Annotated in this window: 58 protein-coding genes and 1 pseudogene (2 of these 59 cut by a window edge); 34 read left to right on the forward strand and 25 right to left on the reverse strand. The window is 32.6% G+C overall.

Annotation, left to right across the window (positions count from 1 at the left end):
- A protein-coding gene (locus ACTJIW_RS06560; protein WP_440714930.1) for a GH92 family glycosyl hydrolase crosses the window boundary here: on the reverse strand, window positions 1-2,268 show its 5' portion. It extends 69 nt beyond the left edge of the window; only the first 2,268 of its 2,337 coding nucleotides appear in the window; the start codon lies at window positions 2,266-2,268; the stop codon falls past the left edge of the window.
- Window positions 2,269-2,404: 136 nt separating this feature from the next.
- Between ACTJIW_RS06560 and imm9 the strand changes: the two genes are divergently transcribed.
- Entirely contained in the window at window positions 2,405-2,860 is a 456-nt protein-coding gene (gene imm9 / locus ACTJIW_RS06565) for an Imm9 family immunity protein (protein ID WP_440714929.1), read from the forward strand.
- Window positions 2,861-2,924: 64 nt separating this feature from the next.
- Complete coding sequence (locus tag ACTJIW_RS06570) at window positions 2,925-3,548, forward strand: M949_RS01915 family surface polysaccharide biosynthesis protein (RefSeq protein ID WP_440714928.1); 624 nt, start codon at window positions 2,925-2,927, stop codon at window positions 3,546-3,548.
- Window positions 3,549-3,559: 11 nt separating this feature from the next.
- Here the strand turns inward: ACTJIW_RS06570 and ACTJIW_RS06575 are convergent.
- The 11 genes and pseudogenes from ACTJIW_RS06575 to ACTJIW_RS06625 all read right to left on the reverse strand — a co-directional run bounded on the left by ACTJIW_RS06575 (window position 3,560) and on the right by ACTJIW_RS06625 (window position 14,107).
- Window positions 3,560-4,178 (reverse strand): annotated as a pseudogene (locus tag ACTJIW_RS06575) (GNAT family N-acetyltransferase).
- Window positions 4,179-4,210: 32 nt separating this feature from the next.
- On the reverse strand, window positions 4,211-4,567 hold the full coding sequence (locus ACTJIW_RS06580; RefSeq protein ID WP_073409631.1) for a hypothetical protein: 357 nt from the start codon (window positions 4,565-4,567) through the stop codon (window positions 4,211-4,213).
- A 121-nt stretch (window positions 4,568-4,688) separates the two neighbouring features.
- Complete coding sequence (locus tag ACTJIW_RS06585; RefSeq protein ID WP_274252864.1) at window positions 4,689-5,867, reverse strand: AIR synthase related protein; 1,179 nt, start codon at window positions 5,865-5,867, stop codon at window positions 4,689-4,691.
- Window positions 5,868-6,020: 153 nt separating this feature from the next.
- Entirely contained in the window at window positions 6,021-7,505 is a 1,485-nt protein-coding gene (locus tag ACTJIW_RS06590; RefSeq protein WP_440714927.1) for a carboxypeptidase regulatory-like domain-containing protein, read from the reverse strand.
- Window positions 7,506-7,557: 52 nt separating this feature from the next.
- Complete coding sequence (locus ACTJIW_RS06595; protein ID WP_440714926.1) at window positions 7,558-8,922, reverse strand: CsgG/HfaB family protein; 1,365 nt, start codon at window positions 8,920-8,922, stop codon at window positions 7,558-7,560.
- Window position 8,923: 1 nt separating this feature from the next.
- Window positions 8,924-9,328 (reverse strand): curli production assembly/transport component CsgF, encoded by a 405-nt coding sequence (locus ACTJIW_RS06600; RefSeq protein WP_274252861.1) that lies wholly within the window; start codon window positions 9,326-9,328, stop codon window positions 8,924-8,926.
- A 16-nt stretch (window positions 9,329-9,344) separates the two neighbouring features.
- Window positions 9,345-9,644 (reverse strand): CsgE family curli-type amyloid fiber assembly protein, encoded by a 300-nt coding sequence (locus ACTJIW_RS06605; RefSeq protein ID WP_012024415.1) that lies wholly within the window; start codon window positions 9,642-9,644, stop codon window positions 9,345-9,347.
- Between the two features lie 23 nt (window positions 9,645-9,667).
- A complete protein-coding gene (locus tag ACTJIW_RS06610) occupies window positions 9,668-10,078 on the reverse strand; it encodes a hypothetical protein (RefSeq protein ID WP_440714925.1) in 411 nt (136 codons plus the stop codon).
- Window positions 10,079-10,086: 8 nt separating this feature from the next.
- Window positions 10,087-10,611, reverse strand: a complete 525-nt coding sequence (locus tag ACTJIW_RS06615) for a hypothetical protein (RefSeq protein ID WP_440714924.1) — start codon at window positions 10,609-10,611, stop codon at window positions 10,087-10,089.
- A gap of 66 nt (window positions 10,612-10,677) precedes the next feature.
- Window positions 10,678-11,523, reverse strand: a complete 846-nt coding sequence (locus ACTJIW_RS06620) for a curlin-associated protein (protein ID WP_012024412.1) — start codon at window positions 11,521-11,523, stop codon at window positions 10,678-10,680.
- A 394-nt stretch (window positions 11,524-11,917) separates the two neighbouring features.
- A complete protein-coding gene (locus ACTJIW_RS06625; protein WP_012024411.1) occupies window positions 11,918-14,107 on the reverse strand; it encodes a glutamine synthetase III family protein in 2,190 nt (729 codons plus the stop codon).
- Window positions 14,108-14,534: 427 nt separating this feature from the next.
- Here ACTJIW_RS06625 and ACTJIW_RS06630 point away from each other — a divergent pair, with 427 nt between their 5' ends.
- Window positions 14,535-15,551: a glutamine synthetase beta-grasp domain-containing protein gene (locus ACTJIW_RS06630; protein ID WP_012024410.1), complete on the forward strand. Its 1,017-nt coding sequence runs from the start codon at window positions 14,535-14,537 to the stop codon at window positions 15,549-15,551.
- Window positions 15,552-15,781: 230 nt separating this feature from the next.
- Window positions 15,782-16,756: a TerC family protein gene (locus ACTJIW_RS06635; protein WP_012024409.1), complete on the forward strand. Its 975-nt coding sequence runs from the start codon at window positions 15,782-15,784 to the stop codon at window positions 16,754-16,756.
- A 73-nt stretch (window positions 16,757-16,829) separates the two neighbouring features.
- Here ACTJIW_RS06635 and ACTJIW_RS06640 read toward each other — a convergent pair whose 3' ends face one another.
- The 3 genes from ACTJIW_RS06640 to ACTJIW_RS06650 form a co-directional block, all read right to left on the reverse strand.
- Complete coding sequence (locus tag ACTJIW_RS06640) at window positions 16,830-17,348, reverse strand: hypothetical protein (RefSeq protein WP_440714923.1); 519 nt, start codon at window positions 17,346-17,348, stop codon at window positions 16,830-16,832.
- 91 nt (window positions 17,349-17,439) lie between these two features.
- Entirely contained in the window at window positions 17,440-18,309 is an 870-nt protein-coding gene (locus ACTJIW_RS06645; RefSeq protein ID WP_012024407.1) for an alpha/beta hydrolase, read from the reverse strand.
- Window positions 18,310-18,527: 218 nt separating this feature from the next.
- A complete protein-coding gene (locus ACTJIW_RS06650) occupies window positions 18,528-19,400 on the reverse strand; it encodes an AraC family transcriptional regulator (protein ID WP_012024406.1) in 873 nt (290 codons plus the stop codon).
- A 449-nt stretch (window positions 19,401-19,849) separates the two neighbouring features.
- Between ACTJIW_RS06650 and ACTJIW_RS06655 the strand changes: the two genes are divergently transcribed.
- From ACTJIW_RS06655 to ACTJIW_RS06670, 4 genes are all read left to right on the forward strand, one after another.
- Window positions 19,850-20,248 (forward strand): T9SS type A sorting domain-containing protein, encoded by a 399-nt coding sequence (locus ACTJIW_RS06655; RefSeq protein WP_012024405.1) that lies wholly within the window; start codon window positions 19,850-19,852, stop codon window positions 20,246-20,248.
- A gap of 628 nt (window positions 20,249-20,876) precedes the next feature.
- Window positions 20,877-21,230: a T9SS type A sorting domain-containing protein gene (locus ACTJIW_RS06660; RefSeq protein WP_121361785.1), complete on the forward strand. Its 354-nt coding sequence runs from the start codon at window positions 20,877-20,879 to the stop codon at window positions 21,228-21,230.
- Between the two features lie 431 nt (window positions 21,231-21,661).
- Window positions 21,662-22,066, forward strand: a complete 405-nt coding sequence (locus ACTJIW_RS06665; protein WP_121361786.1) for a secretion protein — start codon at window positions 21,662-21,664, stop codon at window positions 22,064-22,066.
- A gap of 381 nt (window positions 22,067-22,447) precedes the next feature.
- On the forward strand, window positions 22,448-22,834 hold the full coding sequence (locus tag ACTJIW_RS06670; protein WP_121361787.1) for a secretion protein: 387 nt from the start codon (window positions 22,448-22,450) through the stop codon (window positions 22,832-22,834).
- A 330-nt stretch (window positions 22,835-23,164) separates the two neighbouring features.
- On the opposite strand, the gene ACTJIW_RS06675 is transcribed toward ACTJIW_RS06670, so the two are convergent.
- Complete coding sequence (locus tag ACTJIW_RS06675) at window positions 23,165-23,572, reverse strand: helix-turn-helix domain-containing protein (RefSeq protein ID WP_440714922.1); 408 nt, start codon at window positions 23,570-23,572, stop codon at window positions 23,165-23,167.
- Between the two features lie 192 nt (window positions 23,573-23,764).
- Here ACTJIW_RS06675 and ACTJIW_RS06680 point away from each other — a divergent pair, with 192 nt between their 5' ends.
- Window positions 23,765-24,079 (forward strand): hypothetical protein, encoded by a 315-nt coding sequence (locus ACTJIW_RS06680; protein ID WP_440714921.1) that lies wholly within the window; start codon window positions 23,765-23,767, stop codon window positions 24,077-24,079.
- Between the two features lie 264 nt (window positions 24,080-24,343).
- Here the strand turns inward: ACTJIW_RS06680 and ACTJIW_RS06685 are convergent, their stop codons facing one another.
- The 3 genes from ACTJIW_RS06685 to ACTJIW_RS06695 form a co-directional block, all read right to left on the reverse strand.
- Window positions 24,344-25,255, reverse strand: a complete 912-nt coding sequence (locus ACTJIW_RS06685) for a hypothetical protein (protein WP_440714920.1) — start codon at window positions 25,253-25,255, stop codon at window positions 24,344-24,346.
- A 2-nt stretch (window positions 25,256-25,257) separates the two neighbouring features.
- Window positions 25,258-26,463: an AAA family ATPase gene (locus tag ACTJIW_RS06690; RefSeq protein WP_440714919.1), complete on the reverse strand. Its 1,206-nt coding sequence runs from the start codon at window positions 26,461-26,463 to the stop codon at window positions 25,258-25,260.
- A gap of 218 nt (window positions 26,464-26,681) precedes the next feature.
- A complete protein-coding gene (locus ACTJIW_RS06695) occupies window positions 26,682-30,122 on the reverse strand; it encodes a methylmalonyl-CoA mutase family protein (RefSeq protein ID WP_440714918.1) in 3,441 nt (1,146 codons plus the stop codon).
- Between the two features lie 211 nt (window positions 30,123-30,333).
- Between ACTJIW_RS06695 and ACTJIW_RS06700 the strand changes: the two genes are divergently transcribed.
- The 9 genes from ACTJIW_RS06700 (at window position 30,334) to ACTJIW_RS06740 (ending at window position 39,129) form a co-directional block, all read left to right on the forward strand.
- On the forward strand, window positions 30,334-30,828 hold the full coding sequence (locus tag ACTJIW_RS06700) for a DMP19 family protein (protein ID WP_440714917.1): 495 nt from the start codon (window positions 30,334-30,336) through the stop codon (window positions 30,826-30,828).
- A 261-nt stretch (window positions 30,829-31,089) separates the two neighbouring features.
- The gene (locus ACTJIW_RS06705) at window positions 31,090-32,643 is read left to right on the forward strand and encodes a L,D-transpeptidase family protein (protein WP_440714916.1); all 1,554 of its coding nucleotides are present in this window, start codon (window positions 31,090-31,092) and stop codon (window positions 32,641-32,643) included.
- Window positions 32,644-32,793: 150 nt separating this feature from the next.
- On the forward strand, window positions 32,794-33,135 hold the full coding sequence (locus tag ACTJIW_RS06710; RefSeq protein WP_044048298.1) for a hypothetical protein: 342 nt from the start codon (window positions 32,794-32,796) through the stop codon (window positions 33,133-33,135).
- A gap of 105 nt (window positions 33,136-33,240) precedes the next feature.
- Window positions 33,241-33,657 (forward strand): cytochrome c oxidase assembly factor Coa1 family protein, encoded by a 417-nt coding sequence (locus ACTJIW_RS06715; protein ID WP_012024395.1) that lies wholly within the window; start codon window positions 33,241-33,243, stop codon window positions 33,655-33,657.
- A gap of 32 nt (window positions 33,658-33,689) precedes the next feature.
- On the forward strand, window positions 33,690-34,253 hold the full coding sequence (locus ACTJIW_RS06720; RefSeq protein ID WP_440714915.1) for a hypothetical protein: 564 nt from the start codon (window positions 33,690-33,692) through the stop codon (window positions 34,251-34,253).
- A 143-nt stretch (window positions 34,254-34,396) separates the two neighbouring features.
- Window positions 34,397-35,116 carry a DUF4197 domain-containing protein gene (locus ACTJIW_RS06725; protein WP_012024393.1) on the forward strand — a complete coding sequence of 240 codons (720 nt, stop codon included), beginning with the start codon at window positions 34,397-34,399 and terminating at the stop codon, window positions 35,114-35,116.
- A 100-nt stretch (window positions 35,117-35,216) separates the two neighbouring features.
- Entirely contained in the window at window positions 35,217-36,071 is an 855-nt protein-coding gene (purU, locus tag ACTJIW_RS06730) for a formyltetrahydrofolate deformylase (protein WP_073409610.1), read from the forward strand.
- 1,057 nt (window positions 36,072-37,128) lie between these two features.
- A complete protein-coding gene (locus tag ACTJIW_RS06735) occupies window positions 37,129-38,139 on the forward strand; it encodes an aldo/keto reductase (protein WP_440714914.1) in 1,011 nt (336 codons plus the stop codon).
- Window positions 38,140-38,208: 69 nt separating this feature from the next.
- Window positions 38,209-39,129 carry a helix-turn-helix domain-containing protein gene (locus ACTJIW_RS06740; RefSeq protein ID WP_073409607.1) on the forward strand — a complete coding sequence of 307 codons (921 nt, stop codon included), beginning with the start codon at window positions 38,209-38,211 and terminating at the stop codon, window positions 39,127-39,129.
- Here ACTJIW_RS06740 and ACTJIW_RS06745 read toward each other — a convergent pair.
- The 3 genes from ACTJIW_RS06745 to ACTJIW_RS06755 all read right to left on the reverse strand — a co-directional run bounded on the left by ACTJIW_RS06745 (window position 39,126) and on the right by ACTJIW_RS06755 (window position 43,215).
- A complete protein-coding gene (locus tag ACTJIW_RS06745) occupies window positions 39,126-39,926 on the reverse strand; it encodes an ABC transporter substrate-binding protein (protein WP_440714913.1) in 801 nt (266 codons plus the stop codon). The two genes, ACTJIW_RS06740 and ACTJIW_RS06745, sit on opposite strands and share 4 nt — an antisense overlap.
- 165 nt (window positions 39,927-40,091) lie before the next feature.
- Window positions 40,092-40,919, reverse strand: coding sequence for an orotidine-5'-phosphate decarboxylase (pyrF, locus tag ACTJIW_RS06750; RefSeq protein ID WP_440714912.1), 828 nt, complete (start codon window positions 40,917-40,919; stop codon window positions 40,092-40,094).
- 112 nt (window positions 40,920-41,031) lie between these two features.
- Complete coding sequence (locus ACTJIW_RS06755) at window positions 41,032-43,215, reverse strand: DUF5723 family protein (RefSeq protein ID WP_440714911.1); 2,184 nt, start codon at window positions 43,213-43,215, stop codon at window positions 41,032-41,034.
- Window positions 43,216-43,375: 160 nt separating this feature from the next.
- On the opposite strand from ACTJIW_RS06755, the gene ACTJIW_RS06760 reads away from it, so the two are divergent.
- The 11 genes from ACTJIW_RS06760 to ACTJIW_RS06810 all read left to right on the forward strand — a co-directional run bounded on the left by ACTJIW_RS06760 (window position 43,376) and on the right by ACTJIW_RS06810 (window position 49,896).
- Window positions 43,376-43,849 (forward strand): Dps family protein, encoded by a 474-nt coding sequence (locus ACTJIW_RS06760; RefSeq protein WP_121361819.1) that lies wholly within the window; start codon window positions 43,376-43,378, stop codon window positions 43,847-43,849.
- Between the two features lie 110 nt (window positions 43,850-43,959).
- The gene (locus ACTJIW_RS06765; protein ID WP_071636919.1) at window positions 43,960-44,145 is read left to right on the forward strand and encodes a CsbD family protein; all 186 of its coding nucleotides are present in this window, start codon (window positions 43,960-43,962) and stop codon (window positions 44,143-44,145) included.
- Between the two features lie 162 nt (window positions 44,146-44,307).
- Window positions 44,308-44,859, forward strand: a complete 552-nt coding sequence (locus tag ACTJIW_RS06770; RefSeq protein ID WP_121361820.1) for a helix-turn-helix domain-containing protein — start codon at window positions 44,308-44,310, stop codon at window positions 44,857-44,859.
- Window positions 44,860-44,880: 21 nt separating this feature from the next.
- Entirely contained in the window at window positions 44,881-45,330 is a 450-nt protein-coding gene (locus ACTJIW_RS06775) for a response regulator (protein ID WP_073409602.1), read from the forward strand.
- Between the two features lie 16 nt (window positions 45,331-45,346).
- Window positions 45,347-47,131 carry a CHASE3 domain-containing protein gene (locus ACTJIW_RS06780; RefSeq protein WP_121361821.1) on the forward strand — a complete coding sequence of 595 codons (1,785 nt, stop codon included), beginning with the start codon at window positions 45,347-45,349 and terminating at the stop codon, window positions 47,129-47,131.
- A gap of 143 nt (window positions 47,132-47,274) precedes the next feature.
- Entirely contained in the window at window positions 47,275-47,850 is a 576-nt protein-coding gene (locus tag ACTJIW_RS06785) for a DUF4142 domain-containing protein (protein WP_012024381.1), read from the forward strand.
- A gap of 48 nt (window positions 47,851-47,898) precedes the next feature.
- Window positions 47,899-48,546, forward strand: coding sequence for a porin family protein (locus ACTJIW_RS06790; RefSeq protein ID WP_440714910.1), 648 nt, complete (start codon window positions 47,899-47,901; stop codon window positions 48,544-48,546).
- 39 nt (window positions 48,547-48,585) lie between these two features.
- Entirely contained in the window at window positions 48,586-48,738 is a 153-nt protein-coding gene (locus tag ACTJIW_RS06795; protein WP_111365189.1) for a lmo0937 family membrane protein, read from the forward strand.
- A gap of 53 nt (window positions 48,739-48,791) precedes the next feature.
- Window positions 48,792-49,076, forward strand: coding sequence for a YtxH domain-containing protein (locus tag ACTJIW_RS06800; RefSeq protein ID WP_012024379.1), 285 nt, complete (start codon window positions 48,792-48,794; stop codon window positions 49,074-49,076).
- 39 nt (window positions 49,077-49,115) lie between these two features.
- Window positions 49,116-49,469, forward strand: coding sequence for a hypothetical protein (locus ACTJIW_RS06805; protein WP_012024378.1), 354 nt, complete (start codon window positions 49,116-49,118; stop codon window positions 49,467-49,469).
- A gap of 40 nt (window positions 49,470-49,509) precedes the next feature.
- Window positions 49,510-49,896, forward strand: coding sequence for a hypothetical protein (locus ACTJIW_RS06810; protein WP_012024377.1), 387 nt, complete (start codon window positions 49,510-49,512; stop codon window positions 49,894-49,896).
- A 502-nt stretch (window positions 49,897-50,398) separates the two neighbouring features.
- On the opposite strand, the gene ACTJIW_RS06815 is transcribed toward ACTJIW_RS06810, so the two are convergent.
- Window positions 50,399-51,730, reverse strand: coding sequence for a DUF5723 family protein (locus tag ACTJIW_RS06815; RefSeq protein WP_440714909.1), 1,332 nt, complete (start codon window positions 51,728-51,730; stop codon window positions 50,399-50,401).
- A gap of 352 nt (window positions 51,731-52,082) precedes the next feature.
- Window positions 52,083-53,159: a peptide chain release factor 1 gene (gene prfA, locus ACTJIW_RS06820; RefSeq protein ID WP_073409594.1), complete on the reverse strand. Its 1,077-nt coding sequence runs from the start codon at window positions 53,157-53,159 to the stop codon at window positions 52,083-52,085.
- Between the two features lie 338 nt (window positions 53,160-53,497).
- Between prfA and ACTJIW_RS06825 the strand changes: the two genes are divergently transcribed.
- Both ACTJIW_RS06825 and ACTJIW_RS06830 read left to right on the forward strand, forming a co-directional pair.
- The gene (locus tag ACTJIW_RS06825; RefSeq protein WP_440714908.1) at window positions 53,498-55,117 is read left to right on the forward strand and encodes a YecA family protein; all 1,620 of its coding nucleotides are present in this window, start codon (window positions 53,498-53,500) and stop codon (window positions 55,115-55,117) included.
- A gap of 208 nt (window positions 55,118-55,325) precedes the next feature.
- Window positions 55,326-56,078, forward strand: coding sequence for a hypothetical protein (locus ACTJIW_RS06830; RefSeq protein ID WP_440714907.1), 753 nt, complete (start codon window positions 55,326-55,328; stop codon window positions 56,076-56,078).
- Between the two features lie 276 nt (window positions 56,079-56,354).
- Here ACTJIW_RS06830 and ACTJIW_RS06835 read toward each other — a convergent pair whose 3' ends face one another.
- Complete coding sequence (locus tag ACTJIW_RS06835) at window positions 56,355-56,678, reverse strand: hypothetical protein (RefSeq protein WP_440714906.1); 324 nt, start codon at window positions 56,676-56,678, stop codon at window positions 56,355-56,357.
- 112 nt (window positions 56,679-56,790) lie between these two features.
- Here ACTJIW_RS06835 and ACTJIW_RS06840 point away from each other — a divergent pair, with 112 nt between their 5' ends.
- The 3 genes from ACTJIW_RS06840 to ACTJIW_RS06850 form a co-directional block, all read left to right on the forward strand.
- Window positions 56,791-57,027, forward strand: a complete 237-nt coding sequence (locus ACTJIW_RS06840; RefSeq protein WP_440714905.1) for a helix-turn-helix domain-containing protein — start codon at window positions 56,791-56,793, stop codon at window positions 57,025-57,027.
- Between the two features lie 35 nt (window positions 57,028-57,062).
- Window positions 57,063-57,416, forward strand: coding sequence for a hypothetical protein (locus tag ACTJIW_RS06845; protein ID WP_440714904.1), 354 nt, complete (start codon window positions 57,063-57,065; stop codon window positions 57,414-57,416).
- Between the two features lie 70 nt (window positions 57,417-57,486).
- Window positions 57,487-57,671, forward strand: partial view of a YqaE/Pmp3 family membrane protein gene (locus ACTJIW_RS06850; RefSeq protein ID WP_217654118.1) — the 5' portion only. The gene runs 19 nt beyond the window's last position; 185 of the gene's 204 nt are visible here — the first part of the coding sequence; its start codon is at window positions 57,487-57,489; the stop codon falls past the right edge of the window.

Here is a 57,671-nt window from a genome sequence, read left to right on the forward strand (position 1 = left end):
ATCAGCATGTTTTAAAAATGGTTTATCAAGCTGTTTTCCATTCAGCAAAACTTTACTTACGAACACATTTTTATCGGACTGGTTTACGGTTTCAACTTCAAATATTTTTCCGTTTTCTAAATTAAAAATACCTTTTTTTACCAGCGGACTTCCTAAAGCATATTCATCAGAACCCGGAGCAACAGGATAAAATCCTAAACTGCTGAAAATATACCAGGCGCTCATTTGTCCGAAATCGTCATTTCCTCCTAAGCCATCTGCCCCATTTCTGTACATTTTTTTCAGGATCATTCTAATTTTGTCTTGCGATTTCCAAGGCGAATCAGTCCAGTTGTATAAATAAACAACATGATGCGAAGGTTCGTTTCCATGAACATAATTTCCAATAATTCCTTCTCTTGTAATATCTTCTGTATTTTCGAAATACTTATCTGGTAAATGCATATTGAAAAGTGAATCTAAACGAATTTTAAATTTCTCATTTCCTCCCATCATTTTAATCATATCTGCGGGATCCTGCGGTACATACAAACTGTAATTCCATGAGTTTCCTTCAATAAATCCTTGTCCGTGTGTATCAAGCGGATCAAATTCTTTTTTGAAAGTTCCGTCGTTTAATTTAGGACGCATAAATCCGGTTTTCTCATCGTAAACGTTTTTATAATTTTTAGATCTTTCGATAAATTCATTATAAACGTCTGTTTTACCCAGTTTCTTTGCTGCCTGTGCAATTGCCCAGTCGTCATAAGCATATTCTAAGGTTTTAGAAACAGATGAACCATTTTTATCTTCAGGAACACATCCTTTTTTCATATAATATTCTAATCCGTCATAATAAGGTACTTTTGCAGTATTAACACAAGCCTGAAGTGCTTTTTCGGCATCAAAACTAACATTACCTTTTACGATTGCATCTGCCACAACCGAAACGGAATGATACCCAATCATGCACCAGTTTTCGTTAGCATAATGTGACCAAATTGGCAGCATTTTATGCACACTTTGATCAGAATGTGCCAGCATTGAACTTACCATATCGGCATTTCGTTTAGGCTGTACAATATTAAAGAATGGATGTAATGCTCTATAAGTATCCCAAAGTGAATAACTGGTATAATTAGTAAAGTTTTCAGCTTTATGAACATTCATATCCAAACCTTTGTAATTTCGGTCTAAATCCATGTATTCTGTCGGGCCGAGAAACGCATGATACATTGCGGTATAAAAGTTTACTAAATCTTCTTTTTGAATAGTTTCAACCTGAATTTTATTCAATTCTTTGTTCCATACTTCCTGACTTTGTTTTTTAACTTGTTCAAAATCCCAGTTTGGAGTTTCTTTTTTCATGTTTTCTAAGGCTCCTGCAGAACTTACAGGCGATAAAGACATTTTAATTTTAATTTTTTCTCCTTCATTGGTATCAAAATCAAAAAACAATTTCAGGTTTTGTCCTGCCATTTCAGGGAAATTTTTTGTTTGATCAAATCTTCCCCAAAAACCTCTGTAAACGCTTTTTTCCTGTGCAGCCTGTCCGTAACTTTTTATTGGTTTGTTAAATGCCATAGCAAAATAAACGGTTCTGGTTCTTGCCCAGCCGTTTGTTTGGCGATAGCCTGTAATCAGAGTATCGTTTTCTACACGCACAAAAGTCCAAACATTCTTTTTATCGTAATTATAAATTCCGGAAGTTAAATCGAGAATAATATGGGCATCATTTGATTTTGGAAATGTGTATTGATGCATTCCAACTCTGGTTGTGGCAGTAAGTTCTGCTTTAATATTGTGATCTTCCAGAAGGACGCTGTAATAAGCCGGCTCTGCTTTTTCTGTAGAATGAGAAAATGCTGATCGATATCCTGACAATGGTTTTGATGCCACGCCTGGATTCAATTGCAGTTTTCCTGTAGTTGGCATAATTAGAAAATCTCCTAAATCTGAATGGCCTGTTCCGCTAAAATGTGTGTGACTGAATCCTACAATGGTTTTATCTTCATATTGATATCCAGCGCAGTATTTATAAACTTCTCCATTATATTTTCCGTTTAAACTATACGCAATTGTATCGGTTTCCGGACTTAACTGCACACTCCCAAACGGAACTGTTGCACCGGGATAAGTGTGTCCCATTTTTGCCGTTCCAATCATTGGATCAACATATTGAATTAAATTTTTATTGTCTGTCTTTTTTTGCGCATTACAGTTTACTGTAAAAGAAAATAGTAAAACTCCAATTATAAAACGAAAATTAGATTGCAGCAGAATATTCATGTGGTTTTATTAAGTTTTTTAAGTCTAGAAAATTACAATAAAATTAGCCTTTTTAAAAATTTAAATTTTAAACTACTTGATAAACTACAGGTAAATATTTTCCTATGTTTTTAATATCTTTGAAAAAAGTATAATAATGAAACTAAAAGTAGTTATAAGTCCTGCAATAATTGATTTTCCTAATCTACACAATGAAAGATTATTATTAGAGAAACGCATTAATGAAATAGCAAATGAATATAAGTTCATAAATGAGCTGCCAGAATGGACCATTGAATTTTATATACTTTTGGGAAAAGGTAATTGGAATGGAATTTACAAAAAAGGAACAACAACAACATCTTCATTATCAATAAGAAGTCATTCTATATTTCTTTCGGTTCCATTTAGCAAAGAAATTGTGTGGGGAATTAACGAAAAAAAATTCGCTCCTAGACCTGAATTAAATCAAAGTAAATTCAAAATAATATCATCTAACAATTGGAATTTATATGACAATTTGAATGATTACATAATTGAAGAATCATTCCTGCTAATTATCGATCTTTTAAAATCAGGTATAAAATTTAAAAATATTGATATACAAATTTAAAAACTTACGAATAGTAAAATCAAATTCGATTTAAATATCTTTGATTGTTCTAATAAATGCCCAAATGAAAAAAATAACGCTGTTTTTGTTTCTCTTATACTCTATATTTACTTTTTCTCAAAAAACTGAAAGCTATAAACTGTCAAAAGAGCAAATCGCTCAAAGAGAACTTAATGAGATTGCCGATTTCCCTATTTATCGAGCTTTTGAATACAGCGATAAAGGCGGAGTTACGAATTTGATTTTAACCGAAAATCAAAAAAATATTTCGAAAAAAGATACTTTGAACACTAAAATTCAGGCAATTTGTGTCATGAATGATCATGGTGGTTTTTTAGAAAAATGGAGAATAAATGATCTGCTTGAAGATTCTGAACCGAAAGAAACTAATATTTGGTTTTGGACGAAATACTGCAGCACCAAAGATCTTGACGGCGATGGTTATATTGATCCGGTAATTGTTTACGGAACGAAAACGGAATATGGAGAAATCAGGAGAGTAAAAATTATTACAATTTACAATAACAAAAAATATGTTATTCGTGCTGTAGAATGTGATTTAGACTATTGCAGAAGTTTTAAAAAAGATGCAAATTGGAATTCTTTACCACAAAAGATCAAATTAAATATCGATCAATTACTAATCAAATTAAGAAAAGAACAGAATTTATTATTGAAAGACGGATAAAGAATTAATTGTTAATTGTTAATTCTATAAATCTTTTTCTTTAGATTTTCTTTTACCTCATCAAACCATTCATTTTTTAGAATACTTAAAACAATAGAATCTCGGCGAACATTACTGTCTCGTGTTGGCATATTGCTTCTTAAAACACCTTCAACTTTACAGCCAATGCTTTTCATTGCTGCTATGCTCCTTTCATTGTTATTATCTGCACGAAATTCTACACGCTCCATTCAGAGTTTCGAATGCAAATTGAAGCAAAAGAAATTTACAATGTTTGTTTAATCCGGTTCCTCTAAACGCTGATCCGTACCAAGTATATCCTAACTGTAAAGTTTGGAAATCAAGATTGATATCATAAAAACGTGTTGAACCGGCGTATTTTTGGGATTTCTTATCGAAAACTATAAACGGAAATTCTTTTTGGTTTTCTCTTTCCTTAACTGCCAATTGAATATAATGGATCAAATTTTCTTTTCCGTCAGCACCCACTAAGGAATATTTCCAGGTTTCTGGTTCGTTGATCGAAATTTCAAGTAAATTTTCTACGTCTGATTCTTGAAGTGAACGCAGTAAAACAGCATCGTCTTCTAAAATTATATTATCCGAAAAACTGAAATTTGATTTTGACATGGCTTATGTTTTTTGAAAATCTTTGAGAAAACTTATTCACTCATTTCATCATAACGTTCCGGAACCTGCGGATCGTAAAGCGGACATTTAAATTCTTCCATGATATCTACTAATTTATTCATGGTTTTACCTTCTGTCCCGTAGCAGTCAATTTTTATACTCTGCGGTGTTGTAATAACTTGAAATGCGCCTTTTCCTTTTGGATTTTTCCAGCTGTTTTCGTCAACTCTTTCCCAATCTGAAAAGACAGAATTAATTCTGTTTACGATTACTTCAATTTGAAGTACTGCAAGACCTTCAACATCTTGTTTTTCTACAAGCGCTTCATAAACTTCCTGATTGTTCAGGTAAATTTCGTCCAGATATTTCCAAAAAAGTAATTCGTACATAATATAATGTGTTAAAAAAACATAGAGATGCACAATTATGCATCTCTAAATTTAATAATTATTTTAAAAGTTTCAAAAGTCTTTGCAACTCTGAACCTTTGAACCTTTGTAACTTTAAAAATTAATATTCAAATGTTCCGTATTCGCTGGTAATAGTAAGTTTTTTAGAATCTGAAGCTTCTACTCTACCCACGATTTGTGCATCAACATTGAATGATTTTGAAATTTCGATAATATCCTGCGCGATATTTTCCGGAACGTAAAGCTCCATTCTGTGACCGCAGTTAAAAACCTGATACATTTCTTTCCAATCTGTTTTTGATTGTTCCTGAATTAACTTGAACAATGGCGGCACCGGAAATAAATTGTCTTTTATAACGTGTAAGTCTTTTACGAAATGTAAAATTTTAGTCTGCGCACCACCGCTGCAATGCACCATTCCATGAATCTCACTTGGTGTGTATTTATCTAAAATTTTCTTGATAATTGGTGCGTAAGTTCTTGTTGGTGAAAGTACCAGCTGACCTGCGTTTATTGGACTGTTTTCAACTTCATCTGTCAAGTTTACTTGTCCTGAATAAATTAATTCTTCCGGAACAGCAGCATCGTAACTTTCAGGGTATTTTTTTGCTAAGTATTTACCAAAAACATCATGACGGGCAGAAGTTAATCCGTTACTACCCATTCCTCCGTTATATCCTTTTTCATAAGAAGCCTGACCAAAAGAAGCCAAACCAACAATTACATCTCCAGCCTGAATATTAGCATTGTCTACAACATCTGCACGTTTCATTCTTGCTGTTACTGTTGAATCTACAATAATGGTACGAACTACATCTCCAACATCAGCAGTTTCTCCTCCTGTTGAATGAATCGTTACGCCAAATGATTTTAATTCGTTGATTAATTCCTCTGTTCCGTTAATGATTGCCGAGATAACTTCAGCAGGAATTAAGTTTTTATTTCTTCCAATAGTTGAAGAAAGCAAGATATTATCTGTTGCGCCAACACATAATAAATCGTCAATATTCATGATTAAGGCATCCTGAGCAATTCCTTTCCAAACCGAAAGATCTCCGGTTTCTTTCCAGTACATATAAGCCAAAGATGATTTTGTACCCGCTCCGTCAGCATGCATAATTAAGCAATGCTCATTGTCCTGAGTTAAATAATCTGGGACAATTTTACAGAATGCCTGCGGAAATAAACCTTTGTCAATATTTTTTATAGCGTTATGTACGTCTTCTTTTGATGCCGAAACACCTCTTTGTGCATATCTTTTGCTAGAATCTGAACTCATGAAAATTAGTTTGTGTTGATGTGCTGCAAAGATAATCCCTTTTTTTAAATTCTTCGATTGATTCGTCTGTATGATTCATAAAAAAATCGGCAGATTTTGAATACTGCCGATTTTCTCCGATTAAATTATGTTGGTTATTATGGAATTTTCTCTTTATTCCCAGTCCGGCATTGAAGTTCCGGAGAATAATACAACTCTGGAATTTGCAACTCCTATACTGGTTTTTAGAATATTTTTTGCCGAAATACCATCATTTGATGTATTGGTAAAAATTAATTCTGATTCGTTTGGAGCATATCGTACATCCAAATCGTTGGTTCCCGAAATTTTCTCAGTTACAATTTGATAAGACGATGATGTTACAAAACTATATTCGAAAATTCTGGTATCAAGCTGGCGGTAAGTCGAATTTTCAAAACCGGTTATATCTCTGGTGTAAATTAATTTTAATCCGGTAACAGAGAAATTTAAACCGCCAACTGCGCCTGGTTGTCCGGAAAGTATTGAAGCTGTTATTGTACCCGAAGTATCAATAACATACACCTCTGCATTATAACCATTGGCATCATTTACTTTTAAGGCAATTTTAGTTCCGTCGGCACTCCAGTCGCATTCTGATATAAATTTGCCGTTTGGAGTTTGGAATATTTTGGTTAAACCGCTTCCATCACTGTTAATTCTGTACAATTTATCAAAACTCGGATAAATAAACTCACTTCCTGAAGCATTCCAGGAATAACCTATATAATCTGAATTGAAACCTGCGATTAGCACTGAACTGGTTACTTTTTTTATTCCTGTTCCGTCAAAATTCATTGTGTAAATATCATTTTGCGAACCGTTTGTGGCAATAAAAGCAATTTTTTGCGCCTGATTATTTCTCCTCGGACGCCAGGAATTTTTATCGGAACTGGTTAACTGATATTGTTTTCCGGCATCATCTGCGGCAAAAATTACATTGTTATCACTTATCTTTTTTACAAACAAATAACGTGTTGTTGGAAATTGTAAAGTTGTAAAAGCGCTGATAGTACTTAAAACAGGTGTATTTATACCGTCATTAACCTCAACCTGCCAGTAATATTTTGTTCCGAATAACAGATCTGTTAAGGCCAGTTTTTTCTCTTTTATATTTTCAAAAGTTTTTACATCACTATTACTGTCATTTCTAAGTGTTACTTTAAAAGTCAGTACATCATTATTAGGATCTGTTGCAGTCCAGGTTAAATCCAGCGAAACAGCTTGTGCTGTACTGTTATCAATTGGACTTACTAACACCGGAACTGTTGGCGGTTTATTATTTGCCGTTGATTTACTGAGTTCAAAAACAATTTCAGATGTATTATTTGCTGTAATGGTTACGGCTTCAAATTTCGCAACATATCCGTCTTTTTGAGCCTGAAAAGAATATTCGCCCACTTTTACATTTGAAACTGTAAATTTTCCAGTTTCATCTGTAAATACGGTACTTGATGTTGGGCTGGATAATATTTTTACGTTTTCCATCGGCTCAAAAGTATCTGCCGAAACTACTTTTCCGGTAACGGTTCCAAACTCCGACTCTCCTATTTTTTCTTCACTGCACGAAACCAAAAACAATAAAAAAAGTACACTTGCTATTTTGTATAAATACTTCATTATTCCTTTTTTTTAAATTTAAATTTCATTTTATATTTCAGATTTGATCTCCTTACTTGTTTTTCTTTTTACCAAAATAATAAGTAAGTCCAAAACCAAACTTGTAATAATAATCGTCTCTGGTTCCTGCTTTTATATAATCGACATTATCACTAAAGTTGATGTTTTGTTCAGCAAATAATTTTAGTCCAATTTGGTCTGAAACCAAATATTCGAGTCCTGCTCCATACTGCAGTTTTCCGTATGTGTTTTCAAATTTCCGATTCATCGCAAGTCCGCCGCCGCCATATAAATACGGTGTTAATCGGTCTTTTGGAAGTAAAATCCATTCCAGATTAAGATCGTATGTTATATATCCTACATCGAGCAAATTTTTGTTGGCCAGATTTACAACATTTGTAGAAGCACTTATATTAAAGGAAGGTGTTAAAAAGAACTTTAATGCACCCCGCCCAAAAGGTCTTAAAAGCGGATCACGATAATCTCCGTCCATTAAAGCAGCTCCCCCCGAAACTTCTATGGCATATTTACCTCTTCTGTTTTCTAAAACTCTTCCATAAAGTCCTGTTACATCGGCAGTTTTATTTTCTTCATTATAGACTTTTATCAAATTATCGACCTGCCATTTTGGTGCATCAGCTTCCCAAATATTATCCTGAAGTCCTTCTAAGACTAAAGATTCTACAGCTTTTTCTATGGCTTCGGTAACCGCCATGTGTACGGGCTCATTTGTTGTATAACCTGTTTCAACTTCCAAAAGTCTTTTAAAATTTACATATCGAAACAAACTTTCATCAATTGCCTGCGATAAAATGGTTTTCGAGATATAAACCGATTTTAAAATTTTTCCGTTTGATGTTGAAATCATCCTTAAATAAATGGTAACACGATCCTGACGGTATTTTACAGATGCTCCGGCACCAAAATATCTAGCACCAAAACCTCCGGTAATAATATTAGAATCATACGAAACAATACCGCCTTCGAGCAAAACTCCGGCATATAATAAAGGAGTTAACTGTGGTTCATTTGGATTGGCATTTTTTACATATTCCTGTCTTGTAGCACGAATAAGGTTTCGTTCCTGAAGCAGGTTTCCAATATTTTCACGTTCAATTGGGATAAACCATTTTGAATCTTCTAAAGCCTTTATTAAAATTGAAGTTGCTCCCTGGGTTACGGCTGTACTAAAACTGCTTCCGTTTTCCTGTGGTTTATATTGTCCTGTTTGGTCACGGAATTTATAAACCCCAACTACAACCTGCTCTTTTGGTTTTGGCAGGTCTTTTAATAAAGATGTCGCAGGAGTGCTTTCTCCCAAAATTGCTTTTTGTACTCCGGTCGGCTGATTGTAATAAGCACCGCAGCCCGCAAAAAGAAATGCGATCAGAATAAATAAGTAGTAATGTAATCTCATGTTATTGATTTGGGATGATTACCTGAGTTTGTTCGCCGGTATTGGTATCTAAAATATTAAGTGTGAGTCCATCTGCTGATGGATAAACGTCGACAGAATAACTTCCGAAGGTATAAGAGCCTTCTTTAATACCGTCAGTACCAAATTGCTGTTTATAAAGCGTACTCGAAATCTGACTTAAGAGCTGCGAATTTAAATTGGCTTTAAACCGTTCTAGGTCTGTTTGTTCTTTTGTTTCGGCTGTTTTATCCTTTTGCTTATTTTGAGCCTCGGCACTGCTCAAAAGCCATTGATAATTAAAAGTGTCTCCGCCAAATGCAGGATTTACAGGTTTATAAACTAAGGCCTGCGCATTTATAAATGGAGAAATAAGCAGGAATACTGCGAGGATGGTTATAAATTTCATGTCGTTAATAATAAAATTAATACTGAGTGAAATATTTGCGCTCTTTTTCTTTTTCTTTCAAATAAGTGAAGGTTGCATTTACAGATTCTTCTGCAACAGCGTCTAAGAATTCGTCGTCTGGTCTGGCCAGAAACTCGTATATAACTTCGTTATCTATAGAAACGGTTATAGCGGTGTTTCTCGCAAAACTATATTCTTCACCTATTGTGACTATTTTATCAGCGTTGATTCCAATATCATTGTACTTGTAATAATACCTGTCATAAAAATCTTTTCCCATTTTGGTTTTGGTATCATCTGTAATAATTCCCCGCAAAACAAATCCGTCAGCAGGAAGAATTATTGGATCTTCTTTTTTTTTTCTTCACCCAAAACCACGCGGTCTTTTGCAATTATCTGCTTGTTTTCATCATAAAACAAAAGCAGTACAATTACTTCATCATCTTCCAGAAGATTGATCTGTGAGGTTGACAGTTTTTGTATTTCATTTGGCTGCAGGGTAAATATTCCAACCTGGTCATTATTTGACTGATTATTACTTTTATTATTATTTTTTATAACAGACAACCTGTATGCAGCACTTCTCATAACATCGGTGAGATTTTCGGCTGTACCGGTAATTTTTACATTTCCTTCAATGTTTTCTACTTCAATTTTAGCTTTTATTTTGTCCTGCGGCACCTGCCCGAAGAAAGCCATAGTAGTATAAAAAAGGACTAAGTTTATAGTATGTCTGTTTAAAAAACGCATGTTTCAATTTATTTATTAATAAGAATTATTGAAGCTCCATTTCCTGTTTGTGTAATTTTCATGTTTTTTGAAAGGGAATTGGTTCCAATATTCTGAATGTTTTGATTATCGCCTTTTTGAATCATTTCCATATTTACATTATAATTTGTGTTTAATGTAAAATCAGAAATTTTATTATTGTTTCCTTTTTGAATCACATTTTGTGTAATCGTTTTGGCTTTTTTATCCAAAAGCAATTCGTTTACATTTCCTTTTTGGTCAACAGAAACTTTGGTTTCATTTGATTGTAAATTGGCTTTTACTTTGTTTAAATCTCCAATCTGCTGAATTTGAACACCAGGCTGGATTTTTGAATTTAGCTCATTTTGTTCCTTTTTATCTAAAACCGAAACCACGCTCATTGCGGTTTCTTTTGAGTTAAAAAGTGAGGAACTGTAATGGCTGAATTGTGAATTGTCTTCTTTATTATACTGACCGTAAAAGGCAGGACAATAAAGAATTAATAATAGTATAGAGAGAATGAAAGTTTTCATCTTGATACATTTAAAATTAAAAAATGTGATAGTCGTTCTGCGACTATCACATTTGTATTTTAACCCTTAGTTGCTTTGAGTAACAGTGATTACATTCATGTTTCCTTTAGAGAAAGCAATACTGCTGTGTGCAGCACCAGTTTGAGTTACAGTTGCTGTATTTTTGTTTCCAATCTGTAATGTGTTTTCTGTTAACTTAGTACCGTTTTGTACAGATGTAGCTTGGTTTTCATCACCATATTGATAGTGGTTTGAAACATTTTTGTTTGCTGCAGTAGTACCGCTTGGAGAAGTTTGTGTCTGCCATGATTTGTTAGAAACACCACCTTGGCTGGCATAAGCTACGTTGTTATCTCCTTTTTGAGTTTGAGTAGCTTCATTTTTGCTGTGAGGACCAACCGGAACAGCTACACCATTAACATGTCCAATTTGAGCAGCTGTAAAAGGAGCTCCTGTTGGTTTTTCGTTACCAGTAGTACCTTGATCTACAGTTGCAGTGTTGTTGTTACCAGTTTGTGTCTGCCAGGCTTTGTCAAATCCACCAGTTGAGCTTGGTGCATTAACAATTTGATCTTGCCAGATTGTAGCAGAGTTGCTGTTTCCTTTTTGAGTTTGATAAGCTTGGTTATCATGGTTGCTTTGAGAAATAAATGCACCATTGCTGTTACCGTCTTGTTTTACATCAGCTTTATTGTTTACTGCATTGTAAGTTGCCGGTTGAATTCCCTGATAAACTTCTGATTTGTTTGAATCTCCTAACTGGTCAATTTTAGAATCATTTGTTTGTCCGTTTTGATTCACAATACCGGTGTCAGAATTTCCGACTTGGTTCACTGATGAAGTGTTACCTTGAGCGATTGCCGCTACTCCCACAAACAGCATCGCTGAGATGCTTAAAATTACTTTTTTCATAATAAATATATTTAATTGGTTATTAATACAACTTATTATGCAGGTTTTGATTTGGGGGAAAGTCTGGGGGCTTTACATCTTCATTTGAAAACAAAAATTGAATCTTTATTTCCTTTTCTCTTGACCAAAATTAGAAAACTTATTGATACACGATTCATGTAGAATTAGCTATTTTCCAATTACTTAACTTCTTTTCGATGAAATGTAAAACTATCTCGATGAACTACTAAAACGGCTAAAAATTTAAGTAGGAAATTACTTTATTATTACAATTTATTTACATTTAAGGACTAACATTTATTAAAATGAGTATCAATTAGACCAATTTTTCATTTTATCATAAAAAAACCTGTCTTTATCAAGACAGGTTTTTAACATTTCTAATTATATAAACTTATTTCGTGAACAGTAATTCTCTATATTTTGTTAGTGTCCAGCTTTCGTCATCAACTAATAACTCTAATTTATCGCAGTGATTACGAATTTCATCAAAATAAGGTTTTACTTTATTGCAATATGCTTCGGCCATTTTTTGAGCATCAGTCAATTGGTTTGCTTTTTTTCTTTCATTAGTCATTGCCAATACTTTAGAATTGATTCCTTCAATATGACCTGAAATTTCTTTAATTAAAGTAATCTGCTCTTTTGCAATGGTTTCAAATTCTTTTCCAAAGATTTCTTTTAGACCTTTTACATTTTCAATTAAAGTATTCTGATAACGAATTGCTGTAGGAATTACATGATTTCTGGCAATATCACCTAAAACTCTGCCTTCAATCTGGATTTTCTTTGTGTATTCTTCCAATTCAATTTCGTAACGGGCTTCGGCTTCAACGTGGTTAAAAATTCCAAGTTCAGCAAATAACTCCAAAGCTTGTTTTGATACTTTAGCCTTAATAGCTTCCGGAGTAGTTTTAAAGTTGCTTAAACCTCTTTTTGCTGCTTCTTTTTCCCAAGCTTCGCTGTAACCGTCTCCTTCAAAAAGGATTTTTTTAGATTGTTTGATGTATTCTCTTAAAACATTAAAAATAGCATCATCCTTTTTCATGTCTTTCGACTCAATTAGGTTCTCTACTTCATTTTTAAAGTCTATTAATTGTTTTGCTACAATCGCATTCAAAGTGGTCATTGCGTTTGAACAGTTTGAATTTGAACCTACGGCTCTAAACTCAAATTTATTTCCTGTAAAAGCAAAAGGCGAAGTTCTGTTACGATCTGTATTGTCTAATAATACGTCTGGAATTTTCCCAACTACATTTAATTTAAGATCTGTTTTTTCTTCTGGAGAAAGTTTTCCTGTTGTTACACTTTCTAACTCAGACAATACTTTTGTTAATTGCGCTCCAATAAATACAGACATAATTGCCGGCGGCGCTTCGTTTGCTCCTAACCTGTGGTCGTTGCTTGCTGTTGCGATAGAAGCTCTTAATAAAGTTTCGTTATCATTTACTGCTTTTATTGTATTAATAAAGAAAGTCAAAAACTGTAAATTACTCATTGGCGTTTTGCTCGGACTCAATAAATTAACTCCTGTATCTGTTGCCAGTGACCAGTTATTGTGTTTTCCAGAACCGTTTACACCTTTAAATGGTTTTTCGTGAAATAATACTTTAAAGTCGTGACGTTCTGCTACTCTCTGCATTACATCCATTAATAAAGAGTTATGATCTACAGCAAGATTTGTTTCTTCAAAAATTGGTGCTAACTCAAACTGATTTGGCGCAACCTCATTATGACGCGTTTTTACCGGAATACCCAATAACATACATTCCTGCTCTAAATCTCTCATATAAGTAAGCGCGCGGGTTGGGATAGATCCAAAATAGTGATCGTCTAACTGCTGTCCTTTTGCAGAAGTATGACCTAATAAGGTTCTTCCCGTCATCATTAAGTCTGGACGAGAATTTGCCAGCGCTTTGTCAATCAGGAAATATTCCTGCTCCCATCCTAAAGTTGCAGTTACTTTTTTTACGTTTTTGTCAAAATATTTACAAACTTCTGTAGCTGCTTCGTCAATTGCAGATAATGCTCTTAATAAAGGTATTTTATTATCTAAAGCTTCACCAGTGTAAGCGATGAATACAGTTGGAATACATAAAGTTGTACCATATATAAAAGCAGGCGAAGTTGGATCCCAGGCTGTATAACCTCTTGCTTCAAATGTATTTCTAATTCCACCATTTGGGAAACTTGATGCATCTGGTTCCTGCTGTACTAATTGTGCACCGCCAAATTTTTCCACAGACTCATTGCCGTCATAAGACGTTTCAAAAAAAGCATCATGTTTTTCTGCTGTTGTTCCTGTAAGCGGCTGAAACCAGTGTGTATAATGTGTAACGCCTTTTGATAATGCCCATTCTTTCATTCCCATGGCGATATAATCTGCCAGTTTTCGTTCTATCTTCGTTCCATGTTGAATGGCATCTCTTACTCCTTTTAAAGCATCAGAAGTTAAATACTGCTTCATTGCTTTTTCATTAAACACATTTGAACCAAAAAGATTAGATTTTCTATCAATTTCTTCAAAATGCACCGGCTTTCTGGTAGAAGCTTCTTTTAGCGCTTGGAAACGTAATGTTGACATGTCTATAATTTTAAAAATTCGTAATAATTTTCATTGAAAAATGATCGACAAATATAAACAATAAATAACCCTGTTTTAAACTTAAATTCGAGATTTTTATACGAGGATTTTTCAACAGATGAAGCTTTTTTTAAAGAATAATAAAGATGATGTAAAGAAATATAACAAAAAACCTCAATATTATTCATTAAATAAACATTTTTTCATAATTTCTTAACCCTAAAATTCAAAAACAACACCATATTTTTACGAATTTATTTTTTTATAGTGTTAAAAATTACTTTTTTTAAAATATACCCCTATCAAAATTGCGCTTCTCAAAAAAATAGTACTTCGTAAAACAAAATAGCCCCCTAATTTTTAGGACTAAAAAAATAAATCTATATTTGACCCAGCGAAAAAACAAAAAAAATAAATTTATATTATTATGGCTAAAATTAAGTTAGAGTACATTTGGTTAGACGGATATGAACCAACTCAAAATCTTAGAAGTAAAACTAAAGTTGAAGAGCACGAAAATTTCAAAGGAACATTAGAAGAACTTGGAAATTGGTCATTTGACGGTTCGTCAACAAAACAAGCTGAAGGTGGATCTTCTGACTGTTTATTAGTTCCAGTTGCAATCTATCCAGATCCAACTCGTATTAACGGATGGTTAGTAATGTCTGAAGTTATGTATGCTGATGGAACTCCGCACCCATCTAACGGAAGAGCCACAATTGATGATGATAATGATGATTTTTGGTTTGGTTTCGAACAAGAGTATTTCATCATGGATACTAAAACACAGCTTCCACTTGGTTTCCCAGTTGGAGGATACCCTGCTCCACAAGGGATGTACTACTGTTCAGTAGGTGGAAAAAACACTCACGGTAGAAAATTAGTTGAAGAACACGCTGATTTATGTATCGCTGCAGGAATCAACTTTGAAGGAATCAACCAAGAGGTTGCCTGCGGACAATGGGAATTCCAATTATTCGCTAAAGGAGCTAAAAAAGCAGGAGACGAAATCTGGGTTGCTCGTTACTTATTAGACCGTTTAACTGAGAAATATGGTTACTATATTGAATATCACCCAAAACCTCTAGGAGATACAGACTGGAATGGTTCTGGAATGCACGCTAACTTCTCTAACGAAGTATTAAGAACATGTGGAGACCAGGCTACTTACGAAAGAATTTGTGAAGCTTTCCGTCCTGTTACTGCTGAGCACATCGCAGTTTACGGAGCTTACAATGACCAACGTTTAACTGGTAAACACGAAACTGCTTCTATCCACGATTTCTCTTATGGAGTTTCAGACAGAGGATGTTCTATCAGAATTCCTTTAATGACTGTTCAAAAAGGATGGAAAGGATGGTTGGAAGACAGAAGACCAGCTTCAAACGGAGACCCTTACAAAATTGCTGCTAGAATTATCAAAACTGTTAAATCAGCTCTATAATTCAAAGCTTACAATATATTCTAAAAATGCCGGCATTACTGCTGGCATTTTTTTATGCGTTAAACTCTGCAAATTTTAAAAACATTTTGAATTTTACACACACAGAAACCTCATAACTCTATAATAATTAACATTTTACAAATAACAAATATTCCTTAATTTTAGGACTAAATTTAATTTTTAAGTTAAACATCAAAACTTATCTTTGTAAATCATTTAAAAAAATCAACATGATAGTCTGGACTCTCTTTTTGCTGGCCGTAGTTTTTATTCTTGCTTTAGATTTAGGTGTATTTAACAAAACACCTCATATTATAAGCACCAAAGAAGCCAGCAAATGGACCTTAATTTGGGTTACTTTATCCTTTCTTTTTTCAGGAGTAATTTATTGGCTTTACACTACAGATTATATCGAAAACCCTGATGGTTTAAAACCTGCAGTAGCTTCAATGAAGTTTATCACCGGTTATTTAATCGAATTATCTTTAAGTGTCGATAATATCTTTGTAATTGCCATTATTTTTGCATCGTTTAAAATTCCGCAAAAGTACCAGCACCGAGTTTTATTCTGGGGAATTCTGGGCGCAATTGTATTCCGCGGATTAATGATTTTCTTCGGAGTAATGCTTATCAATAAATTTGCGTGGACTACTTATATTTTTGGAATCTTCTTAATATTTACTGCTGTAAAAATGTTGTTTTCTGGCGAAGAAGAAGATTTTCACCCAAAAGACTCTTTTGTTTACAAAGCTTTAGGAAAAATTATTCCTATTACATCAGAAATGGATGGTGAGAAATTTTTCATTTTAACCGAAAAAGGAAAAAAAGCCGCTACCCCGCTTTTCGTAGCTTTGATTGTAATTGAGGTAATGGACGTTTTATTTGCTGTAGATAGTGTTCCTGCAATTCTTGCTATTACTAAAGATCCGTTTTTAGTATTCAGTTCTAATATTTTTGCTATTCTTGGATTGCGTTCTATGTATTTCTTCCTGGCAAATATGCTGGCAAAATTCAGTTATTTAGAATACAGTTTAGTTGCCATTTTAGCTTTTGTTGGTTTAAAAATGCTTTTACACGATTGGATACACGTTCCAGAATGGGCATCTTTAGGATTTATTGCACTTTCACTTTTAGTAGGAATATTGGTTTCACTTAAATTCGGAAAAGAAAAAGTATTAACTGATTCTGATTTAGATCAGCATTAATAGTTCTAATATATTAGGTATAAAAAAAAGGAAATCTTACGATTTCCTTTTTTTTTATTAATTCATTTCAGAATTAGTTTAATTGCTTAACATTGCTATCATCAATGTTATATTTTTTAATTACAGCATTATAATCTGAATAATCAGCTTTTGCTTTTTTTGCATTTAACCCGTCATCTCCAGGAATAATAACAACTCTAAACGTTTTTCCAAGTCTAAAACTACTTGGCAACTGAGATAAATCACTCAAACTTCCATCAATAAAAACTGTAACTCTATTTTTAGAAAAGTTAAAATTATACTGAGCAGTTTCTAAACCATCATTAAAGTAATATATCTGAGGTAACAATGCCCAGCTGTCAGTTGCATTTGGAGCACTAACTAACTCATATACCAAAACATTATCTCCAGACAACATACCTGACGGTGTACTGGTAACAGCAAAATCTGGTCCAGCAAAATTAACATTATTCATTTCATAAACATAAGGAAGCAAAACTCCTCCATCTTGTCCCGGAGGCCCTTCTGGTCCTTCACAGCTTGTAAATGCAATTAACCCAACAACTGCGAATAGTGTAAGTATCTTTTTCATAATATTATCTTTTTTAAGGTTTGTACTATAAAGGTATTCCAAAAATCAAACCAAAAAAAATCTTAAGGTTTAAAAATTAGATATTTTTCACCTATTTCTTAGTAACTACTTGATTTTTAAGCAAAATTTTATTGAAGAACAAAACGTGATATGGCAGTGAATTTTCCCAGTAGTCCCAAGTATGCGCACCCGGACGTTCGGTGTAATCGTGTTCTACTTTATTATATACTAATCGTCGGTGTAATTCTCTGTTTGGCTCTATCAGGAAATCATCTACACCGCAGTCTATAACTAAAGGCAGTTTGTTTGCTTTTATTTTATCGAGCATTCCCATAACAGCGTGCTGTGCGTACATTTCAGAACTATCACTTTTATCTCCAAAAACCGGCTGCATTAATTTTACAACCTGAGCCGATGATTCACGATTAAGCATGGTACCCATATCTACTGCACCGCTCATACTTCCGGCCGCACAAAATAAATCAGGATGCCTGGTCGAAAGATACAAAGCACCATGCCCTCCCATTGATAGACCTGTAATTACTCTTCCGTTTCTATTGCTTATTGTTCGGTAGGTTTTATCTACTTTTTGAATTACTTCCTGTGTAATAAAAGTTTCAAACTGACTTTCTTTATTTACCGGACTATCCAGATAAAAACTAAAGGTCTCGCCTTCTGGCATTACAATAATAAGATTGTATTGATCTGATAAATTTTGAACGAGTTTTTTGTTTGGCGTATTTTTCAGCCAATCGCTAAAATGTCCGTATGCACCGTGCAGTAAATACATTACCGGAAAAGCAGTTTTACTTTTAGCATACGAATTTGGCAAAACAACTGCAGCTTTGTAAGTTTTACTCATGGCTGCACTTGCAATTTGTAAAGTGTCTACTTTTGCTGCGTATGACATTGACGAAAGACACAGAAAAACGGCGAATAGTAAAATTTTAAGGTTTTTCATTTTTGATAGTTTTTTTTTCGATTAAAAGGAATGTAAATATACTTTTTTCCGAATAACTATATGAAAAATCTCACTGATTTTCTAAGAACAAAGCCTCTCAATTTTTTGTCACAGATTACACAGATTGAAATGATTTTTTTTTAGCAGACAAAAAGCCTCGAATTCAATGAATTAAATTCATGAATTCGAGGCTGATAAAATTTAACCTTCAACAAATATTAACTAATTATAATCTTGTGTTCGTGGCGGTATTGCGATGCGCTTTTTCCGGTATATTGTTTAAACGATTTACTAAAGTGGCTGAAATTATTAAAACCGCTTTCATAGCAAACCTCGTTTATACTTATTGGTTTTTCGGCCAAAAGTTTTGAAGCATGCACCAAACGATATTCGTTTACAAATTCAGTAAATGTTTTATTAGATATTTTTTTAAAATAACGACAAAACGAAGGAGTTGTCATACTTACCAGGCTTGAAACCTCGTCGATAGCTATAGACTGCTGAAAATTATCTTTAACATAATTAAAGACAACATTCATACGATCGTTATCCTGAGTTTGAAGTTCCATTGCAAAACCATCTGCATTCAGCATTGTGTATTCTTCAGACGAATCTAACTCATCCAAAATACTTAAAAGTGTAAGCAGACGTTCGAACGGAAGCTGATGCTCCATCATTTCTATTTTCTTTCCAATTTGTTTTTTTGTTTCGCCTCCAAAAGCAATTCCGCCTTTTGACTGACTCAAAACATTTTGAATCTTTCTCATTTCCGGTACTCCAAAAAAGCCATTCCCCAAAAACTCAGGTTTAATATGAATAACCGTTTCGTTTACGTTTCCCGTTTGTTCATTCGTAAAACCGCAGTGCGGCAAATTAGAGCCTATCAAGATCAAACTACCATTTGTGTAATAGGAAACATGGCTTCCTATTTGTCTTTTTCCTGCCCCGCCGTTTATATAAACCAACTCAATCTCAGGATGATAATGCCATAAATGAGCTTTGCTATTGGTCTTTTCGGCGTGTTTCGTGTAGGTAAAAGAACTTCCGTATGAGTTAGTTATCACTTCAAGAGCTGGGGCAATTGTTTTCATGATAAATCCTTTTAAAAAATAATAGCAAATTTAACAAAAATACCTAATATAATTTAAAAATTAACCTACAACGGTTTCGCAAATGAGAATTTTTCATCAAAATAAGCAAAAAGCCAAACTTTAAACAATCGCAAAATGCCCGTTTTTTAAACGACCAATATTTTTTTTCCTGATTTTTTTAATATATCGTATTAAATCGACCATTTTTATAGACATTTATTATTTCTGTAAGAATATTAGAAGTTTTAAAAAATCTTAACATTTAAAAATATTTGAAAAATAATAGCTGAATTAACAAAAACACCTAAAAAAAATCAAATTTTAACCTATAACGGTTTCGTAAATGAGAATATAGCACATAAATTGGAAAATAGAGTTGATATAAAAACAATACAGTCATAGTAATTTTACATCAGAGAATTAGAGATATAATTTTAAAAACAAATACTATGAAAAAGATTGTAAAATTAAGTTTAGTATGTGCGGTGCTTTTATCAGGTTTCAGTACTTATGCGATTGATGGAAATGAGGACTTTAATCTTCATGTATTAAAAAACGGAAAAAATATCACTTTTGGTCTTAATCAAGTACAAAGAGCAAAATTGGCTATATACGATAAAGAAGGTACATTATTCTATTCTGAAATTGCTTCAGGTAAAGATGGAATTTTAAGAACTTTCAACTTACAGGATTTTCCTGATGGAGTTTACTTTTTAGAAGTTGAAGACAACGCTAAAAAAGTAAGATACGAAATCAACGTAAATAATGAAGTTACAACTTTATCTTCAAAAGCAATATCATCAGTTTACAAAACAACTGAAAAAAATACAAGCGTAGCAGTACGCTAAACAAGTTATACTTCTCATAAGTATAAAACTAAGGTTAGATAGTTAGTAAAGTTAAAAACGTAAGTTTTAAAACAGCTCTTTGTGGTTATTGGGCTGTTTTTTTTTGCTCTAAACTTTTCTGAATTTTAGATTTTTTGCAGATATCTATAATTCTCATTGTTTTTCAAATACAAAAACTACATTCTTATTATATGTGTTCCACCGGTTGAAACCGCTGGCTATATTTCTTTTGACTGCGCTAATATTGAAAATAACACACTCCTCATTTAAATAAATCCAATTTCAAATACTCCCTGTGTTTTTTTTACCACAGAGACAAAGATTAGGATACTGATTGTGATTTATATTACGTTTCCGGCAATTGAAACCTCGGCTTTATTTTCTTGTTTCAGATTTTAAAAAACTTAGAATCTTAGAAACTTAGATCCTCAGAACCTTTATCTAAAAACCTTGAAAAATAACAACTGAATTAACGAAAACGATAAAGATAATTCAAATTTTAACCTATAACGGTTTCGTAAATGAGAATACAGCATAGAAATTGGAAAATAGAGTTGATAAAAAACACATACATCTAAAGTAATTTTACATCAGAGAATTAGAGATAAAAACATTAAAATAAAATAGTATGAAAAAGAATTTAAAATTGAGTTTAGTATGTGCTGTACTTTTATCAGGATTAAGTACTTATGCAATAGACGGAGGTAACGTTTTTAATATGCACGTTATGAAAGCAAATGGTAAAATGATCACTTTTGCTTTAAACCAGGTTCAAAAAGCAAGCATTAGCATATATGACAAAAACGGAAGTTTAATTTATTCTGAAAATGCTTCTGGAAAAGAAGGTATTTTAAGAACATTCAGTTTAGAAGAATTTCCAGAAGGAACTTATTTCCTTGAAATCGAAAACAACAATAAAAAAGCAAGACACGAAATTAAAATTACAAACGAAACTTCTGTTTTGTCTTCAAAAGCACTTTAATAAGCAGATTTCTGCAAACAATATAAACGCACTCATGCGTTGTAAAAATTTATACTCGCATACAGTATAAAAATGAGGTTAGATAGTTAGTAAAGTTTAAAAACGAAAGTTTTAGAAACAGCTCTTTGTGGTTATTGAGCTGTTTTTTTTGTGCTTTACTTTTCGATAAAAATCAATTAATACAACGACCTGTTTTTTGCATCAAATATTACAAAATTGTAAGATAAAGGTAAATTTACATTTTTGTAAAAACGTTGAAAAATAATAACCGAATTAACCAAAACGATAAATATAATTCAAATTTTAACCTATAACGGTTTCGTAAATGAGAATACAGCATCGAAATTGGAAAATAGAGCAGATACTTTTTTTGTAGTCCTTAAGTAATTTTACATCAGAGAATTAAACTAATAATTTAAAAACTAAGAACTATGAAAAAGATTTTAAAATTGAGTTTAGTATGTGCTGTACTTTTTACAGGAAGTACGTATGCAATTGATGGGAACGAAGATTTTAATCTTCATGTAATAAAAGCAAACGGAAAGCTTATAACATTTGCTCTTAACAGAGTACAAAAAGCAAACCTTGCAATTTACGACAAAGACGGATCTCTAATTTATTCTGAAACTGCTTCAGGTAAAGATGGAATATTAAGAACCTTCAGCTTAGAAGAATTTCCGGAAGGAACTTACTTTTTAGAGGCAGAAGACAATGTAAAAAAAGTTAGACACGAAATTAAAATTACAGATGATGCTACAGTTTTATCTGCAAAAGCAATTTCGACAGTTTATAAAGCAGGATATGCTGCTAAAAATACAAGCGTAGCAGTGCGCTAAAAAAGTTATACTTCTCATAAAGTATAAATAAGGTTAGATAGTTAGTAAAGTTAAAACTGTGATTGTTTTAAAAAACAGCTCTTTGTGATTATTGAGCTGTTTTTTTATGCTTTTAACCGAAGAAAAAAACTCTCTTTAACTTTTTTGAAAAATTATTCTTAATAATTATTAAAGCCGCTTTTTTTTGTTAAAAAATAATTTTAAAAAAGATAAAACCGCAAGTCCCGTATTTACGTACATAGCGTAGACAAAACACAGAAAAGGTTTTAATTCAGCATTTTAAACCTCAAAAAAGACAGTTTTTTTGATAAAAAATTAAAATTCTATTTGTAGTTTTGACCGTTCCACATTAAGTAATAAAAATAATAATTTAAAAAAAACATGACAAAATTTACCAAGACAGGTTTAGTTGCTGCCTTTTTTTTAGCAACAGTATTTACTTACGCCATTGATGGAAAAGGCGATTACATTTTACACATTCAAACTGGAAACGGAAAAGTAGTCAGCTTTACTTTAGACACAGTTGAAAAATCATCTTTTTCGATCTACGACGAAAACCACAATTTACTTTATGCGGGAGAATCTGCAGCAAACAAATTAGAAGTTTCAAAAACAATAAGCCTGGAAGGTTTTCCTGCCGGAACTTATTTACTTGAAGTAACAGCAAACGACAAAGTTGCGAAACATGAGATTAAAGTTGCTGCTAAAAAGGCAAAAACTGTAAAATTAGACGAAACTGTAAACCATAGTCCAGGATTTCGTCGTTAACCACTTTTTTTGCCCCACAAAAAAAATTAGAAAAGCAGCTCTATAAGATGGAGCTGCTTTTTTTTATTTATGATGGATTAAAATCCATCTCTACAATATGCATCGTTCCTTCGGAACTTAGAACTGTATAACCCCCAATATTGTCATTTCGAAGAAGGAGAAATCTCCGTAAGAAGCTCGACAAAGATTGAACTCTTCGCTGCGGAGTTACTTGCGAAGATTTCTCCTCCGTCGAAATGACAAACTGTATAGAATTTTATTCTTTAACTCTCTATCAAAAATAAAAACCTCTCATTTCTGAGAGGTTTTCTATATTCTTAAAAAGATTTACTATTTCTGATTTAGTAATTTTTCTAAATATTCGATTTTATCTTTTTCTGATTGAAGCAAACGCTCGTAAAGCTTTTTATTTTCTTCGAAAGATTCCATTAATTTATCTAACGGATTGAAAGTGCAATTATTAAGTCCAAAATAGTTATTAGGACTTTCATTAAAAGTATTAAAATAATTAATCATACCTTCTTCTGAAAAATTTTTAATTGCTTCTGCTGTCACACCAAGTGCTTTTGCAATTGCGATAAGTTTATCTTCATCAATCGTTTCACTATTTTCTAAAATAGAAATCGCCTGCTGATTTGTTCCTAAAGCCTGTGCCAAAGCTTCCTGCTTCATATTACGAAGTTCACGAATACGGCTTATTTTTCGCCCTATATGATTTGGTTTTGTTAGTGTGCTCATAATTCAAAGATAATAATTTAGTGTAAGAATCTGCGAGATGTAAAAAACATATTTAATCGTGTACCAAACACATAAAATTGATAGGTTACATAAAAATCTATTTCTTCCTTCGCCGAACCAAACAAAAGTACAATTTTTCTTATAATAACTTTATAAAAATCAAATTGTAAAGGATTTAAAAATATACGCCTTATGGAAACGAATCAAACGGAAAAGCTACAAAAACTGCAAAAATTAACCGCTCAGTATTTTACAACGCTAAAACCAACCAATGAAGCCAATTCTTATACCGCACAATTTAAAGTGGTCAATTATTTAGAACTCGGCTGCCTCATTACCGATTTGCTTAAATTGTGTATTCTGGCGCTTGATAATGATATGCATAATTTTTCTAAAGCAGATAAAAGTGCGACTATTAATGTGAGTCTGATTTTAGAAACCGTTCTGCATTTGTTTCCTATGGATGAAATGGAGTTTTTGGGGTTTGTTGGGGAAATTGTTGATTGATTTCTGTTTGCGATTCCAAAACGGTAAACATATAGCCCGTGGTTTCAACCACGGGAACGTAATATTGTCTTACTCGTATTGTGTACCCGTGGTTGAAACCACGGGCTATATTTGATAATAGGATTTTTATTGTTATTGCTGGCGCGAGCGTCACGCTCGTGCATTTCGTTGCGTTCACGAGCGGGACGCTCGCGCTAGCCGGGAAATTAGGATAACTTTTGTAAAAAAGCAACTATTTTTGAGAAGTAGCTTATAAAAATAGTGCTAATTTAGATTATTAATTATTCCGAAAATATCTTCACATTCCTGATTATCAATAAAGGTCAACATCATTTCAATTAAATGATCAATTCGATAATCATTTTTCGTTTTATATAGGCAATCTTGAAAATTTCCAACCCGACAAGAACGACATTGTGTAATTATGTTTCCATTGCATTTTTCTTTCAAATCTTTAATTAATGGATAAATATTATTTAAATACCAATATAGGTACCATTTGCCTTTTGCAATTAATTTTACATTACTTAAATTTAGATTTAATTCAAAAGCAAAATTTTCCAAATCAACCTTCTTGCTTTCTAATCTTGGTAATACATCATCTAAAAATTGAGAAGCAGAAATTTTATGTTCAGAAAAATCGTACCCCACAGTAGTGTCATATCCATTATTACAAGCATTTTTCAACGCCTCTAATGAAATAATATAAAGATTTTCAAGACTTTCTTTAAACGGATCTTCTAAAAAATGTAAAATTTCATCATCAATTTCTTCACAAATATTATAAGTTATATTAACTAAAAGTTGTCTTAAATTGTTTAAAGTTGCGAAATAGGTTTCTATGGAATAATGCTTTGTTACAAATAAACCTTTTAAATTTGGGATCTCTCGCCTAAAATCTCTTACATCTTTATCTATAATACCAATAATTTTATTTATATTATCCTCTCTTTCAGCATATTTTGTTTGAAGTTTTTCAATACAGGCAATTACCCCTTCACATCCTTCATGATAATCTTGAAACTCATTAGATTGGTAAACTTGTACTTTTTTATTAATACTCTTGGTCAATGCATCATAAATTTGAAAATCATCTTTGCCTTCAACAATTAAAATTGGTTCTTCAACCATAATCGCAGCAGCCATAACATCAAATAAGTCGTATTTTAATCCCATATTTATATTAATTTTACTAAATAATTAGAATTTTTATGAGAAATTGAAGGACTATGAGTCGCTACAATAATTTGAGAGTCAGGACTCAGCTCACTAAGTAAAGGGATTAATTCACGTTGCCATACCATATTTAGTGATATCTCTGGTTCATCGATTATAAAGAAGCTTCTATTTCTCCCCATAATTAAAAATAATGTCAAAAATGTCAGTAAATGTCTTTCTCCACTTGATAATTTATTTAAATTATGAGTAGTATTTTTACTTATTTCAATAAATGTCTCTTCCTCTGTAACAATTAGTTTTTTATTTCTATAAAGATGACTATTAAAAATTTCAATTAATTTACTTATTGATTTTAATTCTACATTCTCTTCTTCTACCTTACCTAATATATTAATTAATAAAACTCTAAATATTTTGCTACCTTCTATTTCTGATGATGGGTTTTGCTTATTCAAATAATTCAATAACTTTTTTTGAAGCCCTGATTTATCTAACTTTTCCACCAGTGAAATTAATACATTTCTTTTCTTTTCAATTCTCTCATTGAAATCTACTGGTAAGTCATAATTAACTTGTTCCATTTCAATATCAACTGCATTAGATATTGTATTGAAAAAAGCATTTTTTACTTTATCTGAAGTTGCCCTCTGCCCAGCTCTGAATTGCTTTATAATAGAATCTTCTATTTGATTAATTCCAATAAAATCAACAGAAATATGATTTTCAGCATCCCAATTTTCATTAAAAAGACTTTTGCTTTTTTTAGTTGGTTTGTCCTTAAGATCTAGCAAAAGATTATAATCGCTCCACTTGAAGGTTTGATAATTAGAATGTATTGATAATTTTTCGTCTACCTCTGAGAAATTTTGTATTACACCTCTGTTTACACCAAAAAGTATAGAAGTTTCATTAATTAAATCTTTAATGTTATCTCCCCAATCTACTTTTTTACCAATTATTTTTATAGTATTTAATTTTACTTTCTTTTGATCAAGTGAGTACAAAATTTTAACTTCTTTTACATTTTCTTCTAATAAGTAGGTGTCGTTCTTATTAAAGATTGCATGTATTATCTTTAAAAATGTTGTTTTTCCACTTCCATTTTCTCCGTAAATTACGGTAATTGGTTCTTTCGAAAAAATAATATTTATTTCTCTATTAGTTTCTTTAAAACCTTTAATATGAATTTCGGTAATTTTTATCATTGGTTATCAGTGTTTACAGCAATTTATAATTATCTTAAATAAATTAAAACTATACTATGATCTTTATTATACTATTAAAATATTTTATTCGCTAATATATACAAACATCTTTTGATAAAATTGAGGAAAACCGTAAAATCATAAAGTTTCTAGCTAAAACATAAAAAAACCTCTCAAAAATATTGAGAGGTTTTCTATATAAATAAAAAACAAAAAATTTACATATTCCTTCTATACTGCCCACCAACTTCAAACAACGCCGAAGTAATCTGACCTAAAGAACAAACCTTTGTAGCTTCCATTAAATGGTCGAATAAGTTTTCGTTTTTAATAGCTGCTTGCTGTAAAGTATTTAAATGCTCGTTTACTTTTGCTTCGTGGAAATTATGCAAATTATCCAACATTGTAATTTGGTATTGTTTTTCTTCTTCGGTAGCACGAATAACTTCTGCCGGAATTACCGTTGGCGAACCTTTTGAACTCAGGAACGTATTTACACCCACAATTGGGAAATCGCCGTTGTGTTTTAAGGTTTCGTAATACAAACTTTCTTCCTGAATTTTAGAACGCTGGTACATGGTTTCCATTGCGCCAAGAACTCCTCCTCTTTCTGTAATTCTGTCGAATTCCTGAAGAACCGCAGCTTCAACTAAATCAGTCAGTTCTTCGATGATGAATGAACCTTGAATTGGGTTTTCGTTTTTCGCCAAACCTAATTCTTTATTGATAATCAATTGAATCGCCATAGCACGACGTACCGATTCTTCTGTTGGAGTTGTAATCGCTTCGTCGTAAGCATTGGTATGTAATGAATTACAGTTATCGTAAATCGCATACAAAGCCTGTAAAGTCGTTCTAATATCGTTAAAATCAATTTCCTGAGCGTGTAACGAACGTCCAGAAGTCTGAATATGATATTTCAGCATTTGTGCTCTTTCGTTGGCTCCGTATTTGTTTTTCATGGCTTTTGCCCAAATTTTACGCGCCACACGACCAATAACCGAATATTCCGGATCTACTCCGTTTGAGAAGAAGAACGATAAATTTGGTCCAAAATCGTTGATGTTCATGCCTCGGCTCAAATAATATTCCACGTAAGTGAAACCATTTGAAAGCGTAAATGCCAATTGCGTAATTGGGTTTGCTCCCGCCTCGGCAATATGATATCCTGAAATCGAAACCGAATAGAAATTACGAACGTTTTTGGTAATAAAATATTCCTGAACGTCGCCCATTAATCGTAAAGCAAATTCGGTTGAGAAAATACAAGTATTTTGCGCCTGATCTTCTTTTAAAATATCGGCCTGAACCGTTCCGCGGACTTGCGATAATGTTTTGGCTTTTATATCATTATACACTTCCTGAGGTAAAACCTGATCGCCCGTAACGCCCAAAAGCATTAATCCTAATCCATTGTTTCCAGCAGGAAGTTCGCCTTGGTATCTTGGTCTTTCGATTCCTTTTTCTTTGTATAATTTGTTGATTTTAGCTTCAACTTCTTTTTCTAATTCATTTGCTTTGATGTAAATCTCACATTGCTGATCGATTGCCGCGTTCATAAAGAAACCTAACAGCATTGGCGCAGGCCCGTTAATTGTCATACTTACCGAAGTCAAAGCATGAACCAAATCGAAACCTGAATATAGTTTTTTAGCATCGTCCAGACAGCAGATTGAAACTCCCGCATTTCCAATTTTTCCGTAAATATCCGGACGCAAATCTGGATCGTTTCCGTATAAAGTTACACTGTCAAAAGCAGTCGAAAGACGTTTTGCAGGCATTCCCGCACTTACATAATGAAAACGTTTGTTGGTTCTTTCTGGTCCGCCCTCTCCAGCAAACATTCTTGACGGATCTTCGCCTTCACGTTTAAACGGATATAATCCTGAAGCAAAAGGAAATTCTCCCGGAACATTTTCCTGTAAATTCCAGCGCAGAATATCGCCCCAGCCTTCATACTTAGGCAAAGCAATTTTTGGAATCTGTAAATGTGATAAACTTTCAGAATGTGTTGCAATCTTGATTTCTTTATCACGTACTTTAAAGGAGTAAACTGGATTTTTGTATTTCGCAACCTTTTCATCCCAATTCAGGATAATTTCCCAATTGTATGGATCTAAATCCATTTTTACTTTATCAAACTGATTTAGTAAAAGATTTAAAAAGATTCTGTTTTCGTCGTGCTCTGCGATTCCGCTTGGTAAAACTGTAGAATCGTCGATTCCTGCTTTTGTAATCTGCGGTACTTTTCCAGAAACCGATTCGATGGTTTTGAAAATTCCGTATAATTTCTGAGCTACTTTTTGCTGCGAAAGTGCGATTTCGTCATAAGATCTGTTATTCTCTGCAATTTCAGATAAATAACGCGTTCTTCCCGGCGGAATCACAAAGATTTTCTCGCTCATCTCTTTAGTGATTTCAAAAGTCGATTTCAAATCTGAAGCCGTTTTTTCAACCACTTTATCCATAATCGCTTTGTACAGCGTGTTCATTCCCGGATCGTTAAACTGCGAAGCGATAGTTCCGAAAACCGGCATTTCGTCTGGGTTTTTATCCCAAAGATTATGGTTTCTCTGATATTGTTTTTTTACATCGCGTAAAGCGTCTAAAGCGCCGCGTTTATCAAATTTGTTTAAAGCTACTAAATCGGCAAAATCAAGCATGTCGATTTTCTCCAATTGTGTTGCAGCTCCAAACTCTGGTGTCATTACATATAAGGATACATCAGAATGATCCATAATTTCGGTATCAGACTGACCAATTCCCGAAGTTTCCAGAATAATCAAATCGTATTTTGCCGCTTTCAAAACCTGAATCGCTTCAGCTACATATTTAGATAAAGCCAAATTAGACTGACGTGTCGCCAGCGAACGCATATACACACGAGGATTATTAATGGCATTCATACGGATTCTGTCTCCTAAAAGTGCTCCTCCCGTTTTTCTTTTAGAAGGATCGACAGAAACTAATCCGATTGTTTTTTCTGGAAAATCAATTAAAAATCGGCGAACCAATTCGTCAACCAAAGATGATTTTCCTGCTCCTCCTGTTCCTGTAATTCCCAAAACCGGAATTTTAGAACTTGCATTACTTTCGTGGATTTTGTCAAAAACTGGTTTTGCAATTTCCGGGAAATTTTCTGCAGAAGAAATCAAACGTGCAATTGCCGTTGGGATTTTATTTTCGATATGATCGATTTCTCCGTTTAGTTTATCTCCAATAGGAAAATCAGCACGCTGTACCAAATCATTAATCATTCCCTGAAGTCCTAAAGAACGTCCGTCGTCTGGAGAATAAATTCTTGTAATACCATATTCGTGTAATTCTTCAATTTCGCTTGGCAGGATCACGCCGCCCCCGCCTCCGAAGATTTTAATATGTCCCGCTCCTTTTTCGCGAAGCAGATCATACATATATTTAAAGTATTCATTGTGTCCGCCTTGGTATGATGTCATTGCAATAGCATTGGCATCTTCCTGAATAGCGGTATTTACAACTTCTTCTACACTTCGGTCATGCCCCAAATGTATTACCTCTACACCGGTTGACTGAATGATACGGCGCATGATATTAATGGCTGCATCATGTCCGTCAAAAAGCGAAGCCGCTGTGACAATTCTTACTTTATTTTTAGGAATATATGATATTTGCTGTTCCATTTTATGAATATGATAATTTTAAGGGAGCAATTTACAAATTATTTTAATATTTATTTACAAACCAGCCTTTATGTTTTAAGAAAAATATATCGATTTCGTTAATAACTATATATAGCATTTTTAACCCTATTCTATTATTCAAATACCTTATACAGGCAAATTACACAAGTACAATTAAATAATTTTGTTTTTAAAATTAAATTCAAATACTATGGATGAGCGTTTAAAGATAAAAAAGCATGAGCTGGAAACAGAATATGAATATGATTACTTATTAAATATTGCTGGGAAATATGAAAATTTAATGAAAATAACTGGAAAAGAATGGATAAAACATTTTACTGATGACCAGCATGGCTTATATGGTTATATAGTTTTATATACTCAAGTACAAAATGGTGGATTTGTTCAACTAATCTGGAACGGATATTATGGTTATATTTTTGAGACACCATTAACAGAAATGATAACCAAATGGGGAGCTCCAAATACTGCTAAACTTTTAGAAAAAATAAAAACTGACTGTAATAAATTAGCAAAAGAAATAGGAAATAATGACAAGACAGATATAGAATCATTTTCAAAACTTTACAAAAAACATCCTGAATTTGAAGCATTTGATAAAGAGTTCTATGATCAAGATGAGTATTATGAAGTAAAAAATTATGTAGAAAAAAATTTAAGTGATTTTATTATTCTCGAGTAAATAAATATATGCCTATAATGATGGGGATTTGTCAAATATTTTGACAGATCCCTTTTTTATTTCCTTTCTGAAAGGGTAACAATTTTACTAACTAGCTGATATAGTTAAAGAAAGCTTAAAGACATGGCAATTTCGCAACATTTAAATAAAATCAATAAACATGTTTCGCCGCTTTCTAAAGTAATTTAGCAATGTAGAAAAGGCCCCAGATTTTTACCCAAAACTTGAAATCTAAGTAGTAACGTAAAAATTTAAATGAAAATGAAAACTTTATATTCACTAAGCATTATTTTAGCTCTAAGTTTTAGCGTCGTATCTTTTAGTAAATATGAAAGCACCGATACTAAAGAGCATAAATCTAACACCTCAATCTTTTACAATTCAGATAATGATGCTGTAAAAGAAAGCGTTTCAAATGAATTCTTCAAAAAATATACTGATTTAAAAAAGTATAAATCTGAAGTAATGTCATTATACAAAAACAGAACTCTGGGAACTATTTGGTTTGATGAAGACGAAATCAACGAATTTGGTTCTGTATTGTATGAAAAAGCAAAAAAAACAAACGATTTGGTTATTCCATACCAAAAAGAAATCGACCAGCTTTTTGATTCTTCATCAGAAAATAACATTTCTAAAACTGATGCCGATATGCTTTTAAGCTCTTTATATGTTCTATACGCCAAAAAAAGCAATTCAGACAAGAAAAAATTGTCTTATGATACCATGCTGAAAGATTTTTTAAACTACAGCACAATTGAAGAAGCTACTGCAAAAGTTGAAGACGATGGTAATCTTTATGACCAATATTACAAACTGCAAGGTGTTTTAAAACAATACAAAAAACTTGAAAAATCAAGTAAATGGAAACCTATTGTTGCCGAAACTCCTTATAAAGATTTACGACCTGATGCTGTTTCACCTACTATCGCACAGGTTAGAACCCGTTTGTATTTATTGGGCGATTTAAAACAAGATTCTAAAAGCGATTTTTATGATCGTGAGCTAATGGACGGCGTTATGAAATACAAAGTTCGTAATGGTTTTAAACCAAATTATATTTTAGCAGAAGAACATATTAAAGAAATGAATATTCCGGTTTCGGATAAAGTAAAAACTTTAATGCTAAACATGGAAAGAATTCGCGCTATTTCTCCAGAATTAGTCAACAATGACGAATATGTTTTGGTAAATGTGCCTTCGTATGAATTGATCTATGTTAAAAACGGAAAAATAGAATTAACATCAAGCGTTTTTGTTGGATCTCCTTTAACTAAAACTACCATTTTTAACGGGCAGATTGACAGAATCGTTTTTAGTCCGTATTGGACAGTACCTCAAAGTATTGTTCAAAATGAGTTAAGATCTAAAATAGCTGCAGATCCAAATTACCTTGCAGAAAAAAATATGGAAATGGTAAATGGTCAGGTAAGACAAAAACCAGGTCCGGATAACTCTTTAGGTTTGGTTAAATTTATGTTTCCAAACTCAGACGATATTTACATGCACGATACGCCATCTAAAACTTTATTCGATTTCGAAAAAAGAACTTTCAGCCACGGTTGTATTAACGTAAAAATGGCCAAAGAATTAGCCGTTGCCATGCTGAAAGATTATCCTGAATGGACTCAGGCAAAAATTGATAAAGCTATGGAAGGTAAAGTAGAAAGCAGTTTTAAACTTTCTAAAAAAGTGCCAATTTATATTACCTATTTTACTTCTTTGGTAAATGAAAACGGTGAAATTGGTTTCTTTCAGGATGTTTATGAAAAAGATGCTGAGTTAACTCCGCAGACTGCCCTTACCGCCAATTAATTTATTCAGAATACAGAATAAATCGGGAACTCATTTAGTTGGGTTTCCGATTTTTTTTCTCCTAAAAATTAACCTTAATTTATTATTTTTAAAACTTTTAGGAGCAAAAAAATGGTTTACTTTTTAAGAACTTTGCAAAAATTTTTAGCCATGAAAACCAATAATACAGAAGGTCTAACAATGTTTGAAATAAACGTATTAGTACAGCAGGGCGGACGATTTGTAGTTTTTCCGAATACTATTTCGAAACTTTTTAAAAAATTTAAACGTTCTAATATTTATTTTGTTCGTCCCGAAGAAAATACGTTTAAATATGCCTTAAAACACTTCTTTTTAAATTTAACCGTCAGCTGGAAAATGTTTCCATTAGGACCAGTCTATGTCGTTAAATCGTTGTATTATTTAATAAAAGGAGGAAAAGATTATACACAGACTATTCTTGAAGATTTAAACCAAAAAAATCCAGTCTATAATCCTGATATGATTTTTTAAAGTATAATTAAAATCTTTTTTTAGCAGGTAATTAACTTCTAAGATTAAGAAGAATAATTGTATATTTCGGGCTTATAACATTTTCTAAACTAAGCCTTTTTAACTATGCAAAACGATCATCAGCCTCAAAAAAATTGGTGGGACAGAAACTGGAAATGGTTTGTTCCAACCGGATGTTTAGGTCTTCTTACTCTTTTTGGTCTTTTCATTGCCGGAATATTTTTTGGCGTTACCTCAATGATGAAAGATTCTGATGCTTATAAAGAATCTATAGCTGCCGCTCAAAACAATAAATTAGTGATTGAAAAACTGGGAAGTCCAATCGAAACTGACGGAATGGTTTCTGGCAATATCAGCACGGCAAATAATAGTGGTAATTGCAATTTAGAAATTCCGCTCAAAGGTCCAAAAGGAAAAGGAACTTTGTTTGTTACAGCAGAAAAAAGAGGAAAATGGAAATACAGTGAACTAACTGTTTACATTGAAAAAACCGAAGAAGAAATAGATTTACTGCAGAAATAAAAAATCTATTGAACCAAACAACAATCTCATAAATGAAATCTTTTTTCTTTTTATTCGCCGGGCTTTTCCTGTGCGTTTCCTCTTTTGCACAATCTGCGGGAAATTACCAAGTTTATATTGATCGAATTAAACAGTTCTCAAAACCTGTGAGAGTTTTGCGTAACGATGTGGATGCTCAGGGAAATGGCTCTATTGAATTTACAAATCAAAAAAATCAAATACTTCGTTTTAGATTGTCTGATAACAAACTTCAAAAAGGAGTATGCAGCATTGCTTTTGAAATCTATTATTATGAAAATAATTATTTAAGAAAAATTGAATCTCTTGACAGCAATGGAAATTTAATTGGCTGTAAACTAAAACTAAAAGAAGAAGCCGTAATAGAATTCACAATCGAAAAACCTGCTTTGTACTTAAAGAAAAAGAAACTAATTGATGATGCCGAAGGAAATATCGAAATGAAAGATGATTCGAAAGAAAAAATTATTCGTGTTCGATATTTTGATGCTGCTAATAGACCAATAATGCAGTTACAGCCTGATTACATTTCAAGCAAATCGTACTGGGATTATACTATTCGAATGGCTTGGCCCTAGATAAGTTGTCAAGAAATTGAAATTCTAAGCTGCTAAAACTTGTGATGTTAAGTTTACAACAAAATGTTAGTTCGCTTTAAATAAAATTGTGGCTTTGTTTTTGAATAAGTAGTATTTTTGAAACTTAAACAAATCCCCTACTAATGAAAAAGATTTTACTATTAGCCGTAACATTTTCACTTACTTCTTGTGCGCAAGTACAACAAACTCTAAATCAATTACCTCAGCTGTCATCTCAGATTCCGGGAGTTGGAGGTGTTGACATTGCTTCTGGATTAAAAGAAGCCCTTAATAAAGGAATTACTGAACAAGTGAGTAAATTAACCGCTGTAGACGGCTTTTATAAAAATGAGGCTGTAAAAATTTTAATGCCGGAAGAATTACAAAAAGTTGATGCCACTTTACGTAAAGTAGGTTTGAGTTCTCTTGCTGATGAAGGAATTAAAATGCTGAACCGCGCTGCCGAAGATGCGGTAAAAGAAGCAACTCCAATATTTGTTTCGGCTGTGAAAAATATGTCGTTTACAGATGCTAAGAACATCTTATTAGGAAACGACAGCGCTGCAACAAGTTATTTACAAGGAAGCACTACAACTGCTTTATACGGAAAATTTAATCCGGTAATTAAAAGTTCTTTTGAAAAAGTAGGTGCCGATGTAGTCTGGACAAAAATCATTAATAAATACAACACAATTCCATTAGTTAAAAAAGTAAATCCAGATTTAACTGATTATACGACAACTCAGGCTTTATCTGGTGTTTTTAAAATGATTGCTGTTGAAGAAAAAGAAATCCGTAACAATATCAGTGCAAGAACAACGCCTTTATTAAAAAGCGTTTTTGCAATGCAGGACGGAAAATAGTTTTTTTCTGAAGTTACAAAGGAACAAAGTTACAAAGGAGCAGAGAAACCTTTGTAACTCTGAATCTTTGCAACTTTGTCACTAACCAAAATAACCAAAAATGCAAAAAATAACCATTCTTATTCACTGTAAAGACCAAAAAGGTATTATTGCTGCAGTGACTACTTTTATTGCGAGAGTAGAAGGAAATATTACGTACATCGACCAGCACGTTGATGTGGAGCAAAATGTATTTTTTATGCGATTGGAATGCGAATTCGCCAACCATAAAATTACTATTGAAAGCTTAAAAGAAGAATTTGATAAAACCCTCGCCGCTGATTTTAACATGTCATGGGATTTGTACAATCAGGAACAAAAACCAAAAATGGCATTGTTTGTTTCTAAATACGATCATTGCTTGTTTGATATTTTAGGAAGATACAGCGCGGGCGAATTAAATGTAGAAATTCCGGTTATCATAAGTAATCATAATGATTTAAGATCGATTGCAGAACGTTTTGACATTCCGTTTCATTGTGTGCCTTTTACAAAAGACAATAAGGAAGAAGGCGAAGCCAAACAAATTGAACTATTAAAGCGATATGAAATCAACTTTATTGTTTTGGCGCGCTATATGCAGATTATTACGCCAAAATTGATTGAACTTTACGAAAATAGAATTATCAATATCCACCATTCATTTTTACCTGCTTTTCCGGGTGCTAAACCCTATCACTCAGCTTTTAAACGCGGAGTAAAAATTATTGGGGCAACAAGCCACTACGTAACCGAAGAATTAGATGAAGGCCCAATTATTGAACAGGATATTGCCAGAGTTTCTCATATTCACTCTGTTGAAGATTTTATCATGAAAGGCCGTGACTTAGAACGCATCGTTCTGGCAAGAGCTATAAAATTACATTCTGAGAGAAAAACAATGGTTTACAGTAATAAGACAGTTGTTTTTTCTTAAGCTGCCGAGGTTCTAAGATACTAAGTTTCTAAGATTTTCTTTAAACGTCCCTCTAAGCTAATTCAATATAAAAAGCAAACCCGACAGGTTTTAAAAACCTGTCGGGTTTATTATTTAAATAATTCTGAAACTTAGTCCCTTAGCATCTCAGAATCTTAGCCCCTTTTTATCTGTTTGCAATTGCTAATCCAGGGTCATTAAAAGCATTTACTTCATGAGCACCTGACATGCATTCTTCTTTCTGGAATTACTTCAAGGTCAAAATACGCCATCTTTTCTAAAACCAAAAATCTTAACTTATGGTCAACAAAGTAATAACAAAACCTTAACAGCATAAGATTGATATATGTCGGACATTTGTAATGTAATAAACTGGTTATTTATTATTTTGGTTTTGGTTAGTTAAATGATGCCGGCGTCTTCGAGATGCCGGCATTCTTTTTTTATAATCTTTTGTTTCAGGTTAACTTATTTTGAACATAATTTTAACCGCAAAGAACGCTAAGCTTTATGTAAAAACTTTCCGAACTTTTGCGCTAATCTTAGCGTTCTTTACGGTTAAAAAATACAATCCAAAAGAAACTCCAACTGCAATTTTTAAACATTAACTTATATCCAACAAAGTAATAACAACATCTTAACAGCATAAGATTGATATATGTCGGACATTTGTAATGTAATAAACTGGTTATTTATTATTTTGGTTTTGGTTAGTTAAATAATGCCGGCGTCTTCGAGATGTCGGCATTCTTTTTTTATATAAGTTTAGTTTCAGGTTTTCTTTGTTTCAAGCTACTTTACTTTGATCATATTTTAACGCAAAGAGCGCAAAGCTTTTTTACTCAAGAGGTTTAGTATAAAACGCAAAGTTCGCAAAGCTTTGCCTTAAAAACTTTGCGAACTTTGCGTAATTCTTTGTGTGCATTGCGGTAAAAAACACAATCTTTTAAACATTGGCTCATTTTGGATACAACTACACGAGATTTAGATACTTTATAAAAGTAGTACTGACGGATCTTTGCTAAATCAATTTTGATTTAAAATTAAAACAGTAATTATGAGTACTATCAAAAAAGTTAATTTAGGAAATCAGGGACTTGTTGTTCCCAATATTGGTTTAGGCTGCATGGGAATGAGTCAGATTGCAGGAAATGATATTTATGGTAAAGCAGACGAAACTGAATCTATAAAAACAATTCACCGCTCACTTGAACTAGGCGGTAATTTTTTAGATACAGCAGATTTATATGGTCCGCTGGCAAATGAAAGATTGATTTCTAAAGCTATAAAAGGAAATCGTGATGCTTACATAATTGCTACAAAATTTGGTTTTGAGATTAATGACAACGAAGAACTTACCTGGCAGTTTAACGGCAAAAAAGAATACGTAAAAAAAGCTGTAGAACGTTCTCTTAAAAATCTTGGAACAGATTATATCGATTTATATTACCTGCACCGTGTTGATCCTAATACTCCAATAGAAGAAACAGTTCAGGCAATGTCTGATTTGGTAAAAGAAGGAAAGGTTGGTTATATTGGTCTTTCTGAGGTTTCTTCTGAAACCATTAGAAAAGCGCACAACATTCACCCTCTAACGGCAGTTCAAAGTGAATATTCCCTTTTTGAAAGAAGTATTGAAGAAGACGGAATTATAAAAACATTACAAGAGCTTCAAATTGGTGTAGTAGCTTATTCGCCTCTGGGAAGAGGTTTTATTTCGGGAGAAATAAAACATCCGGATGACTTAGCCGAAAATGACTTTAGAAGATCAATTCCTCGTTTTCAAGGAGAACAATTTTATAAAAACATTAAACTTTTAAATGAAATAAAACTTATCGCCGACGAAAGAAAAATTACTGCTTCGCAATTGGCTTTGGCATGGGTTGCTTCTAAAGGATTTTTAGCCATTCCTGGTACAAAGCGAGTAAAATATGTAGAGCAAAATATCGAGGCTGCTCAGCTTGTCCTGACTACTGAAGAATTGAACAGATTGGAAAACATTATTCCTCTAGGAACGATTACCGGAAATCGTTATGATGAATCTGGAATGAAATCTGTTAATCTATAAGAAATCAGAAAAAAAATCTACAGGAAAAGTTATCTTTATGACAGCTTTTCCTGTATTAAACCTAAAGCCATGAAGAAAGAAGATCATACTCCGTATAACATTACCTCTATTTCAGAATTACATCAATTATTACAAATTCCAAAACCAGATCATCCTTTGGTAAGTTTTGTGAATATGAGAGATATAAGTTGTCAATTTGATAATAATTTAAAGAGTGTGATTTATAACTTCTATACGATTTCGATTAAAAGAGGATTTAAGGGGAAAATGAGATACGGTCAAAACTATTATGATTTTGATGAAGGAGTTATGACATTTATGGGGCCGGGCCAGGTTATTTCTACAGAAGTACCAATGGATTCTTCGGTATCTGGCTCAATGTTAGTCATTCATCCTGATTTTATTCAGAATTATGCTTTGTCAAAAAAAATAAAAGAGTACGGATATTTCTCTTATGCTGTTAATGAGGCATTGCATCTTTCAGAAAAAGAAGAAACGATGATTACAGGAATTATGCAGAATATAGAACAAGAGTATCTGTCTTCTATTGATGCTTTCAGTCAAGATGTAATGGTTTCTCATATTGAACTGCTTCTTAATTATTGCAATCGTTTTTACAACCGACAGTTTATTACCCGAAAAAATGCAAACAATACGCTTTTAACTAAACTGGAAATTCTTCTTTCTGAATATTTTGAAAGTGACAAAGTTGAAAAATTAGGATTACCAACTGTTGCTTACATTTCGGAACAATTAAATGTTACACCAAATTATCTCAGCGATATGCTGCGTTCGCTGACCGGACAAAGCACACAGCATCATATTCATAATAAAATTATTGAAAAGGCAAAAGAACTTCTTACCACAACTACCCTGAGTGTAAGTGAAACTGCTTATAAATTAGGTTTCGAATATCCGCAATCTTTTAATAAACTTTTCAAAAGTAAAACCGACCTTTCACCTTTAGAATTTAGAAATTCATTTAACTAATTTTTCAACCTTTCGTGAAGTAATTTAAAATAAGAGAAAGCCTTCAATAATCGGCTGCCGTGCCAGGAAAACATTTCACCATCAACGAAAATGGTTTTGGCGTGATGCGTAAATCTTCCTATTTCAAAAGCATCTTCTTCCTTAAAAGGGTACGGTTCTGACGAAAGAAAAACAATATCCGGATCGCCTTCTAAACGCATTTTTTTGAGTTCTATTTCAGGATAACGTCCTTTGTCTTCGTAGATATTTTTAAAATGATTCAGCTTTAATAATTCATTTATATAAGTATCGTTTCCTGCAACCATATACGGATCTTTCCAAATAAAATAAGCTGCCTTTTTGATTTCAATATCCTGAATGTATTTTTTGAAATCGCTCAAGGCGAAAGTCAGTTTATCATTCCATTTCTGCGCTTCGGTTCTGCAATTGAACAACTGACCAAAATCTGAAATCATCTGAAAATTATCTTCTATAGAAATAATATTTGTAACCCAAACCGGACAAATTTCCTTTAATTGGTTTACAATTTCTTCTGTGTTTTCTTCTTTATTGCAAATAATAATATCCGGTTCAAGAAGTTTTATTTTTTCGAAATGAATTTTCTTCGTTCCGCCTACAATCTTTTTGGTAGATTTAAAATGAAACGGATGAACGCAAAACTTTGTTATCCCGATGATTTTCTCTTCTAAACCTAAATCATACAATAATTCGGTTTGTGAAGGAACAAGCGAAATAATTCGTTTTGGAGCAGTTTCAAAAGAATGAACGTTTCCTATTTGGTCTTTTAACTGTTTCATTTTTTATTTGTTTCAGGTTTAACGTTTAAAGTTGTTGGTGTACATTTAACCGCAAAGTTCGCAAAGGTTTTTCGCAAAGGCACACAAAGAAAAATAACTTTGCGTTCATGGCGTAAATCTTAGCGAACTTTGCGGTTAAATTATGTTCAAAGCAAACTTGAAACTTTAAACCTGAAACTTTAAACGAATAATCTCAGCCATTTCCTGCTGTACTTTCAAAGCTTCTTCCCTGGCCTTTTCAGCAAAGTCAGTTCCTTTTGAAGCGTAGATAATAGCTCTTGCAGAATTTACTAAAAGTCCAATTTTATCATTCATTCCGTATTTGCACACTTCAGACAAGCTTCCGCCCTGAGCACCAATTCCCGGAACTAATAAAAAACTGTCCGGAACAATTTTTCTTATGTCAGCAAAATATTCTGCTTTTGTAGCACCCACTACATACATTAAATTTTGGCTGTTTTTCCAAGTTTTAGAAGTTTCCAAAACTTGTTTGTACAATTCTGTTCCGTTTGTATTTAAAGTCTGAAAATCGAAAGCACCTTCGTTAGAAGTAAGTGCCAACATTATGGTATGTTTGTTTTCGAAAGCCAGAAAAGGTTCAACAGAATCTTTTCCCATATAAGGAGCAACAGTTACACTGTCAAAATTTAAATCTTCAAAAAAAGCTTTTGCATACATACTCGAAGTATTTCCAATATCACCGCGTTTTGCATCGGCAATCGTAAAAATATCAGGATAATTTTCGTTGATGTAATTGATCGTTTTTTGCAGAGACATCCATCCTTTGATTCCATAAGCTTCAAAGAAAGCCGTATTAGGTTTGTAGCCAACGGTTAAATCGTGAGTAGCATCGATTATGGCTTTATTAAATTCGAAAATAGGATCTTCGGTTTCTAATAAATGAGCTGGAATTTTGCTTAAATCAGGATCTAAGCCAACGCATAAAAATGATTTTTTTTGAAGAATTTGTTCGTGTAGTTGTTGTGTTGTCATATTAGTTTTTTAGAACTTCTGTTTCAAAGAAATAATTCTTTTTAAAAAGTATGCAAAAATAAAAAAAGCCACTCAATTAAGAATGGCTTTTTGGGTATATATTATCTACAGATTATAAATTGCCTAAATAAACAATTTCTGTTCTTCTGTTTTCTGCTCTGCCAGAAGCTGTTTTATTTGATTTTACTGGTTTTGAAGCTCCGTAACCTTTAGAAGTTAAGTTAGCAGGGTTTACTCCTTTTTCTATTAAAAGATCCATTACTACTTTTGCTCTCTGCTCAGACAATTTCTGGTTTACCTTTGCATTACCTACATTATCTGTGTGTCCGTTAATAGCAAATTTAGCATTTGGATAGTTTTTCAGGATTTCTTTAATAGCGTCTAATCTTCCAGACGTTTCTCCCATTTTGGCATCGCTCAAAGTCGCTTTTCCTGTTGTAAAGAAAATTGATTTTGCTTCCATTTTCAATTGTGCCAATGTTTCTTTGGTAACTTTAGGGCAGCCTTTATTATCAGCTGGTCCGTATACTAATGGGCAGTCATCATCTTTGTCTAAAACACCATCTTTATCAGCATCTAAACTTGGACAGCCTTTGTTTTCTGCCAATCCTGCTTCATTAGGACATGCATCATCTTTGTCTAAAATTCCATCACCGTCTGTATCAGGCCATGGGCACCCTTTATTTTCTACTGGACCTGCAACTGCCGGGCATGCATCTACATTGTCTAATAAACTATCTCCGTCAGAATCTTTCCACGGACATCCTTTGTTTTCTTTTGGACCTGCTGCATCCGGACAAGCATCGTCTTTATCAAAAACACCGTCTTTATCTGTATCCGGCCAAGGACATCCATTATTTTCTACAGGACCCGCAACTTTTCTACAAGCATCTTGTTTGTCAATTACACCGTCTCCGTCTGTATCTTTAAATTGTTTTTCGTAAACCGGAATTTTCATTCCTAAGTGAAAATCTGCTCCTTTTGAATCTTTAGAAGCTAAATTGCTCAAAATAGATCCAGAACCAATGAAGAAAACTCCAGCACGTAAACCTGCTCCTGCCTGCATACCGCTGTATTCCATGTACGACACCGGCACATAAAAACTAAACCATCTGCTTTCATAACGAGGCGTTAAAGTAACTCTGTCTGCAATTCCGTATGAATTTAATTTGTTTTCAGATACCATGCTGATATCTCCGTTAAGATTCAAATAGAATTTATTGTACATGTTCCAGTCAACATCAGCATGAATCGCTGTTGGCAAGTTTGTTTTTACACCTTTTGAGCTTGAAACTTTAGTGTAATGATCGTTTAAGAATTCATATAAATCATCAGCATCATCAATCATTTGCTGCGTAACAACTCCATTTACATTATAAGTATCAATTTTTGAGTTCTTGTAGTTGATAGAACCAATATCAGTTACAGATAATCCGAAACGTAATTTGTATTTGTTTAGGTCTCTAAAGTTGTTATCCGCAGGTTTTGCATTTCTAACATCATACTTTTCGTAATCTGGTCTCCATTCGTAAACCAAACCAAAATCAAAACCAAATCCGCGTGAAGCTGCATCAAAATCATAATCTTCATTATTTTCCCAATCCTGGCTTCCTCCTACCGAAATTTCTCCAGTTGAAATTAAAGATCCTGCTTTAGGATTTGCCTTATTTTCAAGATAAGCCACACTTACATTATTTCCTTTAACATAAGCATTTGCGCCGCCCTGAAGATATTTTGCAGTTAAACCTCCTTTTAAAAAGTGCTGGTTGTTTTGGTATAGAACTGCGGCATAAGAAATACCAACTTCTCCCCACGCATTTGCTGCTGCGTTTGGACTTCCTAAATTGTAATTAAAGTTACTCGACTGGTCTAAACCGTCTTTTACCTGATCTACAAGAAACCCATTAAGTTTGTTTACATTAGCAATTGATCTTGCTCTTGTAAATACTGCCAAAGTGTGTTTTGGCGCAATGTTAAACATAAACGACGGTCCCATAATATCAAAATTTACCAGACCGTTGTTAGCATTTTTTGGACTCATTTTTGACTGCGTGTCAAAATCATATCCGTCTTTGTAAACATCAAAAAGTTTTACACCGTATAAATCGTTCTGAACAGAACCACTTATAGAAAACAAATTAATATCTGTTTTAAAACGAGAATCGGCAATAGAAGCCGGGTTAAAAAGTACACTCTGAACTCCTGCGTAATTGTCATGAAAATATCCCATATAGGATTGTGCATCGGCTTGTAAAGAGGTAATAAATAAGAATAAAATAAGTAATTGTTTTTTCATTAAAATTTGAGTTTTGAGTTTGAACTGGCGGCAAAACTACAATATTGAAATCATTAAACTTTACGGAAACATAGAATTGATGTAACATCTTTCAAAAATTGTGTAAGAAAAAAACTTTTTTGTATTTATAATTTTGATATGAACCCAAAAAAACACAATTATGACTCCAAATATCGGAATATCTGCCGCTAACTTAAAAAAGAGTTCTGCTATATTAGCCACTATTTTATCTAACGAAATGACACTTTATGTAAAAACGAGAAAGTTTCACTGGAATATTTCCGGAAACAGCTTTATGGAATTACATAAATTGTTTGAAGATCAATACCGAATTTTAGAAGCAAATATTGATGAAGTTGCCGAAAGAATCAGTCAGCTTGGCGAAAAAACCATTGGCACAATGAAAGAATTTATCGAAAATTCGACTCTTAAGGAATCTCCAAAAGAATATGCATCACAAAAACATATGCTGGAAGAACTTTTAAAAAACCACGAGCAGCTGGTTACTGAATTTAGAGATTATATTCCGGTTTTTGAAAACGAGACCAACGATGCTGGTTCTGCCGATTTTGTTACGGGTTTATTACAAGAACACGAAAAAATGGCATGGGTTTTACGCCGTTACCAGGTCTAAAAAACACTAAAATGTGAATTATGCAGCGTAAGTTGAAATTGATGTAAAACATATTCAAAATACAAATTGCACCTTTACATTATTATTAATAACAAACAAAAAACACGATCATGAATACTACAGAGATAAAAGGAAACTGGAATGAGTTAAAAGGAAAACTTAAGCAAAAATATGCTGAACTGACAGATGATGATTTAATGTTTGCTGAAGGAAAAGAAGACGAAATGTACGGAAAACTTCAGCAAAAACTGGGAAAAACGAAAGAGGAATTTCATCAGATTCTATCAGATTTGTAGTTCTTATGACTCAATCAGGGAAATACCGTCTAGTAACAAAATATTAGACGGTATTTTTTTGAAAAAATAAGTATTTTCTATTCTGTTTAACATATATTTTAAAAACATTAAACGCGGTAACCACAAATAAATTAATTATCTTTAACCAAAATTTTCTATAAAATGAAACTATTTATAAAGTTTGACATTAACACCATTTGCTCACTTTATCTAAAACAAAATCTGGAACAAAATAATATAAATTTTACCAGTCTGGGTTTTGGAGAAATTGAAATTGATGATAATATTGATGCTGAAGCTCTGGAAACTTTAAAAAGCAATCTAAGTCCCTGCGGATTCGAAATAGTTGAAAATCAGAAAAGTGTATTAGTTCAAAAAATAAAAGATGCTATAATTGAGCTGGTTTTTATGGAAGACAGCAATAATTATAAGAGTTCTGTATTTCTTGCCGAAAAACTAAACCACAGTTATGGGTATTTATCGAATGTATTTTCAGAAGTTACCTATTCTTCTATCGAAAATTTCATCATTTTACAGAAAATTGAGAGAGCAAAACAGTTAATTATTATCAACGAAATGAGTTTAACTGAAATCGCATTCTTACTAAATTATTCTAGTGTTGCACATTTAAGCACACAATTTAAAAATACGACCGGAATCACGCCGTCGGCATTTCAAAGAATAATTAAGAAACGCAGAGAGAATCTAAAATAAAAACCTAAATACCATACTAAAATGCAAAAAAACGCATTAAATATATTACTGGCTGATGATGATGAAGATGATCGTCTTTTTTTTAAGGATGCTTTTGAAGAAATCAAAATACAAACCAACGTAGAATTTGTTCACGACGGAATGCAGTTAATGGATCATTTAATGGATTCTGACAATAAACTGCCGGATATTTTGTTTCTGGATTTAAATATGCCTAAGAAAACCGGTAAAGAATGTTTAATTGAAATAAAAAAAACGGAGCATCTTAAAAATATAATTATTGCAATCTACTCTACTTCTTCATCTGAAGAAGATATTGAAGACACCTTTATTCAGGGAGCTAATATTTATATCAAAAAGCCAAGCGATTTTAATACGCTAAAAAAAATAATTAATGAAGTCGTAACCGTAAACTGGCACTATCATACCTCTGGGTTAAACCGTGATAATTTCTTGCTCCGACTAAAATAAAAATAATAGTATACCAATGAAATGGATACCAAATTTTAATTCTTCAAACTCTTTGAGAGTTATTTTTGTAATCGCAGTTTTCATTCTGTTATTTCTTTCTTCTATTGCCTATAAACATAATCAGGACTTGAACGAATCGAGTAAGCTGGTTATGCATACTTACGAAATAAACATTCAGCTTGAACGTTTAATGTCGGCAATAAAAGATGCTGAAACCGGTCAGAGAGGTTATATTATTACACGAAACGCACGTTTTTTAACTCCGTATATTTATTCGAGAGATAAAGTAAATACGTCGTTTATAACATTAAAAAAACTAACTGCTGACAATCCCGTACAGCAGGAAAATCTTCGAAAGTTATTTAAACTCATTATTCAGCGTTTTGTTTCTTTTGAAAATTGCCTAAAATACAGCGATCCCAAAACATATGATAAACGAAAACTCGACAATCATATGTTTGGGGGACGAATTTTGATGGAAAACATTCGTTTTAAAGTAGACGAAATGAACGATATCGAAAAAACGTATCTTAAAAACAGGCTTAAAATTTATGATGACGAAATCTCATTAAGTCCGTTATTTTCGATTTCCTTATTCTTAACCGCATTATTCTTTATTTTACTGGCTTACAGACAAATCAGTAAAGATTTCCAGCGTTTAAAAGTCTTCAATAAAAAACTTTTAATTTCAAACGGATTAATTGCTGAATCGGAAGCGATTGGTAAATTCAGTACGTGGCAATGGGATTTAGATGCCAATAAAATCGATTATTCAGACAATCAATTTCGTTTACTGGGTCATGAACCAGGAGCATTTGTTCCTGTAAAAGAAACTTTTTTAGATTTTGTTCATCCAGATGATAAAGAAACGGTTTCTAATTCTATTGAAGGAATAATCAAAAACAGACAGCTTCCGTTTGTGTATTATAAAATACTGCTTCCAAATCATGAAATCAGATATTTTAAATCAACAGGGAAATTATTGACAGACCAGCAGGGAAGTAAAATTTTACTGGGAATTAATTTTGATATTACCGACGAGCATTTGCTTAATATCGAATTGCAGGAACGTAATAAAGAACTTGAAAAAAGCAATAAAGAACTGGCTTCTTTTAACCACGTTGCGAGTCATGATTTACAGGAACCGCTTAGAAAAATTCAGACTTTTATTTCAAGGGTTTCTGATGCTGATAAAGCAGTTATGTCACAAAGTGCAAGAGATTACATTTCAAAAATTGAAGTTTCGGCAAAAAGAATGCGTGTGCTGATTGATGATTTACTTTTGTTTTCGAGAACCAATACCACGAAAAAGGAATTCATTAAAACCAATTTAAATGAATTACTGGAAAATGCAGAATCTGAACTAACAGAAATTATCGAAGAAAAAAGCGCCGTAATCATGGCAACCAAACTTCCTAAGCTTTCGGTTATTCCGTATCAAATAGAACAGCTTTTCATCAACCTGATTGGAAATTCATTAAAATACAGCAAACCTAATACTATACCTGCCATTTCTATTGACAGTGTAAAAGTAAATGCCGAAGATTATCCGGAAATTTTAGACCAGAATATTAAGAAGTTTCATAAAATAACTTTTACAGACAACGGAATGGGATTTGATCCTCAGTTTAAGGAAACGATCTTTATTTTGTTTCAGCGTCTGCATTCTAAAACTGATTATCCGGGAACCGGAATTGGACTGGCGATTTGTAAGAAAATCGTAGACAACCATAAAGGATATATTATGGCCGATAGTGAACCGGAAAAAGGATCGGTTTTTACCATATTTCTTCCTGATTAAACTGCGGAAAGCCCTTAAAACACTACATCTTAAAACGTTATATAAATTCTTTATGGGAATTATATAACGTTTCTTTTTTATGCTGTAAAGCAAAATGTTTCATTCGTTAGCATCTTTGTAATGTAATACTTTATGAAGTAATAATGAAAGCAAGACCCGTACTAAAAGTAATCTTCAAAGTACTCTTTTTATTAATTATAATTTGTGTTTCATCATGCAAAAAAAATAATTCGATAGAAAATACATTTAAGAAAAACGAAGCTTTTACAAAAAATGAAGAAGAAGAAACAATAGCCTTCTTTTTTATTGAAACGGCAAATATTGGAAAAACTATTATTTCAAAAAGTCAAATTGCACAACAAAAAAGTTCAGAAAATTCAATAGTGATTTTAGGTAAAAAAATCGAAAACAATCAAAATCGCCTGCTGCAGGAAATAACAGAATTAGCAAACAAAAAACTGCTTATCATTTCTGAAATAAATGCATCACACAGAAGAGATACTTACGAATTGATTACCGCTAATTCGTCAAATTTTGATCGGGTTTATTTGAATTCAATGAAAAAATGCCTCGAAGAGCAGATTAAGTTATTAGAAAACGTTTCGAAAGAAACCAACGATAAAATAATTTTAAAATTAGTATTGAAGTATTTACCTGAACAGTTTGATTTACTAAGGGAAACCGAAGCACAAATCAAAAATAAAATTAAAAAAAATTAAAAAAGAGAATTATTTAAAAGCCCGGATTACTAACTAAATTATTTTATTATGAAAATGCAAACAAATTTTTTATGCGCCTTAACACTTTTTATCTCAGCTTCATTTGGAATGCTGCACGCTCAGGACAATAATGTAAATACCGAGTTTGGTGTAAAAGGAGGATTTAATATGTCTAATCTATACGGAAGCGGTGATGATGTAGATGACAACAATATCTTATACGGATTTAATGCCGGTGTTTATGCAACATTACCAATTTCTGATTTTGTTGCCATTCAGCCAGAGGTTTTATTTACAACAAAAGGTGCTGAATTTGAATACAACAATGCTTTTGCAAGCGGATCGACTAAATTCAAATTAAATTACATCGAAGTTCCTCTTTTAGTAAGAGTTAATATTACTAAAAACTTTAATATTCATGCCGGTGGATATGCTTCTTACCTGGTAAGTTCTAAAGTAACCGGAGACGGTGATGGTAGTTTTGATCAGGAAATTGACAGAGACGATCTTAACAAATTTGATGCTGGTATTGCTGCCGGTGTAGGTGTAGATTTTGACCCAATAAGCATTGGAGTACGTTATAACTACGGTCTTACTACTGTTGGAAAAGAAAGAACTGTTTTAGGAACTACTTATACTGTTCCAGATGCAAAAAACAGCAACTTGTCAATATACCTTTCGTATAAGCTAAACTAAAAAAAAAAACTGAATTACTAACCCACTAAATAAAAAACCATGTCAAACTTATTATATACCATCGCAGTGATACTTGTTATTCTGTGGGCTCTTGGATTCTTTGTTTACAGTTTTGGAAGTATTATTCACATTCTGCTGGTAATTGCCATAATTGCAGTATTACTAAGACTAATCAAAGGACGAGAAGTTTAAAAAAATCGAATCAACATTAAATAAATATATTAATCTATTAAAAATCAAATATTATGAAAGCATCTAGCACAATTTTAGGTTTTGCAGCAGCGGCTGCAGCAGGAGCATTATTAGGAGTATTATTCGCACCAGATAAAGGTTCAAATACAAGAAAAAAAATCAAAGATAAATCGAAAGATTACGGAGATAATATCAAAACTAAATTTGATGGTATTGTAAGTACAATTACTTCAAATGGTAAAGAAATCATCGAAGAAGGAAAAGCAAAATTCAATCAAGTAAAAGATGATTTCAATACAGTTAAAGATGAAGCTAAAACTGTAAAATCGAACTACTAAAATACAAAGTGATTTTTTCAAACCATAAATACCAATATCATGGAACCAAATGCAACAACAAACGAGAATTTGAATCTTTATGAAAAAGCTGAAAACTATACAAAAACAAGTTTAGAATTACTAAAACTTAAAACCGTATGTTCAGTTGCTGATGGTGTATCATCATTAGCATCAAAGATAGCAGTCGGTATTGTTGTTGCATTTTTTACCTTATTCCTTAATATTGGTTTAAGTTTATGGATAGGAAAAGAACTGGGAGAATATTATTTCGGCTTTTTTATCATGGCGCTTTTCTATTTAATCGTTGCCATTATAGTGCACAAATCGCATCACAGGCTGATAAAAACTCCTATTGGAAATTCGATTATATCGAGCATTCTAAAAGAGAAATAAAAACTGATTTAAAACCAATTAATAACTAAACCAGACTATTATGGAGCCTATTTACACTATTGATGAATTAAATCAGAGAATAAAACTGTTAGAAGACCGCCAGGATACAGAATGGTGCGCGATTAAAGACCATATAGACGATCTTAAAGAGAATTTAAAGCCTATTAACCTAATCAGGAATACGGTTGAAGAAATCAACGAAACTGTTGGTTTTAAAAGCCACTTGGCACAATCTGCCATTAGTATTGCCATTGGTTATGTTGCCAAAAGATTTATTGTGGGTAAAGGCGATTCGATGTTTAAAGGAATCTTAGGATCAATCGTACAGCTTATTGTTACCAATATGGTTTCAAAACCAAGCGAATCTTCAAATGATGCTTCTGAAGATGAAGAAGAATCATTACAATATGAACCATCTAGAGAGTAATTGTTAACTTAAATTTTACATCATGGAAAAATTAAGCCACATAGTATTAAAAAACGGTGTGTACATGTACTCTAATCTATATAAATGTTTCGAATACACACGAGTATTTTTCGGTATCTAACTCGTTTATACGTTTGTACTTAAAAAAACGATTAAACAGTTAATACTTCATTATATTTTAAGGTTCTGAGGGGCTGAGATGCTAAGGTTCTAAGGATTTTAGTTTCTAAGTTTATACTTCTGAATCGAAAAAGAGATTGTTTCGCAAAAGTGAAACAATCTCTTTTTTTTTAGTTTCTGAGGTACTGAGGAGCTAAGGTTCTGAGGGATTGAGTACTATAAGTTGAAGTCCTAAAAAGTTGAAAGTTGAAAGTCGAAAGTTGAAAGTCTAAAGTCTAAAGTCTAAAATAAAAAAACTTAGACCCTCAGAACCTTAGTTCCTCAGCAACTTTTAAAAAAAACTTAGTCCCTTAGTCCCTCAGAACCTTAGCAGCTTAGAACCTTAATTATAATTTTGATAAATAGGAAGTTTTAAACCTACGTAAATATTAGAAGCTTTAGATTTGTTTGAAAACAAATTCGAAACAAGAGATCCTGAACCAATAAACAACGGACCAGCTCTAAAGCCTGTTCCTACCTGAGTACCGCTGTATTCCATATACGTTACCGGAATATAAAAACTAAATTGTCTTGTTTCATACCTGGGCGTAAAAGTAACCGAATTAGCAATGGCAGTTCCGTTGACTTTTTTAGCATCAACCAAACTAAAATCAGTGCTTAGATTTAAATAAAACTTTTGGTCAATGTTCCAGTCAAAATTGGTGTGCAGAGCCGTTGGTAAATTTGCTTTCACTCCTTTTCTTGATGAAATTTTAGTGTAATTAGAATCAAAGAATTCGAAAATATCATCGGCATCATCTATATCCGCCTGACTTACGCTTCCGGTTAAGTTATAAGTGTTTTCAGTAAGATCTTTATAATTGATTTTTCCAATATCGGTTACCGATGCTGCAACTTTAAATTTATATCGGTTTCCCATACAAGTATGACAATTGGTGCGATATTCATAAGTAAATCCTAAATCGACACCCACACCAGCCGATGTCATATCAAACTTAGGATCTTTTCCGTTTTCATAATCATAACTTGCAGCCGTTTTCAGCGTTCCTGTCGAAGTGTACTGACTCAAAGCAGGATCAGCATTGTTTTTGGTAAAAGCCACGCTTAAATCACTTCCATTAATATAACCGTTTACTCCCGCCATTACATACTTTACCGTAATACCGCCTTTAATAAAATGATCGTCGCGGTCTAATAATACCGTTCCGTAGCTCGCTCCAATTTCGGCCCAAGAATTGGTTACACCATTTGGATTTCCGCCCGAAAATAAAAAACTGTTTGAAACATCTGTTTCTTTATTTACCTCATCAATAAGTTCTCCGTTTACCCCAACAAGATTGGTTATGCTTCGCACGCGCGAATAAAGCCCAATACTATGCTCCGGCGTAATATTCAGCATAAACGAAGGACCTAGAATATCCACATTAAAATTTCCTCTGTTGTTTGATTTAAAGTTTTTGCTGGCATCTTCTGCCAAATTATAACTGCCGTCTAAAGCGTCCATGATATTTACGCCGTATAAATCGTTTTGTAAAGTTCCGCTTGCCGAAAAAACTGTAACATCGGCTCTGTACTTAGAATCTACAATTGACGACGGATTAAACAAAACACCTTGTATTCCGGCATAATTATCATCCCGAAACCCAAAGTACGACTGCCCCTGACAGTAAAAAATGCTCCCAAAAAGGGTGCATAAAAGTAAAGTTCTCTTCATAAAATAGTTTGAATTGGTTGATTAGCATATTTGTCTTTTCCTGATTAAGACACACAAATATGAGGTAAAAAAAGCCAATAAAAAACTTATTTTTTGTGAGATACCAAAATCATAAAACACTGAAATTCTAATCTTTACCAACAGTATTACAAATCCTACTTCGCAAGATTATTATTGTAGTATTGGTCTTAATTTAGCGTTATAATTTTAAAAAGAACCTGTAAAACTCTCACTTTTACAGATATTAAATTTTCATTAAAAAAAAAGCCGAACAAATGTCCGGCTTTAATATAATTTATGTTCAAAGAAAACCTTTGAACCTTTGTAACTCTGTCACTTTGAACCTCTACGATTAATACACTTCTGAAGCTTCCTTCAATTTCTCCATGTTGTTAACCAGCTGAAGTTCAGAAACGATTTTCTGAATATCACCGTTCATGATGTTTCCTAAATCGTAAAGCGTTAAACCAACACGGTGATCGGTTACACGGCCTTGTGCATAGTTGTACGTACGAATTTTAGCCGAACGGTCTCCAGAACTTACCTGAGAACTACGTTTTTTAGCATCTTCTTCCTGCTTTTTAGCCAATTCCATTTCGTATAAACGAGAACGTAATACCATTAAAGCTTTATCTTTATTCTTGTGTTGTGATTTCTCATCCTGACACTGCGCAACTAATCCGGTTGGAATGTGCGTTAAACGTACAGCCGATTTCGTTGTATTTACCGACTGTCCTCCAGGTCCTGACGAACAGAAGAAATCTACACGAACATCGTTCATATCTACCTGAACATCAAACTCCTCAGCTTCTGGCAATACCATAACCGTAGCAGCCGATGTATGCACTCGTCCCTGAGTTTCTGTCTGCGGAACACGCTGTACACGGTGAACACCTGCTTCAAATTTCAGAGTTCCGTAAACATCTTCTCCAGTAACTTCAAAAATAACCTCTTTGAAACCTCCAGAAGTACCTTCGTTCATATCAACAACAGATGTTCTCCATCCCATTGTTTCGCAGTATTTTGTATACATTCTAAACAAGTCACCGGCAAAAATACTCGCTTCGTCCCCACCCGTTCCGGCGCGGATCTCCACCATAACGTTTTTCGCATCTTCTGGATCTTTAGGAATCAGCATAAATTTGATTTCCTCCTCCAGTTCCGGCAAACGTTCTTTTGCTTCATCCAACTGCATTTTGGCCATTTCTACCATTTCAGCATCGCTTCCGTCAGCAATGATTTCGTTTGCTTCGTCGATGTTTGCTAAAACTATAATGTATTCTTCTCTCTTTTCAACAAGCGCTTTTATGCCTTTATATTCCTGGTTAAGCGACTTGTAACGTTTTTGATCAGAAATAACATCCGGCTGAATAATCAAATCCGAAATCTCATCGAAACGCTGCTTTACATATTGAAGTCTATCTAACATTTTCTAATTCCTTTTATTGGACGGCAAAATTACAAAATTTTTGTGGAAAATTCTAGTGTTCCTTTTTTGGGGAATTTAAGTGGAATATTTAGTGGAATTATGATGGTTTTTATGAGCTGTTTCCTGCTATCCGCTATTATCTTTTTAGGCAAAAAATCTTTGGTTTAATAAGATCTTTTTCGTTTGCCTAAAAAGGATACCGCTTCTATCAGGGCTAGGGCAATCATTTATTTAGGGAATTTATGGTTTTCCGTAACAATATTGATTTGAAAGCAACTAGATTTGATAAACAAAAAAACAATCTAAAATTTACAAACAATTGTTAAACTTAAAATTTTATGACTAAAACAGAAATCTTAAAACGATTAGATGAAATTACTAAACATCATAATTTTTTTTATATTTTATGTAAAATAGTGATTCGTGATTTTACAGGACCGATAGATATTTTATTTAGTAAAAATAATCGTGAACATTTAAATCATAAAGAATTTAATTTCTTAATTGGATTATGGATAAAGAACATTCAAATAGATTTATGTTTTGAAGAGGGATTAGAAAATAAAATATTTCATGAGGTTTATGTATTAATGGAAAAATTGCATTTTACTTTTCTTGAAAACTTTAAAATAGATCCCAACGTCAAACCCGATTTATATGAGCATTTTAATAAGGGAGGAGCATTTCAAGAAGCAATGTTTTATTCTGGAAGTGGAGCCTATGATAATCAATACAAACGATTGTCGATTGAAAAATACAAATACGATGATGATTGGCTTCAATCTAACAAAGCATTTACATTAAAATCACTACCCAAATTTTACGATCATTTAAAAACTATCCAGGAAAGAAAAATAAACGCAAAAGAAATTTGGATTAGACTCGATGAGAAAAAAAGATTAGATTATTTATTTTGTCTAAGTAAAGATGAGATTATTAATAATAATGTTGAATTTGGTTTTATTTTAGAAGCTTTAAAGGTAGACATTAATCTAAACAACAATAAACATTTTAAGGATATTGGTGACTTTAATACTTTCAATGAAAGACCGCTTATTCAGTTAAATGAAAATTCTTACTTTTTCCCAAGCGCATTCGCACTTTCAGAATCAATCTATGAAAGCCCTTATTATTGGATGATTGCGGATAAAAAATATCAAAGTCAAGCTTTCTTAAATAGAGGTAAAGTAGCAGAAGATATTGTAAAAAAAATAATATCACCAATATTTGGAGAAAAAAATATTTATCAAAACATTATTATTAATAAATCTAAAAATGATCAAATTACTGATATTGATGTTTTAGCTTTACATTATCATAAAGGATTAATTTTCCAAATTAAATCAAAAAAATTAACAGCCCTCTCAAAAAATGGAAATCTAGAATCAATCAAAGATGATTTTAAGAAAGCTGTCCAAGATGCCTATGAACAAGGATTAATAAGTAAAGAATGTCTATTAAATCATAATGATTACAAATTTAATAGAGATAAGACATTTGTTGACCGTATAAATCTTGTAAAAGAATATTATATAATCACTGTAGTCTTGGATGATTATCCTGCTATCACACATCAAGCACATATTTTACTAGGAAACAAAACCGATGAACTTCCTGTTGCTGTAAACATTTTCGATCTTGAATTAATTGCTAAATATTTATCCAAACCTGATAAATTTATTGACTACATATCAAGAAGAATTAAATTTAGTAAAATATATCGTGCAGATAATGAAATGACATATTTAGGTTTTCATCTACAAAAGGGACTACAAAAAATGAATGCTGATTATGTAGCGCTTGATAATGATTGGGCACAATCAATAGACAGGAAATATTATCATGAACTTTATAAAACAAAAACGACTAATGAATCAGCGCAAAAAAAAGTACAAAGAAATGATCCTTGTCCTTGCAAAAGTGGTCTAAAATATAAAAAATGTCACGGAAAACTTTAATACAATTAAAATTTCTAAACTAGTCTCTAAAAAAACACAAGTTTTTATTTGCTAATTAAACAAATAAAAATATATTTGTAATGAGTCATGGTGTAATGGAAAGCACACTTGTTTACAAGAGGATTAGTTAGGTTCGATTCCTAGCGGCTAATGCAAACACTTTTGAGTTTTCATTAGCCGTTAGGTTTTTTTTTATAATATTTTATGTATGTACAAAAAATGGTGTGAAAATGTTAGCACTTTAGAAAGTGCAATTGAGCAAATTCAAAGAGACCTTAGATTCGCTATTTCTAAAAAAGAAAACACAAACATTTATTCCTATACTAAACTACTCTCCTATCTCACTGTCTGTTGGTGTGAGGCTCGAATAATGAAATTAATTTATGAGCCTGAATATACTTATACAAATAAGAGTGGTTCTTTCACTAAACAAAAATCATTTTCCCAAACCGAAATTGAGGATATATATACAAGTTCTACATTAAAAGACAAATGGTTAAAAGCCCTACAAATTGCTATCTCAAAACATCATAATGTTCCATTTAATATAAATTTCCCAGCCTCTTTACCATTCACTTCAAGAGTTAGATACTTAGAAATTGAAGATTTAATAAATAACCAATTACTATCATCAATAGAACTTCGAAATAGAATAGCACATGGGCAATGGAAACAAGCTTTTACTAACGATTTGAAAAATTTTTCTCAAACTCATACAACTGCTCTAAGGACAGAGAATATAGTTACACTTCAATTAAACTATAATATTTTTAAAATCTTAGCACAGTTAGTTCATGATATTGCTTCTTCTCCAAGCACTTTTAATAGAGATTTTGACAAAAACTATCAAGTATTAGAACAAAACAAGCTTAATCTTCATAACAGGAATTATACTGATTATTGCGATAAACTCGTGGCTAAATATACTAGAGGACAACAAAGAAGAAACTCTTCTCCGTGAATTCTAAATAAACTTAGCAACAAATTTATTTTATAAATAATATATTCCCCTCTGACGCGAGCGATTCTTTTTTTCTTATAAACCGTAAAGCAAATCGAAAGTCTCCCGACTCTTTACGAATCATTTTAGAATAATTATTTTTATAAGCACAAATGATGTAAAGTCAGAGACTTTGAGACGTTTCTGTTTTCAAATTAACGATTGTGAAAATGGCACAAAGTCAGTTCCGAAAGCTTTCGGGATTTCACAGCACAAAAAAAGCAAATCAAATTAGTGTTATAAGGAAACTTTACACAAATCATCCAACAACTCCATTTCATCTTCTGGCAATAACTGCAAGGCAATTTCAAGCAAAGTCATTACATTGACATTATTGTCTTTTGTAAAACTCGACAAACCGTTTGCATCAGGATTAAGTAAAATAAGACTTGCTTTTAACAAATCTGAAACCATTAGATTTAATTCGTTATAAGAAGATACTTTTAGTGGTATTGTATACGAGTTAATTTCTTTTGATACTGGTTTTAGTTTTGTGAAATATCTACCTTTATTTATTAATTCTAACAATTCTTCGGCTCTTTCTTTATTTTGTGCTTGCATTTATGCGTAAGATTTAATTTATAATTTTAAACAAATATACAAAATATCGGTTGAAAACAATCGATTTTTAACAATCATATCAAAACAATCTATTACTTGTAATTTCATTTCTATGAAAAGAGAAAGAAAAAGTGAAATTCCAGAGGTTGTAAAAGAACTAGGAATTAAGATAAATGATGTGATTAGGAGCAATGAATTAAAACCAAGAGAGGTTGCCCATGATGCTGAAATGGATGTAGAAAATTTAAGAAAATACATTAAAGGCTCGCAAGAAATGAAAGTAAGTACGTTGTTTAAAATTGCTCAAGCTTTAAAAATTCATCCAAGTGAATTAATTAAGGATTTATAATATTTATATTTGTTAGAAAATCAAATCTTTACAAAATGAAATTATGTAATAAATTAAGTTTAGCTGCATCGATATTGCTTTTTACTTCCTGCGCAACATCAATGTCACCAGTTGAAGTAGCTCAAACACTTCCTACTCTAACAAAATCAAAATTCATTTCTCAGTCTCAACTAGAATCAAACAAATGCAAAATCATTACAAGCAGAAGTTATACTGCTCCTATTGGTATGTTTGCTAAAGATGACTTGAAATATGGCGCAAAAGGAATTGATGAATGGGTAACTTTAGATGGTGGTAACGCTTATATTTTAAAAAATTATCAATGGGTTAGTGTTAACAAAGATCAAACACAACTTCATATTGACTTTGACACTTTAATGTGCGAATAATAATTATATTCTTTTATTATTAAAATCACGATGTTGATGTAATCGTTTCACTTAAGTTAAACAAAAAACTATGATGACACTAATTGCCATTTTCTTTCCTTTTGCTTCTTTCTTTTTGAGAGGAAAAATATTAACTTCAATTCTTTGTCTAATTCTGCAAATAACTTTAATTGGCTGGATTCCTGCTGCAATTTGGGCTGTTATTTCTTTGCAGAATTCAAGAGCTGATAAGCGTAATGAGAAATTAATAAAAGC

The sequence above is a fragment of the Flavobacterium sp. 22659 genome, from assembly GCF_052044235.1.
GTDB classification, from domain to species: Bacteria; Bacteroidota; Bacteroidia; order Flavobacteriales; family Flavobacteriaceae; genus Flavobacterium; species Flavobacterium johnsoniae.

What these genes read in the sequence shown, in the direction of transcription:
- ACTJIW_RS06685 (WP_440714920.1), bottom strand. Translation starts at nt 25,255, where the DNA reads ATGGGATTAAAATACGACTTATTTGATGTTATGGCTGCTGCGATTATG.
- ACTJIW_RS06735 (WP_440714914.1), top strand. Translation starts at nt 37,129, where the DNA reads ATGAGTACTATCAAAAAAGTTAATTTAGGAAATCAGGGACTTGTTGTT.
- ACTJIW_RS06715 (WP_012024395.1), top strand. Translation starts at nt 33,241, where the DNA reads ATGCAAAACGATCATCAGCCTCAAAAAAATTGGTGGGACAGAAACTGG.
- ACTJIW_RS06665 (WP_121361786.1), top strand. Translation starts at nt 21,662, where the DNA reads ATGAAAAAGATTTTAAAATTGAGTTTAGTATGTGCTGTACTTTTTACA.
- ACTJIW_RS06615 (WP_440714924.1), bottom strand. Translation starts at nt 10,611, where the DNA reads ATGAAAACTTTCATTCTCTCTATACTATTATTAATTCTTTATTGTCCT.
- ACTJIW_RS06805 (WP_012024378.1), top strand. Translation starts at nt 49,116, where the DNA reads ATGGAACCAAATGCAACAACAAACGAGAATTTGAATCTTTATGAAAAA.
- ACTJIW_RS06760 (WP_121361819.1), top strand. Translation starts at nt 43,376, where the DNA reads ATGACTCCAAATATCGGAATATCTGCCGCTAACTTAAAAAAGAGTTCT.
- ACTJIW_RS06630 (WP_012024410.1), top strand. Translation starts at nt 14,535, where the DNA reads ATGGCTAAAATTAAGTTAGAGTACATTTGGTTAGACGGATATGAACCA.
- ACTJIW_RS06710 (WP_044048298.1), top strand. Translation starts at nt 32,794, where the DNA reads ATGAAAACCAATAATACAGAAGGTCTAACAATGTTTGAAATAAACGTA.
- ACTJIW_RS06570 (WP_440714928.1), top strand. Translation starts at nt 2,925, where the DNA reads ATGAAAAAAATAACGCTGTTTTTGTTTCTCTTATACTCTATATTTACT.
- ACTJIW_RS06840 (WP_440714905.1), top strand. Translation starts at nt 56,791, where the DNA reads ATGAAAAGAGAAAGAAAAAGTGAAATTCCAGAGGTTGTAAAAGAACTA.
- ACTJIW_RS06790 (WP_440714910.1), top strand. Translation starts at nt 47,899, where the DNA reads ATGAAAATGCAAACAAATTTTTTATGCGCCTTAACACTTTTTATCTCA.
- ACTJIW_RS06830 (WP_440714907.1), top strand. Translation starts at nt 55,326, where the DNA reads ATGTACAAAAAATGGTGTGAAAATGTTAGCACTTTAGAAAGTGCAATT.
- purU (WP_073409610.1), top strand. Translation starts at nt 35,217, where the DNA reads ATGCAAAAAATAACCATTCTTATTCACTGTAAAGACCAAAAAGGTATT.
- ACTJIW_RS06635 (WP_012024409.1), top strand. Translation starts at nt 15,782, where the DNA reads ATGATAGTCTGGACTCTCTTTTTGCTGGCCGTAGTTTTTATTCTTGCT.
- ACTJIW_RS06770 (WP_121361820.1), top strand. Translation starts at nt 44,308, where the DNA reads ATGAAACTATTTATAAAGTTTGACATTAACACCATTTGCTCACTTTAT.
- ACTJIW_RS06725 (WP_012024393.1), top strand. Translation starts at nt 34,397, where the DNA reads ATGAAAAAGATTTTACTATTAGCCGTAACATTTTCACTTACTTCTTGT.
- ACTJIW_RS06670 (WP_121361787.1), top strand. Translation starts at nt 22,448, where the DNA reads ATGACAAAATTTACCAAGACAGGTTTAGTTGCTGCCTTTTTTTTAGCA.
- prfA (WP_073409594.1), bottom strand. Translation starts at nt 53,159, where the DNA reads ATGTTAGATAGACTTCAATATGTAAAGCAGCGTTTCGATGAGATTTCG.
- ACTJIW_RS06705 (WP_440714916.1), top strand. Translation starts at nt 31,090, where the DNA reads ATGAAAACTTTATATTCACTAAGCATTATTTTAGCTCTAAGTTTTAGC.
- ACTJIW_RS06595 (WP_440714926.1), bottom strand. Translation starts at nt 8,922, where the DNA reads ATGAGATTACATTACTACTTATTTATTCTGATCGCATTTCTTTTTGCG.
- ACTJIW_RS06700 (WP_440714917.1), top strand. Translation starts at nt 30,334, where the DNA reads ATGGATGAGCGTTTAAAGATAAAAAAGCATGAGCTGGAAACAGAATAT.
- ACTJIW_RS06800 (WP_012024379.1), top strand. Translation starts at nt 48,792, where the DNA reads ATGAAAGCATCTAGCACAATTTTAGGTTTTGCAGCAGCGGCTGCAGCA.
- pyrF (WP_440714912.1), bottom strand. Translation starts at nt 40,919, where the DNA reads ATGACAACACAACAACTACACGAACAAATTCTTCAAAAAAAATCATTT.
- ACTJIW_RS06650 (WP_012024406.1), bottom strand. Translation starts at nt 19,400, where the DNA reads ATGAAAACAATTGCCCCAGCTCTTGAAGTGATAACTAACTCATACGGA.
- ACTJIW_RS06795 (WP_111365189.1), top strand. Translation starts at nt 48,586, where the DNA reads ATGTCAAACTTATTATATACCATCGCAGTGATACTTGTTATTCTGTGG.
- imm9 (WP_440714929.1), top strand. Translation starts at nt 2,405, where the DNA reads ATGAAACTAAAAGTAGTTATAAGTCCTGCAATAATTGATTTTCCTAAT.
- ACTJIW_RS06740 (WP_073409607.1), top strand. Translation starts at nt 38,209, where the DNA reads ATGAAGAAAGAAGATCATACTCCGTATAACATTACCTCTATTTCAGAA.
- ACTJIW_RS06610 (WP_440714925.1), bottom strand. Translation starts at nt 10,078, where the DNA reads ATGCGTTTTTTAAACAGACATACTATAAACTTAGTCCTTTTTTATACT.
- ACTJIW_RS06675 (WP_440714922.1), bottom strand. Translation starts at nt 23,572, where the DNA reads ATGAGCACACTAACAAAACCAAATCATATAGGGCGAAAAATAAGCCGT.
- ACTJIW_RS06660 (WP_121361785.1), top strand. Translation starts at nt 20,877, where the DNA reads ATGAAAAAGAATTTAAAATTGAGTTTAGTATGTGCTGTACTTTTATCA.
- ACTJIW_RS06640 (WP_440714923.1), bottom strand. Translation starts at nt 17,348, where the DNA reads ATGAAAAAGATACTTACACTATTCGCAGTTGTTGGGTTAATTGCATTT.
- ACTJIW_RS06680 (WP_440714921.1), top strand. Translation starts at nt 23,765, where the DNA reads ATGGAAACGAATCAAACGGAAAAGCTACAAAAACTGCAAAAATTAACC.
- ACTJIW_RS06645 (WP_012024407.1), bottom strand. Translation starts at nt 18,309, where the DNA reads ATGAAAAACCTTAAAATTTTACTATTCGCCGTTTTTCTGTGTCTTTCG.
- ACTJIW_RS06580 (WP_073409631.1), bottom strand. Translation starts at nt 4,567, where the DNA reads ATGTACGAATTACTTTTTTGGAAATATCTGGACGAAATTTACCTGAAC.
- ACTJIW_RS06780 (WP_121361821.1), top strand. Translation starts at nt 45,347, where the DNA reads ATGAAATGGATACCAAATTTTAATTCTTCAAACTCTTTGAGAGTTATT.
- ACTJIW_RS06845 (WP_440714904.1), top strand. Translation starts at nt 57,063, where the DNA reads ATGAAATTATGTAATAAATTAAGTTTAGCTGCATCGATATTGCTTTTT.
- ACTJIW_RS06655 (WP_012024405.1), top strand. Translation starts at nt 19,850, where the DNA reads ATGAAAAAGATTGTAAAATTAAGTTTAGTATGTGCGGTGCTTTTATCA.
- ACTJIW_RS06810 (WP_012024377.1), top strand. Translation starts at nt 49,510, where the DNA reads ATGGAGCCTATTTACACTATTGATGAATTAAATCAGAGAATAAAACTG.
- ACTJIW_RS06625 (WP_012024411.1), bottom strand. Translation starts at nt 14,107, where the DNA reads ATGTCAACATTACGTTTCCAAGCGCTAAAAGAAGCTTCTACCAGAAAG.
- ACTJIW_RS06755 (WP_440714911.1), bottom strand. Translation starts at nt 43,215, where the DNA reads ATGAAAAAACAATTACTTATTTTATTCTTATTTATTACCTCTTTACAA.
- ACTJIW_RS06825 (WP_440714908.1), top strand. Translation starts at nt 53,498, where the DNA reads ATGACTAAAACAGAAATCTTAAAACGATTAGATGAAATTACTAAACAT.
- ACTJIW_RS06590 (WP_440714927.1), bottom strand. Translation starts at nt 7,505, where the DNA reads ATGAAGTATTTATACAAAATAGCAAGTGTACTTTTTTTATTGTTTTTG.
- ACTJIW_RS06765 (WP_071636919.1), top strand. Translation starts at nt 43,960, where the DNA reads ATGAATACTACAGAGATAAAAGGAAACTGGAATGAGTTAAAAGGAAAA.
- ACTJIW_RS06690 (WP_440714919.1), bottom strand. Translation starts at nt 26,463, where the DNA reads ATGATAAAAATTACCGAAATTCATATTAAAGGTTTTAAAGAAACTAAT.
- ACTJIW_RS06835 (WP_440714906.1), bottom strand. Translation starts at nt 56,678, where the DNA reads ATGCAAGCACAAAATAAAGAAAGAGCCGAAGAATTGTTAGAATTAATA.
- ACTJIW_RS06815 (WP_440714909.1), bottom strand. Translation starts at nt 51,730, where the DNA reads ATGAAGAGAACTTTACTTTTATGCACCCTTTTTGGGAGCATTTTTTAC.
- ACTJIW_RS06600 (WP_274252861.1), bottom strand. Translation starts at nt 9,328, where the DNA reads ATGAAATTTATAACCATCCTCGCAGTATTCCTGCTTATTTCTCCATTT.
- ACTJIW_RS06720 (WP_440714915.1), top strand. Translation starts at nt 33,690, where the DNA reads ATGAAATCTTTTTTCTTTTTATTCGCCGGGCTTTTCCTGTGCGTTTCC.
- ACTJIW_RS06695 (WP_440714918.1), bottom strand. Translation starts at nt 30,122, where the DNA reads ATGGAACAGCAAATATCATATATTCCTAAAAATAAAGTAAGAATTGTC.
- ACTJIW_RS06620 (WP_012024412.1), bottom strand. Translation starts at nt 11,523, where the DNA reads ATGAAAAAAGTAATTTTAAGCATCTCAGCGATGCTGTTTGTGGGAGTA.
- ACTJIW_RS06785 (WP_012024381.1), top strand. Translation starts at nt 47,275, where the DNA reads ATGAAAGCAAGACCCGTACTAAAAGTAATCTTCAAAGTACTCTTTTTA.
- ACTJIW_RS06775 (WP_073409602.1), top strand. Translation starts at nt 44,881, where the DNA reads ATGCAAAAAAACGCATTAAATATATTACTGGCTGATGATGATGAAGAT.
- ACTJIW_RS06585 (WP_274252864.1), bottom strand. Translation starts at nt 5,867, where the DNA reads ATGAGTTCAGATTCTAGCAAAAGATATGCACAAAGAGGTGTTTCGGCA.
- ACTJIW_RS06745 (WP_440714913.1), bottom strand. Translation starts at nt 39,926, where the DNA reads ATGAAACAGTTAAAAGACCAAATAGGAAACGTTCATTCTTTTGAAACT.